We start from the raw sequence: 56,353 nt of genomic DNA on the forward strand, positions 1-56,353 counted from the left end.
AGCCCCGGTAGAAGAACCGGCGCTTGGAGACGGCATCGTCGCGCTCGAGTTCGGCCGCGTGGGCGAGGAGTTCCCGGTAGCCGTCGAGGAGGCGCGGATGGCTCCGGCACCGCTCGTCGACCAGCTCCCAGAGGGTCCCGTCCTGGATCGCCTGCCGGATGCGGGCGATCTCTGCAAGAGTGACGTGCAGGTTGTGGAGGGCGAGCAGCCGCTCCCGGTCTTTTGACTGCCGGAGCTCGTCGGCGGTCATCGAGCGGCAGACCCGGCAGGGGCAGGGAAGTTCCGCGAGTTCATCGATCTTGAGGCTCCCGTGCGGGGTGATATAACGCCCCTCCCGGGCGAAGAGGGCGTATGCGGCCGAGTCGAAGAGGTCGCAGCCCATCGCGACGGCGAGGGCGAACATCGACGGGTGGCCCGCGCCGAAGAGGTGGACGGCGGTCGCCGGGGAGAGGCCGCGTTTCGCCGCGAGGACGACCTGCACGAGCTCCCGGTAGCGGTAACTCTCCATCAGCGGCACCACGGCGCCGATGGGAGCGAAGGTGAAGTCGAGGTCCTGGACGGCCCGTCCGGCCTCTTCGCGGAGATCGGTGAAGATACCGCCCTGCACCGGCGCTGCCAGGTTCGCGTCGGGGAAGAGTTGCCGGGCCTCCCGGATCCGGTCCATGGTGACCGCGAGTTCCCGTGCCGCCCTCTCGGGCCCTGCGTCCGGCGGGGTTGGGAGGTCCAGGGGGACGACGATATCGCTCCCGATCGCCTGCTGGAACTCGAGCGTGTCCCGGTTGCTCACCTCGACCTCCCCGTAGACGGAGAGCTGAAACGATCCCGAGTCGGTCATGACGACGCCGTCGAAGTCGAGGACCTTATGAAGCCCCTCCGCAATCGCCCGGTCGCGATACTCCGTGCTCCGCCTGAAGATGTAGGCGTTCGTGATCAGGGCCTCGACGCCCATCTCCTGCATCTCGCGGGGGGTTACCAGGGGAAGGTGGGGGTTGACGACCGGAAGGAGCGCAGGTGTCCGGACCGTTTTGTCGTTCACCCTGAGCCTGCCGACCCTTCCTGCGATATCTTTGTGTATGACCTCAAAAGTAATTGCCATTCGGGTTAAACCGCCTTTTCTTCGAATATCTGCCCCTCGAAGGTCTGCACGGCGACATCGTCGCGCCTCCAGCACCCGGGCGAAAGCCCGGCCTTGACGCAGGTCTGGTCGAGGAACTCGCTGCTGGTCCAGCCGTACTCGGTCGGGACCTGCGGGAGGAGGAGGCCTCCGGTCCCGCGACCGGTGACGATCAGGCCGTGCTTCCCGACCTCGACGCAGCCGGGTCGCTCTGCCGGCGGGCACTCGAGCGGCCGGGGAAGCGTGAGCACCGTCACCTCGAGGTCGAGGTCGGCAAGTTCCGGCCGCGATACCGGCGGGAACCGGGGATCCTCGAGAGCCGCCGATACGGCCGCCTCGACGATTGCATCGCCGAGCGGTTTTATCGGGTACGGGAGGCCGATGCATCCGCGGAGACGCCCCTGTCGCTTGATCGTGACGAAGACGCCGCGCTTCTCCCCAAAAACAGGGGAGAGAGCGGGCAGCTCCATCCGTTCGCCGTCGACGGCTCTTTCGATGGCGCTCCGTGCCAGACGAACTGCCGTTCTGCCTTCTTCCGGGGTCAGCATTTCCATCAAAATGGGTCGTATGATATTGAATACTTTTAGTCTTTCTCAGGGGAAGAGGAAGCAAGAGCGTCGGCCGCAGGAACCCCGACCGGTCCGGTGATCGAGCAGGGTGCGTTGCCCTCGGGGCGCACCAGAACGGTCAGGTCCTCGCCCCGAGGGACGGGGCGGTCGAGGCGAAGCAGGATCATACACTCCTCCCCGGCCTCGAGGAGCATGCCGCCGTCACCGTCCCGGAGCGGTGCTGCCGACCACATCCCCGGTCCCGGATGGGGGTCTGCAGACAGCGTGAGAATCTCGAGGTAGGTACCTGCCATGACCGTCACGGTGGCCCGGGAGAGGTCGACTGGCCCGCCCTCTCCGGTATGGGCGACGCGGACGGCGAGGGTATCGATAGAGGTTTTGGAAAGTTCTCCGACCGGCGCAAGATGCGGTTCGCCTGCGGCCAGAACCGGGTATGCGCCCGGGCCGGGCAATTGCCCGGTGTCCATAGCGCTCGCCCCGAACGAGACGAGCGAGAAGAGTGTGGTGACGGCAACGAACGCCGCGAAGATCGCCGCAAGCTCCAGGTGTGTACAGGCCTCGCTCCCCCCCATGGTAACGCCAATGGTAAGACCCGGGAACAAGTATATAAGTTTATCTGCCAGGCAGTATGCGCGGTCGATTCGGAAGCCTTCGCGGAGGGTCTGCAGTCCGGCCGTCGAAGGCCGGCCCGGTCGGGGCATCCGCACGAGTATATATTCTCTGCGTGGAATATTATATGGGAGAGGGAGAGTGCGGCCGACGGTGGCACTTCCTGTGCTGCTGAGGAAAGTCCTCCCACCGGCCAGATACGCAGCCGCATGCAAGTGCGGGTGGCGAGAGTCACGGCAATGACACAGAAACGGCACGGCCCGCCGTCAGTGATGAAACGACCGAGCCCCCCGTTCAGGGGGGCGAGAGGCGCGGATTTCCGCGCAACTCGTTGAACGTAGCGGCGGGATACGATGAAACGGTGAATCCCTGCGGGTGCAAGCCAGAATAGGGCATATGGATCGTCTGGTATCCGCCCAGGTATGGCGCGTAGCTGAATGCCGCACAGAACAGAAGGAGGCTTACTCCTCCCACTCTTCACTATTGCGAACTCTTCTCGATGGAACGCGTGTTTTACAGGATCTCAGTCTCCCTTCGGTTTCAGTTCGATCTCCTCGAACGTCACGACGTGTGAGTCGAAGATCTCGCCCCGGCTGTTCACGGAGAGCTGGACGAAGATCTCGGCGGGCGCATTCTCCATGGATACGACGTCACCGTGCTCCGCCCTGACATCGAAGCCGAGGGACTCCAGTTCGCTCCGGACGGCATCCCGGGTGTGGTAGGTCGAGAGGATCTCCCTGACCTTTGCGAGGATGTTCTGCTGCTCCTCCTTGGCCATACCTCCTCATGCGCCCCGTGGTATATAACCCCTCCTTGAAGGTGCCCGGCGGGCCACAGTACCGCCATGGTCTTGCCGGTGCCCCGGCCCGGCATCGGTCCGGGAGCACCTTCGGGCAAATGTATAAGTGGAAAAATTACCTATAGTAATAATATGGAAATACCCACCCCGGCCGAGCTGCGGGAAAAAAGGCTCCGCATGGGCTTGAAGCAGGCGGATGTAGCCCGTATGGCCGGAATCAGCCAATCCATGGTCGCGCGGATCGAGGCCGGCAGCGTGGATCCGAGGGTGAGCACGCTTGCGAGGATCGTGGAAGTCCTGCGGGCAGCGGAGCACTCGGCAATCACGGCGGCCGACGTTATGAACGCACCCGTGCTCTCCGTTGCCCCGGACGACCCCGTCGGCCGGGCCGTCGAGATCATGGGCCACAACGGCATCTCCCAGCTGCCGGTGCTGGAGAACGGGGTGCCTGTCGGGTGCATATCCGAATCCGCCATCATGAACGCCATGGAAGAAGGGGGGCTCCACCAGACGCACCGGAAACTGGTGCAGGATTACATGGAACCCGGTTTCCCGACGGTTCCTCCGACGGCGCCCATCGATACGATCGTCCATCTCCTGCATCACAGCCACGCGATCATCGTGCTCGAGAAAGGAAAGGTGCAGGGTGTCATCACCAAGCACGACCTGATATCGCTGATCACGTAGATTCTTCTAGAGCAGCGAGACCAGGTCCCGGAGAACCGCTTCGGGATCGTCGGCCTTGACCACGCTCGATGCCAACAGGACGCCGCAGGTCCCGAGATCGACGGCGATCTTCACGCATTCGCCCGACTGGATGCCCGCCCCGGTCAGGACTTTCACATCCGGGTTCACCGCCCGAACAGCGTTGACGGACCGCTCGATGATCCCCGGGTCGGCCTTCGAGACCGAGACCCCGCTCCCGATCAGCTCCGGGGGCTCGATCGCCACGTAGTCGGGACGGAGCGCTGCTGCCGCGGCGCTCGTCGCGTCGTTGTTCGTGCAGACGACCGACTCGAGGTGGAGCCTCCGGGCGGCCTGAACGCAGGCGTCGATATCGGCCAGGGTGAGGCGGCGTTCGGAGTGGTTGATCAGGGTGCCGCGTGCGCCCGCCGACCTGACCGCTTCCGGGAGAATATGGCCTGTATGGGCGCCGGGAGCGATCGCATCGATATGCTGGGCGTAGACAGGGATCGCGTAGTGGTGGCTCATCGGGTGAATTTCGGTGAAGACCGGCGCGATGCCGATGACGGCGCCGGTCTCTCTCGCCACGGTCTCGGCCGCAGCGGCGATCCGGTGAGCGTTGCTGCCCATACCCTCCTGATAGGTCTTGAGATTGACCAGAATGAACGGGGAATCCATATCCATTACCTCATAACAAGTAGATACATACTATATTTCCTTTACAAGCATTCGCAAGACATTTGTGTAATTCATCATGGTGATGATAATACCTACGCACGATCTCGCTCACGGTGTTAAATCGTTAGATTAAACTCCCCATGCGATAAGCGTTTTTCATATGGGAAAAAAGCCTCATCATCATCACCACCATAGCAAAAAACGGAAACCGAGTCGCTCGACGCTCTCAAAAATTTACAGAAAGTTCGAACGGTTCTCAGCGCACCACCCCATTGCTTCAGTTGGTCTGTACCTCTTTGCCTCGCTTATTCTCTTTAGAATCGCGCTCTTCGATCCTTCCTTCCGTATGCATACCCATCTCGATGAGTTCCATTTCTGGATTGCTGTCATAGCAATGATCATGGTTTTCGTTGCGCTGTTATCGGTTCGCGCATGGTGGAAGCGGCAGGTACCGGATTTCCACATCAAAGGAACTGGCGATATGACGTGGAAGAACCGATAGATGTTGATGAGAATATTCCCAAACTTCCTCTTCTCAGTACAGGTAGTTCGCATGAAAATTGTGGTTAAATTGGAACTGTGAGATTGTGTTCACTGACCTCCCGAATACGGAGTTCCGTCGGCTATCGCCACGCACTGCCCCCGCCCCCCGGGGCGGGGGAGGAGGCCGGAGGCCGGGTGGAGTGGGGGTTACACGCCTCCTTATAGAATGGAGACAGGGGAGGGGGGCATGCCCCCTCCCCGTCAGCCCCTCCCCCGCGTGGCGATATCCCCACGATCCAGTGTACCGGGCAAGCCTGAGAAGAACCGCTCTGAAAGGAATGCACTACTTCTGCATCCGACGCCACGATTTCCATTGATCGAGCCTGTGGTCGACGCGACCTCGGAGGCAGTTTGGAACGCCTTCACTACTAGGTCTGGGGAACGACGTTCCGTCATCAAAAGTACGCTGGTATTCCTGAACCCTGCTCTGTCTCGTGATCGGCAGGATAAGAAAATTTAGGAGAAACCTGGCGGAGGATCACTCCTCAATCCCCCGGACGAAATGCCCGCCGGTGATGCCGCCGAGTGCCCGCCGTTTCACCTCGTCCTTGAGCGCCGAGAGAGTGCCGGGGTCCCGGTGACCCACGGCATCGATCCCCGCCCGGTAGAGGCGGGCCATATCCCCGGCGTAGCGCGGCCCCCGCCCCCGTGCGTCGATGGCGACGGCGTCGATGCCCATCCCGGCGATCCGGGGCAGGCGGTCGATCAGGCAGGTCTCGACGGCGTTTGCGATGTAGGTCCTCCCCTCGCCGTCGCGCCGGACCGGGAAGACGCGGTTGTGCCCGTCCTGGAGGCCCAGGAACTCTTCCCCGGAGACCGCCGCCGCCAGCCGGTCCTCGGTCACCATCGCCTCGATGTTGCCCTGCACGAGCACCTCGAGTTCGGGGGTCTCCCCGACCGACTCCACGAGCCGGGCCAGGTCGGCGCCCGGGAGTTCGGGGGATGCCGTGCACCGCAGGAAGAGCCCCGCCAGTTCCGCGACGGTGCGGTGGTTCCAGACGTTCAGCCCGGCGGCGCCATAAAGCCTCATGCGGGGTTCGGCCCGCCGCACCGCGTCCGCCGCGCCCATACCGCTCACCATCACCCCGCGGACGCCCGCCTCATAGAGCGACGGGAGGAGGGGAGTCGCAGCGTCGAGGAAGTTACGCCGGGTGATCGACGGCCATTTCCAGACAGGGTCCGCACCCCCCTCCCGGCAGACGGCGGCGGCCTCTTCCAGGATACCGGGGGTAGAAGACTCCAGGTAGACGGTCCGGGCCCCACCCCGGCCGGCGGCCTCCGCACCCTCGAGGGTATCGGTGTAGACCGAGACCGACGGGAGCCGGGGTTCCCGGTGAGAACCTGCCGGGCGCTCCATCCCGGCAATCGCCGCATCGACCCGTTCGCGGGCCGCACGCACCGCATCCAGCCCCGGACGCCGTGCGGCGAGCACGGCCTCCTCGACTTTCTCTAAGAATGCTCGCCGGACCCGGTTCAACTCCCCGAGCGGCGCAAAGAGCCCGCCCGGGTAGCGGAGGTCCATCTTCCGGACCGTAAACGGCGTTCCCCCGGTCTTTGCAAGCTGCTCAGCGATCTGGTCCCGGGCAAGCGGCCGGCTCCTTGCCGGCTCCATCCGGAGGTCCGGCCGGTAGCGCACCCGGAGCGGTTTCCCGCCGGGGACGGGAACCGTCGCCTCCAGGCAGGGCGTGCCGTCCTCCCAGGCGACCGTCACGTCGATGGGCAACTGAGGAAGGGGCTTTTCCATGACCCGCTTTGCTCGCTCCTCGAGGTCGGCGCTCTTCGTCAGGAAGACCCGGGCGCCCTCTCCCACGGGCGCGGGGACCGAAAGTCGCACCATACCGTTGCGGACGGCGGGGGTGCCGCGGACGACCGCTCCCACGCCCTCGTCGGGGTCCTGTGTGCAGAAAGCCAGCCCGTCGCCGGAGCGGGGCGCGACGTCGCCGACGAGGCGCACGGTCGCCTCCTGCCGCCGCGGGTCGTAGCCAATGGCCGTGCCGAGCAGGACGCCCCGGTTGCCGGGCCGGTCGCGGGCCATGATATCGGGAGCGCCGAGGAGGTAGCCCTCCGTGAACTCCCGGTTGAACGCGAGCGCAAGGTCCCGCATATCCTCCCGCGAGGGGGACCAGGCCTCCCCGGCGGCGATCGCGTCGAGGGCACGCCGGTAGATGCTCACCACGGTGGCGACGTACTCCGCCGAGCGCATCCTCCCCTCGATCTTGAGCGACGCCACCGGTGAACGCGCGAGGAGGTCGAGGCGTGGATATACACAGAGATCGCGTGTCGAAAGCAGGTAACGGTCCTCTCCGGGCACAACACGGAGGTCTTTTGGGCGCCCAAAATCGTCCTTCCCGGCGACCACGAGCAGGTAGGGTTTCCGGCACGGCTGGGCGCACATCCCGCGGTTCCCGCTCCGCCCCCCGATGACCGAGGAGAGGAGGCACTGGCCTGAGTAGCAATAGCAGAGCGCACCGTGGGCAAAAACCTCGATGCCGACTTGCCGTGCCTCCGCGTCCCCGGCGATCCCCTCGATCTCCGCGAGGGTGAGTTCCCGCGCCAGCACCACGCGGGAGAACCCCTCCCTTGCGGCCCGGGTCACACCTTCGCGGTTGTGAACCGTCATCTGGGTCGAGGCATGAAGGGGGAGGTCCGGGACCACCTCCCGGGCAAGCGACGCCACCCCGGCGTCCTGCACCAGGACGGCATCGACCCCGGTCTCGTAGAGCCGGAGGAGGTAACGCGCCGCGTCGGGGAGTTCGGTGTCCCGGACAAGGGTGTTGACGGTGACATAGACCCTGACTCCCCGGAGGTGTGCATAATCGACGGCGGAGCGGAGTTCCTCGTCGGAGAAGTTCGCCGCGTAATGCCGGGCCCCAAACCGTCTCCCGGCTAGGTAGACGGCGTCGGCGCCGGCGGCGACTGCTGCGGCCAGGGCCTCCGGCGACCCGGCCGGCGCAAGCAGTTCCGGCGACCCGGATCCCTGGTGGTGTTCGTGCGGCATCTGCTTCGTACCGTTCGTCCCGCCGGCCTATATACTCCACCCAGGTGAAAGCGGGTATCTTTTTGGGAGAGAGAGTGATGTGAAGAGGAGGCCTGGAGTATGGATTGTGTGGGGATTATCGGCTACGGACATATGGGCAGCATGCTGGTGAACGGGTTTCTCGCATCCGGTGCACTCCGCGTCGATGAGGTCGTGGTTGCTTCTCGCAGCCGGGAGAGCCGGGACGCATGCGCCGGAGCATGGCCGGGAATCGGCATCGCCGCAACGAACAGGGAACTCGCACGGCGGTGCCGCACGATCATCCTCGCCGTCAGGCCACGGGAGATACGCGGCGTCCTTAACGAAATAGTCTCCGTAATGGACGGCGACGAGCAGATCGTCTCGCTTGCCGCCGGCATCAGCCTCGATGACCTTGAAGGATTGTTCCCGGGATCGGTCACCAGGGTCGTGCCCACGGTCACCTCCGCGGTCGGGCAGGGGACGACGCTGATCTGCCACGGGCGGCAGGTGGGCATGCACGATACCCTCCGGGTTGAAGGACTCTTCTCGTCCATCGGAGACGTGGTGCTTGTCGGGGAGGACGACCTCCCGGCGGCCACGATTCTTTCGAGCTGCGGGCCGGGGTTGTTTGCCGCCATCATCGATGAACTGGCGGGTGCGACGGCCCGTGCGAGCGGACTCCCGCCGGACCGGGCGCTTATGCTCGCAACGGAGACGGTCGCGGCCACGGCCGCCTACCTCCGGGAGACCGGCGAGGCGCCGGGAGACCTGATCGAACGGGTTGCAACCGGCGGCGGCGTCACGGAGGCCGGGGTGCAGAGGCTCCGGGAACGGCTGCCTGGAGTCTTCGACGAGGCAGTCGCCGCCATGCTGCAGCGCTACGGTGCGGTGGGGAAGTGACGGCGGGCCGTGGCCGCTCCTGATCTCCGAAAGATTGCAGGCAGACCTTTAAGTGATAGGGCAGGTATACATCCGGTAAGTATGAAGATCGTCGTCTCGGTGGAGAGTGCCGGCGTTATCGGCGAGGTGGTGGAGTACAACCCGACATTCATCGAGGTCAGGCTCGACCGGATGGAGGGGGACCTGCTGGACCAGGTCCGTGCGATCCGGGAGAAGACCGTCATCCCCCTGATTGCCACGCTCAGGAGCAGAGAGGAGGGAGGCCGGTTTGTCGGCGACGCGGACCTCTGGGCCCGGATCGTCGGCCCGATAGCACGATACGTCGATATCGTGGACGTGGAGGCACGCTACCGCGACCACGCGCCGTTCATCAAGAGCCAGGGCGTCCAGATCCTCGCATCGCTGCACACGAACGAGATGCCCACCCCGCCGGAGCTCGGAAGGATCGAGGAGATGCTCAGGTCCTACGGCGATATCCCGAAGATCGTCGTGAAACCCCGGACCCGGGAAGACCTCTTCGAACTCATCCAGTTCACCCATCAGGCCCAGAAACCCATCTGCACGAGCATCATGGGCGCCGAGTTCCGCTACGCCCGTGCAATCCTGCCCCTCTTCGGGTCGGAGTTCACGTTCAGCCATGCCGGCACCCCGACGGCAGAAGGGCAGTACCATATACGGGAGATGCGGCAGATCTCGGATCTGTTGAAGTGAGGGGGGAGAAGGGGCGGCACGGCCTCTGTTAAGGCTTTGGAGGCCAGATGATTCTTAACGTCAGGATGTGCCGCGCTTCTACGCGTTGGGGTTCGGGCCGACTACGCACCTGTGGTGCGAGTGAGGAGGCCGGAGGCCGGGTGAGGTGGGGTCACAGGTAGAACCTTACGGGATAGAGACAGGGGAGGGGGGCATGCCCCCCTCCCCGTCAGCCCCTTCCCCATGGCGATACCCCCACGGCCCACTGCACCGAGCTTAACTCGATATCCGTCGGTTTTGCAATCCTGATCACTATAAATCAGCGACGTCTAGCAGGGAACGCAAACTCCGCCTCCCATCCCTATTTCTTCAGGAACCGGCCCCATCGGCACGTCGCGCCCACTTCCAATACTTCCCCTGCTCGAGCATCGCATCGAGAATAACCAGCGCGAGCATGCACTCCGCGACCGGTACAACCCGCGGTGCGATGCAGGGGTCGTGCCGTCCTTCGACCGATATCTCCCGCTCTTCCCCGGCGATATCGACGGTCTGCTGCACCCGGCGGATCGAGGGCGTCGGCTTGACGGCTATCCGGACGACGATCTCCTGCCCGGTGCTGATCCCGCCGAGGACGCCGCCCGCATGGTTGCTTGTAAACCCATCTGCCGTGATCGGGTCGTTCATCTCGCTTCCGAAGAGCCGGGCGGCGGCGAACCCCTCGCCAAGCTCGACGCCCTTCACCGCACCGATGCCCATCATCGCCCCGGCGATAGCCGCGTCGAGCTTCCCGAATACCGGGTCGCCGAGACCCGCCGGGCACCCGGCGGCCGTCACCTCGACGACCCCGCCCACGGAGTCGCCCGCGTTGCGAGCGGCGCAGATCTCCTCCTCCATCGCTCCCGGATCCGTCGCGGCGTGCACCTCGACGACCCTCCCGCGGATCGCGATGCCGCAGGGTGCAAGGCAGCGCACCGCCACCGCTCCGGCCGCGACCCGGGCAAGGGTCTCCCGGCCGGAACTCCTCCCGCCGCCGCGGTGATCGCGCAGGCCGTACTTCGCCTGCCAGGTGTAGTCCGCGTGCCCCGGCCGGAAGACGTCCCGGAGCGCGTCATAGTCCCCCGATTGGACGTCCCGGTTCCTGACGACGAGCGCGATCGGGGCGCCGGTCGTCCTGCCTTCAAACGTCCCCGAGAGGATCTCCACCCGGTCGGACTCCTGTCGTGCCGACTCAAGCGGGCTCTTCCCCGGCCGCCTCCTATCAAGGTAGGGCTGAATATCCGCCTCCGTGAGGGGGATATTGGGCGGGCAGCCGTCGACGACCACGCCCACCGCCTTCCCGTGACTCTCGCCGAACGTCGTGCACCTGAAGTTTCTCCCGAACGTATTCATGCCAGCATCTCCCGAACCAGCGCGGGCGGGACCGCTATCCCGGTTATCAGCCGGAACTGCTCCGCCGCCTGGTGGACGAACATCTCCGTGCCGGGTATCGTCTCGCACCCGGCCTCTCTCGCGGCCCTGATGAGGGGCGTCTCCGGCGGCGTGTAGACGAGGTCGAATACGGTCGTCTTCCGCTCGAGGTCGCATGGGGCGAGCAGGCTCCGGGTGTCGGGCTCCATCCCGACCGGGGTTGCGTGTACCACTACATCGGCGTCGGCCCCCTTGAACTCTTCCAGTCCTCCCCACCGGCATCCGAACCGCTCTGCAAGCCTCTGCGCCGCATCCGGCTTCCTGGAGAGCACCGTCACGTCCATATCGAGCGATACGAGGGCGTAGACCGCCGCAGCCGCCGCACCCCCGGCGCCGAGGACCACCGCCCGGGCGCCCTGCCGGTGGACGAGCGGGGCCCGGACCCCCAGCCAGTCGGTGTTATGGCCGTACATCCTTCCGCCGCACCGGACGACGGTGTTTGTCGCCCCGATCGCTGCAGCGTGGTCGTCCACTTCGTCGAGGTGGCGTATCACGTCGGCCTTGAACGGGATGGTGACCGAGAGCCCTTTTAAGGGGAGGAGGGTCGCGAGGCGGACGATCGTCTCCGCATCCGGCCACTCGAAGCGGGTGTAATGGTAGTGCAGCCCAAAGTGCGCAAACAGCCGGTTGTAGAGGAGCGGGCTCTTGCTATGGGCACACGGGTTGCCGGCGATGCCGCATACCAGAAGACCGGGATCGCGCTCGACCATCTCACGAACGGTCTCGAGCCCGAACTTCCCGAGGAGATCGTCGCGTTCGCGCCGGTCGCCGGGAGAGATACCCGTCTCTCCGTCGATCTGCCGGAGGATCGCGTCCGCAACCTCGCGGGGCGTGCGGGTGCCGGTATCGATGCAGGCATCGGCCGCGCCCAGGTAGGCCTCCTTCCTCCGGGCAAGGAGTGTGCGCACCTCCTCTGCGGGGGGCAGACCGGTCAGCCCAGGACGGTCGCTCCCGGAGATCCGCTCGTGGATGAGATCGGGCGCGGCCGAGAGGAGAAAGACCGTGCCGTGCCACCGGAGGTCCGCGACGTTTGCCGGGTCGCAAACGACCCCGCCGCCGGTACCGATCACGCCCTCAGCCGTCCGGAGCGACGCGACCGCCTCCCGTTCGAGGGCCCGGAAGTGCGCCTCCCCGTGCTGGCCGAAGATCTCCGGGATCGGCATCCCCGCCCGGCGTTCGACCAGCGCATCGGTATCATGAAACGGCACCTGCAGCCGTTTTGCGAGGATGCGCCCGACCGAGGTTTTCCCGGTCCCCCTAAAGCCGATAAGGACGACCTTCACAGCAGTCCCTCCCTGTAGAGCGCCTCCCAGAACCCGGGGAAAGACTTCTCCACACACCCGGGTTCAAGAATCGCCATGCCCCCGACCGCGAGCCCGAGGACGGCAAACGCCATCGCCGTCCGGTGGTCGTCGTGCGGGTCGACGGCAACGCCGTGGAGGGGAGCGGGCGCGATCGTGAGGGAATCGTCCCTGACCTCGACACCCGCACCCATCCTCCGGAGGGTCTCCGCCGTCACCCCGACGCGGTCGCTCTCCTTGTACTGCAGGTGCGCCGTGCCGGTGATCGTCGTCGGCGACCCTGCCGTCGCCGCCACCGCCGCGAGCGTCTGGACGGTATCGGGGGACGAGGACATATCGATCTCGATACCCCCGAGGTCGCCCGTCCGCTCCACCGTCACCGCATCTGCGCCAGGGGTCACCCGGCATCCCATCGCCTCGAGGGCTTCGAGGAACCGCCGGTCGCCCTGGACCGACGCCGGGTTCAAGCCGGTGACCGTGACCTTCCCGCCACAGACGGCCGCGACCGCGAAGAGGTATGACGCCGAGGAGTAATCGCCCTCGACCCGGTAGCCCCTCCCCCGGTAGGGTACGCCGCTCTTCACCCGGAACCAGTCGTAGCCGCGTCTCTCGACCCGGGCGCCGAACCCGAGCATCACGTCCGCGGTCACGTCGAGGTAGGACCGGGAGGCGGGGGTCGCCGGGAGCGCGAGTTCCACGTCCTCGTCCGCGTACGGCGCCGCCATCAGGATGGACGATATGAACTGGCTGCTGATGCTCCCGTCGATCTGCGTCCTCCCTCCCCGGAGCCTGCCGGAGACCCGGATGGGCGGGTAGCCGGGCCGGCCGGTGAACGCGACGTCGCCGCCGAGGGCCCGGAGGGCATCGGCAAGGGGGCCGACCGGCCGCTCGAGCATCCTCTGACTCCCCGTCAGCACCACCGGGTGCCGGGCGAGGAGCGCCGCCGAGGTGAGGAGCCGCAGCGTCGTCCCGGAGTTCCCGCAGTCGATGGCGACCTCTCCCGGTGTGGGGAAGGTGCCGCCGCACCCGGCGACGGCGATCTCCTCCGGCAGCCACTCAACCGGCACCCCGAGGCTCTCGAGCCCCCGGGCGGTCAGTTCCGTATCGGCCGCCCGGAGCGGCCCCGCGATGCGCGATCTTCCCGAGGCGAGCGCTCCTGCGATCAGCGCCCGGTGGGTGTAACTCTTGGAGGGCGGAGCCGGAAACGTCGCGTCGACCGGGCCGATCCGGGATACCCTGACGATCATATCCCCGGCACCTCCATGCGGGCGTAGCACCCGAGTTCCCTGACGGCGGTCATGGTTTTGAGTTCCTCCTTCGCTTCCCGCCACCCATCGGAGATCACCATGTCGATGAAGAACAGGTACTTCCCGATACCCCGGCGGGACGGCCGCGACTCGATCCGGGTCAGGTTGATCCCGCGCCGGGCGAAGACCGCGAGGATATCGGCAAGGAGCCCTATCCGGTCGATCTGAGGGTCCACGAGGAGGCTGCACTTCGTGCATCCTGCGATTCCGCGGGGGGCGGCGGATATCTCGACGAACCGGGTGGTGTTATCCCCGCTGTTCTGAACGTCCCGGACGGCAACCGGGAGACCATAGATCCGCGCCGCTGTCTCCGAGACGACTGCGCCGGCATGCTCGTCTCTCTGCATCGCCATCGCGCTCGCGGCGTTGCTGCTCGTGTGCACGACCTCCACCCCGAGGCTGTCGAGGAGGACGGAACACTGCTCGTGCGTCTGCGGGTGTGCGTAGATGACCGAGAGGCGTCCGGGCTCCCCCCGGGCCGCGAGGTGGTGCCGGATGGGCATGTAGGCCTCTCCGGTGATCGAGACGTCGAACTCCATGAGCCCCTGGAGCGTCTCCCCGACGCCGCCGGCCTCAGAGTTCTCGATCGGCACGAGCCCTTTCGCTGTGCCGGCTGCCACACGCTCGATGATGCTGCGGATGGTCGGCAGGAGCTCGATATCGGCTCCGTAGAGGTGAGCGGCGAGTTCGTGGCTGAACGTCCCGGCCGGCCCGAGTGTTGCGACGGTCATCGGTTCACCACGTGGTCGATGAGGTCGTCCGTCTCTTCAGTCGCGGCCGCGAGGTACGAGGCGTAGTGGCCGGCGTTCTCCGTAAAGAATGCCCGGAACCGCTCGTCGTCCCCGGACTCCACGATCTCCCGGAGCGTCCGGACCGCCTCCTCGAACGCCGCGAGCACCCCGGGGACCGCCGGGTTCATCTGCAGCATATCGCCGTAGAGCCCCGCGTCCTGGGCGAGGAGCCGTCCGACAAGTCCCATCTCGATACGGTAGACGGGGCTGGTGAAGAGAAGGGTCTCCGCGACGTCGGCACCGGTCCGGCGGATGGCCTCCGCTTTTGCAAGCGTCCCGAAGTGGGTGAGCCCCTGGATCACCGCCATCATCCGGTCGTGGTCCTCCGGTGTCGAGAGAGTGATCGCCGCCCCCTGGTCGCGGAAGACGGAGAGGAGACCATCGAGGGTCTCTTTGCCGCACCGGGCCGGGGTTGCGACGATTGTCTGGCCCCTGAGTGATGCGGCGCCCGGACCGAACATCGGGTGGAGCCCGATCACCTCCGCGCGAGAGGAGAGCATCGCCCGGACCGGTTCGACTTTGAGGGAGGTCAGGTCGCAGAAGACCTGCTCCTCCGCGAGCAGCGGGGCGACCTCCCGGATCACCCCGACGGTGGCGCGGATCGGCACCGAGACCATGACGAGGTCCGCCATCTCCGCGACGTCGGGGTTGGTGAGGGATGTCTTCGTCCCGGAGACGATCACCTCCCAGCCGGCTGTCTCGAAGACTCCGGCAAAGAACCGCCCCATCTGCCCCGTGCCGCCGATGATGCCTGCAAGCATTGCCGTCATTTCTCCAGGATCGTCTCTTTGACCGCGACGCCGAAGTGCCGCCCGCCCTCCTCAACGCTGCCGAGCACCTTATCGCCCACCGCGAGGACGGCGACCGATACGGGCGTGCCGTCCTCCCGGACGAGCCGGATCGTCTCGGCGTTCTGGAGGACCAGGCTCACCTTTGCGTCGCCGGCCTTTGCCTCGACGAGGAGGAGCGGGCGGCGCTCGATCTTCACCCTGCCGACGACCGCCTCGTGCGTCGGGCCCGTGTGCTCCGCGACGAGCACCTTATCGCCAACCGCAAGGTCGGAGAGGTATGCGGTCTTTCCGTCGGGGAGGAGGATGTAGGCGTGCACCGCCCCGGCGTTCACCCGGAACGGGCGCGGCGCCACGTAGGGGTTCTCCAGGGTCTCGGGGTGCACCAGCAGGAACGCCGAGGAGGTGTTGCCGACGAGCATCCCCTCCCCGTCGGCGAGGATGGAGCAGGTGTCCACGCAGACCCGGTCCCCCATGCCGACAGGGGCGATCCGGGTCACCTCGAACGGGACGAGGGGGACGGACGCGCCGGCGCCGGCGATTGCTTTCGCCACCCGCCGGATCTCTGCCGGGTCGTCGGTCGAAAGAAGGACGCCCGCCGCTCCGCGTTCGAGGACGGTCAGGGCGACCTTTGCCTCTTCGGCACTTCCGACCGCGGCGATGATCCGGTTCGACTGCGCGACGAGGTTCTCGAGCGGGATGACCGTCCAGTCCCGTGTCCGGACGATGACAGAGGCCGTGCGGGATAGCCGGAGCGCCTCCTCCTCGGTCGCTTTATCCGTAATCTCGATCTCGAAGACGTCCTTTCCCGGTATAAGGTCGCCGTTCTCCGCGACCGTCGTCACCCGCCCGAGTTCCCGTACGCGCTCCGCGTCGTCCGTCACCAGGGCGTCCGCACCGCTCTCGATCGCGGTTGTCGCGAGGTCTTTCCTCCACGGCCTGAGATCGACCCAGAACTGTTTCATCGCTCCTTCTCCAGTGCCTCGGCCGGGTCTGCTCCCTCGTGAACCACCCGGCAGATCGAACCTATGAACCGGGCGGGGTCATCGCGCTGGAAGGCGTTCCTGCCCATGCAGACGCCCGCCGCGCCCGCCCCGATGGCCTCCCGGATGGTCGCGAGCGTCTCGATGTCCCCTCCCTTCTCGCCGCCGGCGATCATCACCGGCACCGAGCAGGCAGCGGTGATCCGGGCAAACGTCTCCGGATCCCCGGTGTAGTTCGTCTTGATCAGGTCGGCCCCGAGTTCTTCGGCGACCCGGACGCAGTGCCCGATCGCCTGCGGCGAGGTGGGGTCGATCCCCTTGCCGCGGGGGTAGATCATGATCAGGAGCGGTATTCCCCAGCGGTTGCAGTCCCGTACCACCTCACCCGCCGACTCGATCATCCTCGATTCGTTGGGCGCGCCGAGGTTGATGTGGATCGAGACGGCATCGGCGCCGAGCGCGACCGCCTCCTCCACGGTGCAGACGAGCACCTTGTCGTTCGGGTCCGGGTTCAAGGAGGTGCTTGCGGAGAGGTGTACGATGAGGCCGATATCCCTTCCGCGCTTCCGGTGTCCTCCTTTCACCATGCCCTTGTGGAGCACGATGGCGTTCGCCCCGCCCTCGCTCACCGCGTTGACGGTCTCGGTCATGTTGCAGAGCCCCTCGATCTGGCCCATCGTAAACCCGTGATCCATGGGAATGATCACGGCGCGGCCGGTGTTCCGGTCCATTATCCGCTCCAGGCGGATCTCTTTTCCTATCATATTCATCACGTCCTCAAAATCTCCATCGCTTCCTCTGCAGACCGCCCTTCATGAATGATCAGCGCAGCGGCACGGATCAGGCGTTCGGGCGCCGAATGCTGGAAAGCGTTCCTCCCGATCGATATGCCGGCGGCACCCCCCTCCATCGAGCCCTCCACCAGGTCGAGGATCGCCCGGTCGTCGGTCTTCGAGCCTCCCGCGACCACGACCGGCACCGGGCAGCCCCCCGTCACCTCCCGAAACGAGTCCGCGTCCCCGGTGTAGACGGTCTTGACGATATCGGCGCCGAGCTCCGCCGCCACCCGTGCGGAGAGTTTGACGCTCTCGAGGTCGTGCTCGTCGCTGACCTTCCTGCCCCTCGGGTACATCATCGCGAGGAGCGGCATCCCCCAGTCCATGCACGCGACCGCGACCCTGCCCAGGTCCTCGAGCATCCTTGCCTCGGAGTCGGCCCCGACGTTGATGTGCACTGAGACGCCGTCGGCGCCCATCTTGAGGGCGTTCGTGACGGTGTTCACGAGCACCTTGTCGTTCGGATCCGGGCCGATGCTGGTGCTCGCTGAGAGATGCATGATCAGGCCGACATCCCGCCCGTGCCCCCTATGGCCGTGCAGCGCAAGCCCCACGTGGCCGATCACCGCGTTCGCTCCCCCCTCGGCGACGAGGTCGATGGTTCTACCCACGTCGACCAGCCCCGGGATGGGGCCGAGCGTCACCCCGTGGTCGAGCGGCACGATGATGGTCTTGCCGGTGTTCCGATCCATGATACGTTCCAGACGAATCTCTTTTCCTCTCATAACCATAGTCCTCCCGGATTTTGATGATACAGTCTTCCGGGAACGATTAAAACTGGATAAACCAGATAAAATAGCGATAGAACGCTGCCGCTCCGAAATTACGGATATCGGCGGTCAAAAACTGGCTATTCGCTCCTGCGCAAGTGGTGGTTACTCCGTTAACCGAGGTAAAAGCGGTCACCGGCGAAAAAACATTCACCACGCATTGGGTATACCGTTAAGCGTTCTTGTATAAAAATATGCCGGGTTTTCGCGCGAGAAATGAATCCGGGTCAGGGCCGGGCCCCGTGAAAAAAAGTATGGCGATTGCCTTATTTCCGGGCCTTCTTGAACGATATGACGTCGCCGACGGTCATGGTCACCCGTCCCGGCCCGCCTGCGGAGGTGCTGTCTTCGGCCGAGTCGATCAGCCTGATATTGAGTGCTTTCTCAAGTTTTCGCCGGACGTCGTCTTCGGGAATGAGGTCTCCCTTCTCGATCTTCTTGACCAGGATCTCACGTTCCTTGATCGCCTGTGCGAGGTTGAGCGTAGACCACTCCTTCTCTTCGCGGGCGGCCCGGATCCGGTCGGCATAATCGTCGACGATCTCCCCTTCCATCAGGTCAAAAACGTCCCGTGGCCTCCTGCGGGTCTGTGGGGCGGCAACTCCCGGTTTCTGCTGCGGGGCACCTCTTCTTCGCGGTTGCTGGACTTCTGTACCGTGTTTTGCGCATCGAACGCAGACGCAGAGTTCTGCGCCCTCGATCTGGATGGTTTTCGACGGTCCCACTATGGGAGCGCCGCATAGTTCGCACTGCATAAGTCTCGCAAACAATTTTATATTCATTTTAACCTATATAATTAATCGAGGAGACCCATGGGAGATATCGCTCGGCAGGCACCAGAGAAGGATACCGGTGAAGACATCTACCAGTATCTCCTGGAACGGATTACGAACCTCGAAAACCGAAACCTGGAGCTACGCGAACAATTTCGCCAGATGGAGTCCGAGAAACGATACGTTGAAACCCAGAAGATCCGCTACGAGCGCGAACTGCGAAAACTGAAGAGCGAGATCGAACAACTCCGAAGCCCTCCTCTCGTGATCGGGACAGTTACCGACGTTATCGATAACAGCCGGGTGATTGTGCGAAGCAGTGCAGGACCGCGATTTCTGGTCCGTACGTCCCAGTTAATCGACCCCGATCTCCTCAAGCCGGGGGTACGGTGTACGCTCAACCAGCAGTCTCTCGCGATCGTGGATGTGCTCCCCACAAGCTACGACGCGCAGATCTACGGCATGGAACTGGTCGAGTCACCGGACGAGACCTACGAGAGGATCGGCGGCCTTGAACCCCAGATCGAGGAGGTCCGGGAAGCAGTCGAGCTTCCCCTGACGAAACCGCAACTCTTCGAGAAGGTCGGCATCTCCCCCCCGAAGGGCGTGCTGCTCCACGGGCCGCCCGGCACGGGGAAGACGCTTCTCGCACGCGCGGTAGCCCACCAGACGAACGCGCACTTCCTCCGCGTGGTCGGCTCGGAGCTGGTGCAGAAGTACATCGGTGAGGGGGCCCGCCTGGTCCGGGAACTCTTCGACCTCGCGAAACAGAAGTCGCCGTCGATCATCTTCATTGACGAGATCGATGCGATCGGCGCGCACCGGAACGACTCGACGACGTCCGGGGACCGTGAAGTCCAGCGGACGCTGATGCAGCTCCTGGCGGAGATGGACGGCTTTGACAACCGCGGGGACGTCAAGATCATCGCGGCGACGAACCGGATCGATATCCTCGACCGTGCCCTCCTCCGTCCGGGCCGGTTCGACCGGATGATCGAGATCCCGCTCCCCGACCACCAGGGGAGGCTTGCCATCTTGAAGATCCACACCCTGCACATGAACCTCGGCGAGGACGTCAACCTCTCGGAGGTCTCCCGGCTCACCGAGGGGAAGAACGGCGCCGACCTCCGGGCGATATGCATGGAAGCAGGCATGTTCGCCATCAGGATGGAGCGCGATATGATCAACAGCGACGATTTCATGAAGGCGATCGACAAACTCTCGGTGGACTTCGACCGCCACCACTTCCACACCACCTTCGGCGAGATGTTCGCCTGAAGGGTGCTTTCTTTTTTGAATATCGATTTGTTGAACCGTATACAGAGCATCAACCCGTAGCCGGACGCTACTCCGTGAACGCCTCCCCCAGTGCCGAAAGACGCTCCGGGGTTAGATCGCTCGCGAGGAGGCCGAAGATCAGGCGATCGTAATATCCGCCCCTGGCATGCCAGTACTGCCTCTGGATACCCTCGAGGACAAAGCCGCATCTCTCCATCACCCGCCGCGATGCCGTATTGCCGGCGACGGTATCGCCGTTCAGCCGGTAACCGTCGAGCACGGTGAACGCGAAGTAGACCAGAAAGGTGCAGGCCAGGGTGCCGTAGCCTCTTTTCCAGTAGATATCGTCGAGCTGGTAGCCGATCAGAAACGATCCGGGGCTGAAATCGACCGGAAACAGTGCGCACTGCCCGACGAAGTCCTTGGTATCCTCCAGTCTTACCGTGAACACATGATGATCCGGCGTTCTCCCTTCCCAGAGCGCGGCCTGCACCTCCTCGATCAGGGGAAGAAAGTAGGATCGCGTGGCCTCATTCGTGTTCGGTCCGAAAAACAGCCACCTGCAGACCGACTCCTTCGAGAGCATCCGGGATATATCCGGAAGGTCGTGCTCGGTGCAGTAGGAGAACCTCAGACCGCCGCCGATCCAGCTCTGTTGCATGTAGCAATCTTCGATCTCCCTCTATAATAGTGGGAGGGCTTTCTGAAATGAGGAGGGGCCCCTACCCGGCCGGATACTCCTCCCTGGTGCACCAGACCTCGAGCATCGTATCGCCGGGTTCGATCCGGTCGGCATATGCCTCCGGCGTCGTACCTTCATCCATCCAGATGGTATCGACCATGTGGTCCCCCGAGATCCGGTAAAGGCAGCGGTATCTCCACGGGGACGCGGGCATCACGTCTCGCTCGTAGATCTGCCGGGCAAGGCCGGAAGAGCAGAAGATGCCCTCCCCGGGCTCGAAGAGGACCTCCTCGACATATCGCTGGATATACCACCGGAGTTCGGAAGCGAGTGCAAGCGCACTCCCGAGCGACGCCGTCCGGATGCGTATACCGTACTCCAGCCGATCCGGCTGGTAAAAACGAAGGGCTCCCCTGCTGGTATCGGATTTGAGCAGGGTGGCATAAAGGTCAACCCCCTCCGGCTGAATGAGGAGGACGTTCATCGCATATCTGGTGGGCCGGAGAGATCGATAAGGTTTCCTCTAAAATCCGGGGATGGAGGAATCCCCATCAGGTATACATGCGGCTGTCGGGCGCCGCCACCTCGCGCTTCACCTTTCGGATCGCCGCGAGGAAGTCTTCCCGGTCGACGGCATCTGCGTCCCGCCGGATCGCCATCATGCCGGCCTCGCGGCAGATCGCCTGCAGCTCCGCACCGGTGGTGTCTCCGGCGAGCTCCGCAAGCGAGGCAAGGTCCACGTTCCCGGAAACATTCATCTTCGCGGTGTGGATCTTTAAGATCTCGAGGCGCGCTCCGGCGTCGGGCAGCGGAACCTGGATGATCCGGTCGAACCGGCCGGGGCGCAGAAGGGCCGGATCCAGCATGTCGATCCGGTTCGTCGCCGCCATGATCCGGACGTTGCCGCGGTTCCCGAAACCATCCATCTCGGCGAGAAGCTGCATCAGCGTCCGCTGGACCTCGGCGCTGCCGGAGGTCCCGTCGTTGGTGCGCATACTCCCGATCGCGTCGATCTCGTCGATGAAGACGATCGCCGGAGCGCGTTCCCGGGCGAGGATGAAGAGTTCACGCACGAGCTGCGCGCCTTCCCCGATGTATTTGTGGACGAGTTCGCTCCCGGACATCCTGATGAACCGGGCCTGGGACTGGCGGGCAACCGCCTTTGCGATCAGGGTCTTTCCCGTGCCGGGCGGGCCGTAGAGGAGGATGCCTTTCGGGGGTTCCACGCCCACGCGCTCGTAGATCTCGGGTTTCGTGAGCGGGTACTCGACGGCTTCCCGGACCTCTTCGATCTCTTCCTTCAGACCGCCGACCTGCTCGAACGTCACGTTCGGCTGTTCGTCGAGCTCCATGATCCTGACCCTCGCGTCGAAGATGTTGCCGATCGTCTTGACGATGGAGAGCGTATTGTTCACCGCCACCTTCATCCCGGGCTTGAGGGTGCGGTGGAGCTTCTCGTTGACTGCGGTGACGTATTCCTGGTTGTTGCCCTGCTGCCGGAGATATACTTCGCCGTTCTCAAGCACATCGACCACAGCGGCAACAAACAGCGGCACCCTTTTTAGCTGACCGTTCTCCTTTCTGAGTTGCAGGAGCTCCTTTTCCAGCAACTCGTTCTTGAGTTTGTAATCCAGGATCTGCGCCTTCAGGTCCTGAATCTGGAGGGTGAGCATGTCGTGCTCGCTGCCAGGAGTGCTGCCAATGGTTTCGTCCATGTCACTCATATAGTTGGATCTCCAACCACATTATAATGTGGTGGCAGTGATCATGCAAGGCAGAAGTATATCCCGGGGTATTGCAGACGGGGAACTCCTCGTTTCGTCCGAACCCATATCGTTCCTCTCTGGCGTCGACCCGGAGACCGGCACCGTCGTCGAGCGCGGGCATCCGCTCGAGGGGCAATCCATCGCCGGACGCGTCCTCGCCTTTCCGTACGGGAAAGGGTCGACGGTCGGGTCATACGTGATCTACGCGCTGAAGCAGAACGACCTTGCCCCCGCGGCGATCATCAATACGGAGGCCGAACCGATCATCGCGGTTGGGGCGATCATCGCGGGGATTCCCATGGTCGACCGCCTCCCGCCGGAGTTCTCCGATCTCCCCCCCGGCACCCGGGTGACGGTGAACGGGGATACGGGCGAGGTATCATATAACGAGACCGCGTGATAGGGTGAGACCGCGGGGTGCCCCTGTGCAGACCTACTACGATATCCTGGGCGTCGCCCCCGACGCCACCCCTGAAGAGATCCGGACGGCTTACCGGACGCTTGCTAAACAGTGCCACCCGGATATCAACCCGGACCCGGACGCGAGCGAGCGGTTCATCGCCATCCAGCAGGCATACGAGACGCTGATCGACCCCGACAGGTGGGCGCGCTACGACCTCGCCCTCAGGACCGGTGCCGGTTCTGCGCCGCACGATCCGTTCCAGCGGTACAGTCCCGGCGGGCAGACGGCGTGGACGCCGGGATTCTCGTGGCAGGGACAGGTGCCCACGTCAGGAATCGGCAGGATCGGTGTTATACTCCTCCTGTTATTCGGAGGCATCCTGATCGTCCTCATGCTCGTGCTGTCGCTCCTCATCCGTGCTGTTACGGGCGGCAGGCGGCAGGACTCCTAGAACCCTTTTAGCGGAGGGGACACCTTCCGCCGACAACCTGCCCCGTGATCCGGAGAACAGGGAGGACCTGTGCCTGCGGCGGACAGGAGAAGCGAAACCTTATCAGGTGAAACCGCCTTCGTGCCGGATGATTCTCGTGAGGTGAACGTGATGCCTATGGAGAAAGTGAAACGATACCGGTGCAAATACTGCAATTACGTCTACTCCCCGATGCGGGGAGAGCCTCATCGCGGCGTTCCGGCGGGTACTGCGTTTGAAGACCTGCCCGAGGACTATGTGTGTCCTGTCTGCGGTGCGACCGGAAAAGGACAGATCGGGAAATGGGGATTCGAGCTCTGGGAACCGACCAAGTACGTCTGCAAGATCTGCGGCTACGTCTACGACAAAAACCGGGGCGAGCCGCTCCGCGGCTACCCGAAGGGGACCGCATTCGAAGACCTGCCGGAGGACTACGTATGCCCGGTCTGCGGGATGGACCCGCAGATTTCAAGTTTCCACGGCCCGGTCGGCAAGTCGCAGTTCGAACCCATCCTGGATATCTGACCGGAGAGCGGTGGTTCGACCCACCTCTCTTCCGGGATCATGCCCCGCAGCCTGCAGGGGGATCCGGGACTCCGGCACAATGCATGGTTTTTACGGCGGCACTCTTTTATGAATCCATAACACCCATTATAGTCTATACCCGCCTGTCTACACAAACCGGTCCTTTCAAATAGTGGCCGGCGCATCAATCGTAGAAAAACAGCGGTTGCCTCCTCCACGGGTAACCGTTTAGAGGGAGTGCAGCGTTGAAGAATCGTGGAGTAAACGAGCAGCGGCAGATGGTGTCGGATGGATTTCTTCGGTAATATTCTGGGTCAGGGGAAGAATGCAAACCCCTCGATAAAACAGGGGATGTCTCAGTTTGAGGCCGGGAACTACAGTGAAGCGGTGAAGAGTTTCGAGAAGGCGCTCAAGGTCGATCCTGAGAACGGCCCGGTCAGGCTACTTATGGGCCAGGCGCTCGCCTGTCTCGGCAAGGACGGCGAAGCCGCTGAGTGGCTGAGAAAGGCTCTCGAGTCGTCTCCCGGCGACGCCGAAACACTGCGGGCGCTGGGACACGTCCTCGCCCGGGCCGGCGTCTACGAAGAGGCGGCCGGATGTTTCGCGAGGGTCGTCGAAGGGAAACCCGCAGACACGAACGCCTCGTACTGGCAGGGAGAGATGCTCGAGAAGCTCGGCCGGTACGCCGACGCTGCGGCAGCCTACGCTCGAGCGCTGGCCGGAAATCCGGAGGACGTTGTCCTGCGGGAGAAGCACGGGAGGATGCTCGAGCGGACCGGCGACTACCGGGAAGCAGCGGCCTCTTTTGAGAAGATCCTCAGGGTGAACCCCGGCAGCACCGATGCTCTCGCACGCATCGGGACCGCTCTTTTGTACCGCGGGGATTACCCCGGGGCCGTCGAGACGTTCGCCCGGCTGCTTGAGTCGGAACCCCTCAACCTCGACGCGCTCTACGGCAAAGCCCGGGCGCTCGAGTACCTCGGCCGGTTCCAGGACGCTGCCGTCTGCTACCGGGATATCGCCGCCGTCGAGCCCAACATCCCCGCCTGGTATCACCGCGGTTCGCTGCTCCTCCGGGCAGGAAAGTATGCAGAGGCGATGGACTGCTTCGATAAGGTCGCTCTCGCCGACCCGGACCACATCCCGGTGCGCTACTCCATGGGGATGGTCTACGATACGCTCGGCCGCTACGACCGGGCGGTCAAGAGTTTCGACCAGATCCTGAAGCACGATCAGGGTCAGGTCCAGGTCTGGTACGCCCGCGGCATGGCGCTCTTCCGTCTCGGCCAGTACGCCGAGGCAGTCAGGTCGTTCGACCGCGTGCTCGAGAACCGGGCGATGACCGGGATGAAGTGGATCGGGAGCAGCACCGACCTTGCGCTCTTCGAGAGGGACGAGCAGGGCACTCCCCGGAAGCAGAAGCCGTTGAAGTTCGACGCGTTGAACGAGATCGTCTACAACTGCCGGGGGATTGCGCTGCTCCACCTCGGGCGGTATGCAGAGGCGCAGAAAGACTTCGAGAACGTTCTCGAGGTCGACCCCGGGAACGTCTCCATTCTGCAGCGGAGCTGTACCGCACTCCTCCACCTCGGCAGGTACGACGAGGCTAACCTCTGTCTGGATGCGATCCTCGAGAAAGAACCGCATAACACCGTCGCCCGCTCGATGAAAGCGGATCTCCTCATGAACCTCGGCAGGTACGGCGATGCGCTGGCGTCTTTCGACCGGATGCAGGACGCCGGCGGAGACGACCTCCATCTCCTGCACAGGAAGGGAACTGCCCTGCTCCACCTCTCGCGGTACGCGGAGGCGGCGGAGACGTTCGATGCCGTCCTCAAGATCAATCCCGGGGATACGGCGGCGGAGAAGAGCAGGGGAGACGCGCTCCTGCACCTCGGGCGGTATGAGGAGGCGCTCGCATGCTTCGACCGGGTACTCCCGGGAGACTCCGCCGACCGGGTCGCCCTGCTCGGCAGGAGCATGGCGCTTGAGCGCCTCGGGCGATACGAAGAGGCGCTCGAAGCCGTCGACCGGGTGACACGGGCAATTCCCGGGGACATCGGGACGCTTGCCCGGAAGGCCCGGATCCTCGAGGGGCTCGGGCGCTATGCTGCGGCGGCCGGGTGCTACGAAGCGCTCCTTGCAGCCGATCCGGATGCCGGCGGTTACCTGGTGAACCTCGGGTTCGTTCTTGCCACGCTCGGCCGGTATGAGGAGGCCGCCGGGCGCTTTAAGCAGGCCGTCGAGACCGATCCGGGCGACCTCGTTGCGTGGTTCAACCGGGGCCGGGCCCTGGAGAGGATGGGGCAGTACGCGGATGCAGCGGAGTGTTATGCGAAAGTGACCGAAGGGCGGCCGGGAGATACCGGCGCCTGCTTTGCACTCGCCGTTACGCTCGCACGGCTCGGCAGACACCAGAAAGCGATCGAGTGCTGCGACCGGGTGCTCGCCGCCGACGCCTCGAATGCCGCGGTTGCAAAGATCCGGGCGGATATGCTGGAAGCCATCGGCAGGCACGAAGAGGCGGGAGCAGCATACGAGCACTACCTGGGGATCTCCCCCGACGACCGTGATGCGAGAATGGCGTTCGGCATGGCACTCGAGAGGGACGGGAGGTTCGGCGACGCGATCAGGCAGTACGCGCTGGTGCTCGAAGGCGACGAGCGTGACGCCGAAGCATGGTACACCCTCGAGAGTGCCCTCGTTCACATGGGGCGGTATGAAGAGGCGCTCGAGTGTTCCGACAGTATCGTCAGGGCCGGCCCGGAGAACTGGGCTGCCTGGCAGCGGCGCGGGGAGATCTTCATGTGGCTCGGGCGCTATGCCGATGCGGTGGAATGCTTCGAGAAGGCGCTCAAGGCCGATCCAGCGGATGCCCTCACCCTGCGAAGACTCGGGGAGGCCCACGAGAAGGCCGGCAGGTACGAGGATGCCCTCGCCGCCTACACGCAGGTGCTGGACCGGGAACCGGCCAGCATCGAGACCCTCCATGCCCGCTCATCGGCCCTTATCCACCTCGGACGTTACGGGGAGGCGGTCAAGTCGATCGACAAGATCATCGTCCTCCAGGACGAGAACCCCGCCGCCCTCTTTATGCGGGGGACGGTGCTCGAGAAGGCGGGCAGGTACGACGACGCCCTGATGAGTTACGAAAAGGCGCTCTCGGTCGACCCGAAGAACGCGGCCGTCTGGAACGCTACCGGGGTGCTCACGGATGCACTGGGACGGCATGCCGACGCCGTCAGGGCGTTTGACAGGGCAATCGAACTGGGTGACGGGGACGTCCATGCCTGGCTTGCGAAGGGGCTCGCCCTCGATCACCTGGGCAAATCCGATCAGGCGACCGCCTGCTTCGATAAAGTCCTCTCGGCCGATCCCCACCATGCACGTGCATGGTACCTGAAAGGGAAAGCACTCGACCGGCAGGGCAGGTTTGCAGAAGCGGCGGAGTGTTTCAGGAAGGCGCTCGAGGGCGAGGGAGAACTATGAGGCAGGGGTACGTGCATGGCATCCTGCTGCTGATCGCGTGCGTCCTCGTCTTCTGTTCGGGCTGTACCGGGAACGTCGGCGAACAGGCGCGGGTGAAGCCCGGAGATAGGGTGTTGGTCCACTATACCGGCACCTTAGAGAACGGAACGGTCTTTGACAGTTCCCTCGGCGGCGAGCCGCTCGGGTTCACCGTCGGCAGCGGTGCAGTGGTCCCGGGGTTCGACGCTGGCGTCGTCGGGATGCAGGTGGGAGAGGAAAAGACACTCCATATTCCGGCCGACCAGGCCTACGGGCCGTATCGGGAGGATCTCGTCTTTGCCGTCGACCCGGCCGGCATCTTCGGCGCCGAGAACCTGACCGTCGGAGAACCGGTCGGGATAACCCTGCAAAACGGGCAGGTGCTGCCCGGGACGATCACCGGCATCTCGCCCGATGCTGTCACCATCGATGCGAACCATCGCCTCGCGGGCGAAGACCTCACGTTCACCGTCAGCCTCGTTGAGATCGTATAGGGATTACTCTTTTTTCTCCTCTCCGGCAGCCACCGGAGCGACCAGCACCTTGTCGACCCTGTGGCCGTCCATATCGAGAACCTCAAACCGGAGATCGTTCCAGACGAACCGGTCTCCGGTATTCGGCGCCCGCTCGAGATACATCATCACGAACCCGCCGAGCGTCTGGTAATACCCGCGACCCTCCCCGGGCAGGGTGCCCACGTCGAGGAGATCATGGAACTCGTCGACCGGGAGCATCCCGTCGAGGAGCCACGACCCGTCCGGACGACGGACCGCCGGACCCTCGGGCGGGTGCTCGGCCGACGGGATGCCGCCGACGATCGACTCCATGATGTCGTGGATGGTAACCAGACCCTGGATACTCCCGTACTCGTCGGTGACGAGGGCGATCCGCGCCCCGGAGGTTTTGAACTCGTCGAGAACCGAGAGTGCCGGGACGCTCTCGGGCACGAAGAAGGCGGGTTCGATTGCTTTCGACAGGTCGGGAGACTCGCCCGCGATCATCCGCGCCCAGAGGCTGCGGACCGAGACGACGCCGAGCAGGTTGTCCAGGCGGTCGCGGTAGACCGGAAAATAAACATGCCCGGAATCCACCATCTTTTGCCAGTTCTCTTCGGCGGGGTCCTCGACGTCCACGGCCACGATGTCGGGCCGCGGGGTCATCAGCACGCTGACCCGCCGGTCGGCGAGGCGGAAGACGCTCTCCACCATATCCTGTTCCGCCTCCTCAAAGACACCCGCCCGGGTGGCCTGCCCGATCAGGACCCTGACGTCCTCCTCCGTAACCTCGGGTTCTGACGGCTGCCGCACCCGAAGTACCGCGAGGACCCCCTCGGTCGAGGCACTCAGCAGCCGGACGAGCGGTGCGGCGACCAGCGAGAGGAGCCGTATCGGGCGCGAGACCAACGATGCAATCCGGTCGGCGTGAGTCATAGCCACCCGCTTCGGCACCAGCTCCCCGACGACGAGCGTTAAGTAGGTGATGGCGGCGACGACGGTTACGACCGCGAGCGGGCCGCTGTAAGGCGCGATCAAGGGAAATCCGGCGAATCCTTCTGCAAGAGGCCCCGCGAGCGTCGCCCCACCGAAAGCTCCTGCCAGGATCCCGACGAGGGTTATACCAATCTGGATGGTGGAGAGGAACTGCGTCGGGTCCGCGGCAAGTTCGAGGGCGGTCGCCGCCCCGGCGTCGCCTTCCGCTGCTCTCTTCTGCAGGCGTGTCATCCTTGCAGAGACGAGCGCGAACTCCGCCATCGAAAAGAAGCCGTTTACGAGTATCAGGAGGACGATGATCGCAATATCGGTGGCAGGCGGCATTGTAATGTTCTTGCCAGCAGGAGCCTTAAACCTGCGGGACACACCCGGCAGCCCTTCGGGCAACGGGCGAGCAGCGGCCGGGTGCAGGAGTCGCCGTCGGTCCGGTACACGGCGAATAGCCGGGAGGGGGCGGGCAGGATTGGTCGTGAGAAAATTTTATCAGTGTCGGGACCGGAGTCTCACCCGGTGACGTACGATGGTCGAGGTCGGCGAACAGGCTCAGGATTTCTTGATACCGGACCAGAACGGGAATGAAATCCGGTTATCGGACTTCCCGGGGAAGCGGGTAATCCTCTCGTTTCACCCGCTGGCCTGGACCAGCATCTGTGCCAGGCAGATGGAGGCGCTCGAGGCGAACCGGGAGGCATTCGACGCCCTTGGTGCCGTCGCCCTCGGGATCAGCGTGGACTCCGTCCCCTGCAAGCGGGCGTGGGCGGTGAGACTCGGTATTAACAGGACCCGGCTTCTTGCGGACTTCTGGCCGCACGGCGAAGTAGCGCAGATGTACGATGTCTTCGATAGCCAAAAGGGCTACTCCCGGCGGGCAAACATCGTCGTAGACGAGTTCCGGCACATCATATTCGTCGGTGAATACCCGGCGACCACGGTTCCCGATATGCAGGATGTTCTTGACGTCCTCCAGGCACAGGAGAAGAGCAGGCGGGCAGAGGAGCAGGTGCCGGAGATCTGAATCAGGTCGGGCCTTACCTCATCCCGTGACCCGGAGGAAACTGCCGATGAGCGTGATCAGCAGGATTGCCGGAACGCAGTAGCGGATGAGCGCCATATAGACCCTCTGCTGCCACCTGCACCCGCCGATCTCCGCGCAGATCCGGGTGCGGCCCATAAACCATCCGCCGACGAGGCTCACGATCAGCGCTGCGACGATGAGGCCGATCGTCCCGAACACGTAATCGGCGAGGTCGAGGAACGGAGTCCCGAAGACCGCGAGTTTCAGGGAGGTGTAACTCAGGGCGGACGGGAGCCCGAGGAGTATGACTGCGGCGAAGACGAGGAGCGTGGCACGCTTCCGGGGATAGCCGTACGAGTCCATCAGCGCCGCCACCGGGACCTCGAGCATGGAGACCGCCGAGGTGAGCGCTGCGGTAAAGAGCATCAGGAAGAAGAGCGCTCCGAGCAGCATGCCGTACCGGATCTCCATAAAGGCGGAGGGCAGGGTGATGAATGCAAGGTTCACCCCGGCTGCGGGGTCGAGACCCGCGGTGAAGACCAGCGGGAAGATTACGAGCCCTGCAAGGATTGCAATCACCATATCGGCGACGGCGATGATCGATGCATCCCGGAAGAGGTTTCCACTCTTGAGGTAACTCCCGAAGGTGAGCAGAATTCCCATGCCCACGGAGAGCGAGAAGAAAGCCTGCCCGAACGCCGCGATCCAGACGGCCGGGTCGGTCAGCCTCGAGTAATCCGGGGAGAGGTAGAACCCGACTCCCTCGAGCGCCCCGGGCTCTGTGAGCGAGAAGATTACGAGGAAGAGGAGGATCACGACGAGGACCGGGACGAGGTACCGGGAGACCTTCTCGATCCCCTCCCTGACGCCGGATCGCACCGTCATGAAGACGGTGATCCCCGAGAGGAGGAAGAAGACGAGCGGGAGGTAGGAGCCGGTGAACGCTCCGAAGTCCATGGGCCGGTTGAAGGCAAAGAAGACTGCATACGCGAGCACCCAGCTCGTGATCACGAGGTAGTAGCCGAGGATCAGGCTGACGATGGCGACGATGACGAGGCCTCCCGCGGCGAACCGTTGCCGTATGGACCGGAAGGCGGAGACGACCGACGTCCCCATGGAGCGTCCGATGGCGAGTTCCAGCACCATCAGGGGGAGGGCGAAGAGGAGGACGGAGATCAGGTACGGGACCAGGAACGCGCCGCCCCCGTTGGCGCCCACGACGTAGGGGAACCGCCATATGTTCCCGATCCCTATAGCCGAGCCGATGCTTGCAAGAATGAAGCCCAGCGTCGACGACCACTCTTCTCTTCCCATACCACTCACCCTGCGGGGCCTGTCTCCTCAGGGTAGGGAGGCGCTCTTTCTTTATATGTGTACCCGGCTAGATCGTCGAGCGGCCCCGGAGTCCGGCGACGGGTTTTGCCGTATCCGCCGACCAGTGCACTTTTGTACCGGGTGTCTCCATACGACTGCGATTGGAAGCGGCATGAGCATCACGTTCCGGATCTGCTCCTGCAGGGGGACGGGGGGTTGAACGGCCGATACCCGTTCCTCGTCTCGATCCCCCATGGCGGCACCTCCGTTCCGCCCGAGGTCCGCGGTCTCGTCAACCTCACGCACAAGGAGATCGTCTTCAACAGCGATCCCCATACCCGCCTCCTCTACGGGTTCGACGACGCGGTGGAAGCGCTGGTCGATTTCGACGTCTCAAGGGTCTTCGTCGACACCAACCGGGCACCCTATGATTACCCGCCACGATCCCAGGACGGAGTGGTCAAGGTCATCACGCAGGACGGGACGCCGGTGTTCCGGAAGGGCCGGACGCCCGGCAGGGAACTGATAGGGGCCCTTCTGCAGAACTATTACCACCCGTTCCACGGGCGGCTGACCGGAGCCCTCGACACCCTCCCTATCGAGATCGCCTTCGACTGCCACAGCATGCTGCCCAGGTCCCCGCCGGTCAGGATGGACGCCGGACGGCCTCGCCCGCTCTTCTGCCTGAGCAACCGGGGAGACCGGAACGGGAAGCCCAAAACGGCAGGCGGTCTCGTGACCTGTCCCCCGGAGTGGCTCCGGGCGCTCGCCCGGTCGTTCCAGGCGGAGTTCGAGGGTGAGGGGCGGGTTGCGATGAACGATCCCTTCCGGGGCGGGTTCATCTCGGTGGCGCACTACCGGCGTAGAAGGATCCCCTGGGTCCAGGTCGAGATCAACCGCGGCTTCTACGAGACCCCGGATCGCGAGGTCGACGAAGCACGGCTCGCCGGACTCCGGGGGAGGATCTTCTCCGCCGTCGCCGGGTTCTGGGACGAGGTCTCGGGCTGAGGACTCTGCTCAATCGGACCGCATTCCGCCGGATTTTCGGAGCCGAAGAGACTATGCCGACTGAGCGCCCACTTATATAGTGATGGATCGCCTGAACCTGATCCTGCAGCGTTACTTCGGACATTCGGCGTTTAACCCCTACCAGCGGGAGATCATCGAGGACCTCCTTGCCGGGCGCGACGTCCTCGCGGTGCTTGCGACCGGAGGCGGCAAGTCGCTCTGCTACCAGGTCCCCGGGCTCATGGGCGACGGCGTCACGCTGGTAATATCGCCCCTCATCGCCCTGATGAAGGATCAGGTCGACGACCTGCAGGCCCGGGGGATCGGGGCGGAAGCGCTGAACTCCTCGGGCTCCTACGCAACGACACGCCGGATCCTCTCGGAACTCGAAGAGGGGCTGGTCCAGATCCTCTACGTCTCGCCGGAGAAGGCGGTCGACGACGACTTCCTCGACCTTATGGCGTCCCTTCCGGTCACGCTGATCGCGGTCGACGAGGCGCACTGCATATCTATGTGGGGACACCAGTTCCGCCCGGAGTACCGGTCGCTGCGGCTTCTCAAGGAGCGGTTTCCCGGGGTGCCGATGGTTGCCCTGACGGCGACCGCGACGCCGGATGTCCGCGATGACATAGCACGGCAGCTCGATCTCGCGGACCCGTCGGTCTACGTCGGGAGTTTCAACCGGGATAACCTCCGCTACACCGTCGTCCCGAAGGAAGAGGGCGCATACGAACGACTCCGTGCCTACCTGCGGGGCCACAGGAAGGATTCCGGGATCGTCTATGTGGGAACGAGAGAGGGGGCCGAGACGCTTGCGGCACGGCTGCGGGCCGGCGGAGTTTCGGCGCTCCCCTATCATGCCGGGATGACGGCGGCCGCCCGGGCAGAGACACAGGACCGGTTCATAAGCGGGAAGGTTCCGGTCGTCTGTGCGACGAGCGCGTTCGGCATGGGGATCGATAAGCCGGATGTGCGGTTCGTCGTCCACTACGATATGCCAAAGACCCTCGAGGCCTACTACCAGGAGAGCGGCCGGGCGGGGAGGGACGGCGGCGAGAGCGACTGCATCCTCTTCTATAACGACGACACTGCAAGACGCCTCCGGTCCTTCATCGACCGCGACCTCCCGTCCGAGTTCCAGCGCGAAGTCGCACGCTCGAAACTGCAGAGCATGGCGGACTACTGCACCACGACGGAGTGCCGGAGGGAGCGGCTCCTCGAGTACTTCGGGGAGTGTTTCAAGGCTCCCTGCGGCGGATGCGATGCCTGCGCCCCGTCCGGCATCCCGGCCGCCGGCCGGGAGGAGAGCCGGACCGGGACGGCCCGTCCCCGGTCCGGGCGCCGGAAGCGCGGCGCCGCACGCTCAGCATCCGGCTGAGCGGGTGGGTACCGGTGTCCCCCTTCCCGGGGAAACACCTATTACGGAGACGGGAAAAGACTTGCCCGGGAGTTGTCATGGCAAAGAAATTAACCCGTTCGACGTCCGACCGGTGGGTTGCCGGGATATGCGGCGGCATCGGAGAGTACCTCGAGATCGACCCGAACGTCATCCGGGCCATCTGGGTCATCGTTACCGTGCTCACGGGGTTCCTGCCCGGGATCATCATCTATATCCTGCTCTGGCTCATCCTGCCGGAGCAGGGGCAGGCGCGCCCGGTTGGAACGTTTGGCGAAGCGTAATGGAGGTTGGGGTGCGGTCGGGAGACTGCATCCGGTTCTTTTCGCGGATGGTGACCGGCTGTGCGGGCTCCTCTTGCGCAGGATTACTTAGTTCTCCATTGATTGCTCGCCCGTACGCGGCTTTCCATTGGACATCGCCACGCACTGCCCCCGCCCCTCTGGGGCGGGGAACGACTGCCGGGAGCGTAGCGGACGGCGGGAATTTGAGCACCGTCAGGTGCGGAGGAGGAGGCCGGAGGCCGGGCGAGGTGGGGCTTGACGAAAAGTGCAGCTCTTTGCGAACCAGAGACAGGAGAGGGGGGCATGCCCCCCTCCCCGTCAGCCCCTCCCCCAATGGCGATACTCCCACGGTCCACTGTACCGAGCTTTTTCATCGTTTTGACCGTTCAATCTGCCAGAGGAAATTGCGGAGGGCGTCACTTACCTCGTCGCAGCCCCTCCGGGGCCCATACTACTGCAACCTGGATCGCCGGATCTCTCACCGCCGGCCCCCGACCGTCCCCCCTTCCTGCAGCTTCTTTATCATATCCCTGAGCGCAATCGCCCGCTCGAACTCCAGGCGTTCCGCCGCCTCCCGCATATCGGCCTCGAGCTCGATGATCAGGTTCGGGACTTCGGACTTCGGGACGTGTTTGATATCAGTGATATCGACCTCTCTCTCCCGGATCGGCTTTTTGATCGTCTGCGGCGTGATGCCGTGCCGGGCGTTGTAGTCGAGCTGCATCGTGCGCCGCCGCCCGGTCTCGGCCATCGCCTTCTTGATCGAGTCGGTCATGGTGTCCGCGTAGAGCACCACCTTCGCGTTCACGTTCCGGGCGGCCCGCCCGATGGTCTGGACCAGGCTTCTCGCGTCGCGGAGGAACCCCTCCTTGTCGGCATCCAGGATCCCGACGAACCCGACCTCCGGGATGTCGAGCCCCTCCCGCAGGAGGTTGATCCCCACGAGCACGTCGTACTTCCCGAGACGGAGCTGCCGGATGATCTCGGTCCGCTCGATGGTATTGATCTCGGAGTGGAGGTAACAGGTCTTGATCCCCTGGTCGGCCAGGTACTCCGAGAGTTCCTCGGCGAGCCGTTTTGTAAGGGTCGTCAGCAGTATGCGGTCGCCGCGGTCGATGGTGGCGCGGATCTCGGCGATCACATCCGGGATCTGCCCCTCGATCGGCCGGACCTCGACCGCCGGGTCCACGAGCCCCGTCGGCCGGATGATCTGCTCCGCGACGCTCGAGCGCTTCAGTTCGTAGTCACCCGGGGTCGCCGAGACGAAGATGACGTTTCGCATGTAGCCCGAGAACTCGTCGAACTTCAGCGGCCGGTTGTCGAACGCCGACGGGAGCCGGAACCCATAGTCCACGAGGGACTTCTTCCGCGAGTAGTCGCCGTTGTACATGCCGCGGACCTGGGGAAGGGTCTGGTGGCTCTCGTCGATCACCATCAGGAAATCCTCCGGGAAGTAGTCCAGCAGGCAGTAGGGCTGCTCCCCGGGTTTCCGCCCGTCGAAGTGGCGGGAGTAGTTCTCGATCCCCTTGCAGGTCCCGGTTTCGCGGATCATATCGAGGTCGTAGAGCGTCCTCTGGCGCAGGCGGTGCGCTTCGAGCATACCGAGGTTCGGGAGCCACTCCTCGAGTTCCTGCTCGATGGAGACGATCGCCCGCTCCTTCTCCTCCTCCGGGGCGACGAAGTGCCGGGCCGGGTAGACGAAGAAGTAGTCCATCGCTTCAAGCCGCTCCCCCGAGGTCTTGTCGATCTCGCTGATCCGGTCTACCTCGTCCCCGAAGAGTTCGATACGGATGATGTTGTTGAAGTAGCCGGGGACGAGGTCGATGGTGTCGCCCTTCACCCGGAACCGGCCGGGTGCGAGTTCCATATCGTTTCGCTCGAACTGGATATCGACGAGTCTCCGAATAATATCGTCCCGTCGCATCCGGTCCCGGACCTTCACCTCGAACCCCATCCCCCGGAAATTCGCGGGGTTCCCGAGGCCGTAGATGCAGGAGACCGAGGCGACGACGACGGTGTCGGGGCGCGAAAGGATCGATGCGGTGGCCGCAAGCCGCATCTGCTCGATCTTGGGATTGATCTGGGCGTCCTTCTCGATGTAGAGGTCGCGTTTCGGGATGTAGGACTCGGGCTGGTAGTAGTCGTAGTAGGAGACGAAGTACTCCACCCGGTTCTCGGGGAAGAACGATTTGAACTCGTTGTAGAGCTGGGCGGCAAGCGTCTTGTTGTGGGCGATGACGAGGGTGGGCTTCCGGACCTCCTCGACGACGTTTGCTATCGTGAACGTCTTGCCCGAGCCCGTGACCCCGAGGAGGGTCTGGAAACGCTCGCCGCGGCTGAGTCCGCCGGTGAGTTTTCGGATGGCGTCGGGCTGCGAGCCCGTAGGCACAAAATCCGCCTTAAGTTGGAACTCCGTCATGGTGTCACCGTCTTCTTCCTGAGCGTTCTGTGATACGTGATCGCGAACCGGTGCGCTTCGTCGCGGATCTCCTGGAGGAAGAGCGACGCCTTCTCGTGCCTCTCAAGCGGCAGGGGGTGGGAGAAGCCCGGCACGAAGACCTCCTCCTCGCGCTTGGCGATGGATGCGATCGGGACCGTGATCCCGAGTTCTCTGAGCACCGCCACGGCCGCGGCGAGCTGCCCTTTCCCGCCGTCGATGAGGATCAGGTCGGGGAGTTCGCCGCCCTCCTTTTTCAGCCGCGAGTAGCGGCGCCTGACCACCTCGGCGATGGCCGCGAAGTCGTCGACGCCCTCGACCGTCCGTATCCGGAACCGGCGGTAGTTCCGCCTGTCGGGTTTTCCCCAGAGGAACCGGACCATCGATCCCACCATCGCCGTCCCGGAGAGGTGGGAGATATCGAAGCACTCGATCGTGACCGGGAGGTCCGGGAGGTGCAGGCGGCGTTTCAGCTCGTCGAGCTTGATCCGGTCGCCGAAGAACGCGATCTCCACGTTCTTCCTGACAAGGTCGAGCAGGTTCTTCTTCTCCCCCCGCTGCGGCACGACCGTACGGACCCTGCCGCCCCGGAGATGGGAGAGGTAGCCGGGAAGCGCGTCGTCCACGGGTGCGGGCAGGATCACCTCTTCCGGGGGTTCGTTCTCTGCATAGTAGCGGGCGAGGAACTCCTCGAGGAACCCCTCCGTCTCGTCGAATGTGTACTCGCGCTTCCCGGCAAGCGTTCCCCGGTCGACGTTGAAGAGCATCAGAAAGACGGTTCCCTCGCTCACGATATAGTTGACGATATCCTCGTTGTAGGTCTTCTGCCGGTCCACGTGCTGGCGCTCGCGCAGCCCCTCGAGGGCCGCGACCTGGTCGCGGAGTTCCATCGCTCTCTCGTACTCCTGCCGCTCTGCAGAGGCCGCCATCTCCTCACGGAGCGTCCGGATGAGACCGGCGATATCCCCTTTCAGGACCGCCTCGGCCCTCCTGACCCGTTCCCGGTATTCGTCCTCGATTATCCTCCCGGTGCAGGGGGCGCTGCACGAGCCGATGTGCGCACGGAGGCACGGACGCCGGGGGAGGCGCCTGCAGGACCGGAGGCCGAAGAGGGATTTTAAAAGACGGAGGAGGTCTTCGCGCTCCCGGCCGGAGACGAACGGCCCGTAATACCGGCCGTTCCCGTCGGGTTGGCGGGCAGTGTGGATCCGGGGGTAGGGCTCGTCGGTGACGTGGATGTAGGCGTACCTCTTCGAGTCCTTTAAGTCGATGTTGTACTTCGGCTGGTGCTTCTTGATCAGGGTGTTCTCGAGGATGAACGCCTCGACCTCGGTGTCGGTGACGATGAAGTCGAGCCCGGCGATCGCGGCGACGAGGTTTTCGGTCTTCCGGTCGAGGTCGTGCCGGGAGAAGTAACTCGATACGCGTCGTTTGAGGTTCTTTGCCTTTCCTACGTAGATGATGGTGCCCGTATCATCGGAGAAGAGGTAGCACCCGGGTTCGGTCGGCAGGTTGGCGGGGTCGATCATGGCTTGTTAAGGATCTCCTTCAAGAACGCTCCGGTATAACTCTCCTTCACCGCCGCCACCTCTTCGGGGGTTCCCGCCGCGATGATCTCACCGCCGGCGTCCCCACCTTCGGGGCCGAGGTCGATGACGTAGTCGGCCGACTTGATCACGTCCAGGTTATGTTCGATCACCGCCATCGTGTTCCCCCGGGCCACCAGGTCGTCGAGGACCGCGATCAGGTTCTTCACGTCGTGGAAGTGGAGCCCGGTCGTCGGTTCGTCGAGGAGGTAAATCGTCTTTCCCGTTGCCCGCTTCGAGAGTTCGCGGGTCAGTTTTATCCGCTGTGCCTCGCCGCCCGAGAGGGTGGTGGAGCTCTGCCCGAGCTTGATGTAACCGAGGCCCACGCGGCAGAGGGTGTCGAGCCTGCTCCTGATCGAGGGGACGTTCTCGAAGAGGCCCATCGCCTCCTCGACGCTCATGTCGAGGACGTCGGCGATGGATTTGCCCCGGTACTTCACCTCGAGGGTCTCGCGGTTGTAGCGTGCCCCCTTGCACTCCTCGCACTCGACGTAGACATCGGGGAGGAAGTTCATCTCGATCTTGATGAGCCCTTCGCCCTGGCAGGCCTCGCACCGACCGCCTTTGACGTTGAACGAGAACCGGCCGGGCTTGTAGCCCCGGACCTTCGCCTCCTTCGTTTCGGCAAAGACCTTCCGGATCTCGTCGAATACCTTGGTGTAGGTCGCCGGGTTCGAGCGCGGCGTCCGCCCGATGGGGCTCTGGTCGATGACGATCACCTTGTCAAGCTCGTCGTCGAAGACGAGGCTGTCGTATTTCCCCGGGCACTCCCGTGAGTCGTGGAGTTTCTGCATCAGCGCCCGGTAGAGCGTCTCGTAGATGAGCGTTGACTTCCCCGACCCCGAGACCCCGGTGACGACCGTCAGGACGCCGAGGGGGATATTCACGTCGATGCCCTTGAGGTTGTTCTCCCGGCAACCGGAGAGCCGGATGAACCGGTCGCTCATCCGACGGGATGCAGGCACGTCGATCCTGAGGTCGCCCGAGAGGTAACGGCCCGTGAGCGAGGCAGGGGTCGCCGCGATGACGTCGGGCGGCCCTTCCGCGACGATCTCGCCGCCGTGGAGCCCCGCCCCCGGTCCCATGTCAACGACCCAGTCGGCGCTCCGGATGGTCTCTTCGTCGTGCTCCACCACGACGAGGGTGTTCCCGAGGTCGCGGAGGTGCTGCAGGGTCTCGAGGAGTTTTCTGTTGTCCCGCTGGTGCAGCCCGATGGAGGGCTCGTCGAGCACGTAGAGCACCCCGGTGAGGTTCGATCCGATCTGCGTCGCGAGGCGTATCCGCTGGGCTTCCCCGCCCGAGAGGCTCCCGGCGCTCCGCGAGAGGGTCAGGTAGCCGACCCCGACCTGCTCTAAGAACGCGAGCCGGGCGACGATCTCCTTTAAGACCTGCTTTGCGATCTCGAGTTCTGTCTCGGTGAGTTCCAGCGTCCGGAAGAAGGCGAGCGCCCCGGTGACCGAGAGGTCGGTGACCTCGACGATGGACTTTTTGGCCACCTTCACGGCGAGCACCTTCTCTTTGAGCCGCTTGCCCCCGCACTTCGGGCAGGGCAGGATCCGCATGAACCGCTCGAGGTCGCGGCGGCGGTACTCCGACTGGGTCTGGTGGTAGAGCCGCTCGGCCTGCGGGGCGAGCCCCTCCCACTGTCCGGAGTGCGACCAGGAGGCGTCGCCGTTCTTTGCGTTCATGGAGAACCGGAGCCGGTCGGTCGAGCCATACATGAGGGCCTTATACTGCCGCTCGGTGAGGTCCTTGATCGGTGTCAGGACTGAGAACCCGAAGTGTTCGGCGACCCCCGCCAGGTAGTGCGCCCGGTAGCCGTCGAGGTAGGTCCGGTAGAGCATGACGGCGCCGTCGGCGATGCACTTCTCTTTGTCCGGGACGATCAGGTCGGGGTCGAACTCCATCCTGATCCCGAGGCCGTTGCACTCCTCGCAGGCGCCGAATGGACTGTTGAAGGAGAACATCCGGGGCTGGAGCTCCTCGAACGCAATCCCGCAGACCGGGCAGGCCATGAGCGCCGAGCAGGTCTCCTCGCGGCCGGACTCATCGACAGCGATGACAAGCCCTTCGGACTTTGCAAGGGCGTTCTCGACCGCCTCGACGAGCCTTGAGCGCTCGTCGACGGAGAGCCGGTCGACGACCACGTCGATGTCGTGCTTATGGTAGCGTTCGAGGACGATCTCCTCGTCCGTCCGGCGGATCTCGCCGTTGACCCGGACCCGGGCGTAGCCTTCCCTGTCGAGATCCTTGAAGACCTGCTGGTAGGTTCCCTTCTTCTGCCGCACGACCGGAGCGAGGATGGTGACCGTCCCGGCCATCGTGAAGGCGATGTGGTCGGCGATCTTCTCCGGCGACTGTGCCTCGATGGGGATATGGTGTTCCGGGCAGAACGGCGTCCCCACCCGGGCGAAGAGGAGCCGCAGGTAGTCGTAGATCTCGGTGACCGTGCCGACGGTGCTCCGGGGGTTCTTGGACGTTGTCTTCTGCTCGATGGAGATGGCGGGCGAGAGCCCGTCGATGCTGTCGACGTCCGGCTTCTTCATCAGCCCGAGGAACTGCCGCGCGTAGGCGGAGAGCGACTCCACATAGCGCCGCTGCCCTTCGGCGTAGATGGTGTCGAAGGCAAGCGTGGATTTGCCCGACCCGGATACGCCGGTGAGGACGATGAACCGATCCCGCGGGAGTTCGACGGTGATGTCGTTGAGGTTGTGCTCCCGCGCCCCCTTGATGACGATCTTCTTCATTGGTGCGTGCAGATATGTTTGTCTTCCTACCTCATAGCCGTTTGCCGATATCAAAATTTAAATAGAATGGGTGAACGGAGCCCGGAACGCAGGCGGTTCGGAGGGGGCCGGGGGGATGCATCACCAGGAGAGAGGGTGCGCCTCTCCCGGCAAACCCCCTGCAGGGGCACTCTTTTTGTTTTTCCCGGTCCAATCGATATACACCAATAACGGAACACTTTTTCATGCAGAAGGATCGGATAGTGCAGGGTGCGGGCGCCCCCCGGCGGGTCGTCGAGGTCGTGCAGGACAGGCACGGGAACCGGATCGAGATATTCGACCCCCCGTTCTACCGCAAAGAGTTCGAGGACGCCTACCGGTTCATCATCGACGAATATCGGGTGGCGCAAAAGGAGATCGGCCTCTTCCTCCCCTGCGCTGTGCGGAAACCCTACAGTCAGAGCCCGAGCCACCAGCTCTTCAGGCGGATCATCGACGGCGTCCTTGACCCGGCGGACTACCATATCGTCGTGTTCGGCACCTGCGGGACCGTGCCTGCGGAGCTCGAGTGCATGTACCCTTACCAGAACTACCACTACATGCTCGGCAAGACCACGGACGAACGGGTCCGGCGGGACTTCCACCGGATCGAGGTCTACCGGCTGAAGGGCTACCTCGAGAAGACCCGCGACACCTACCGGCACCGGCTCGCCTACTGCATCGGGCCGTTTAGGAAGGCGATGGTGGAGGCGTCGGAGGAGACGGGGATCGCCGTCGACCTCCTCCCCTCCGACCCGATGATCGAGCGGCTCTACGACATCGACTGCCCGTTCCCGGAGGGCAGCCTCTCGATGCAGGGCTACATCGACGAGTTCCGGGAGGGGCTCGTGAGGCTGGCGGGGATGGTCCATGGGAGCGGAGCGGCGGCCGTGGACAGGGATTCGGTGCGGCGGGGGCCGGTGAGGGCGTGAGGGGGTGCGTGAAAACTTCGAGTTGTACGCGATCAGCCCCCACCCCACCCGGCCTCCGGCCTCCTCCCCCGCCCCCTGGGGCGGGGGCAGTGCGTGGCGATATCCCCCCGTAAGCCGAGCACAGGATCTCGACTGGTGGAGGGTGCAAGTTACAACCTGAACTTCAGAGCAACGAACCTCAATACAGTACTGCTCCAGGTTACACAGGCAAAAACAGTGGCTGGAATGGGTTGCAGGATAACCGAATCCGGTTCTTCTCCCGAGTTGTCCCCGGGCAGTGGACCGTGGTGGATATCGCCACGGGGGGAGGGGTCGGGGAGGGGGAGACCCCCTCCCCGTCTGATAAGGCACGGGATGGGTCCCATGGAAATAGCGGGGACTTCTTGTCAAAACCCCTCACTTCGGCTTATAATGTCCCCACTTCTCGAGCGCTCCCTTCAGTTCAGGGGCCTTCTTCGCCTTCTCCTCAAGGGTTTCGCCCTCCTTCCAGGCCTCGATCGCCTGCATGGTGGCCTCCGCGCCCGCTCGCGTGCCCTTCGGGTGGCCGTGGATGCCGCCGCTCACGAGGAGGACGAGTTCGGTGCCGTAGATATCGAGCACGTCCGGGACGAGCCCGGGGTGGAGCCCGCCCGACGAGACGGGGAAGGCGCTCCTGATATTGCCCCAGTCCTGGTCGAGGGCCATGTGGTCGACGGCGTTCGTATGCTTCTCCCGGAGCATGTCCGCAAGCAGCATGGCCTCCGCCCGGGTGCCGACCAGTTTGCCCACGGCGGTCCCGGTGTGGATCTGCGCAACACCGATGAGCCGCATCATCTTTGCCAGGAACTGCATCGTGATCCCGTGCCTCTCGTCCCGGTCGAAGGCCGCGTGCATCGCCCGGTGGGCGTGGATCGCGAGCCCGAGGTCGGAGCAGTAGTCCCGGAGGGTCGCGACGGCGGCCGTCCCGGCCACCACGACGTCGATCATGGCGTAGTTCCAGCCGTAGTCCGCGAGCATCTTCGCCCGCTTCTCCATCGTCTCCGTATCGGCCGTGATATTGATGAACGCAGACTTCACGTCGCCGGTCTCCTGCTCGGCCTTATCGCGCATCTTCGTCATCGCCCGGACGCGGTCGTCGAACCGGTTGAACGACTGGGACGTCAGGTTCTCGTCGTCTTTGACGAAGTCGAACCCGCCCATCCAGGTCTCGTAGCCGGCCTCGGCGTGTTCCTGTGCGGTGAACCCCACCTTCGGCTTCGGGACCGCGCCCGTAAGCGGCCGCCCCCGGATCTTCATCATATCCCGGATCCCTTCCATGCCGAAGTGCGGCCCCTTGAAGTGGCGGAGATACTCCGCCGGGAGCGAAGCGTCGATCAGCCGGAGGCGGTCGAGCGCCTTCATCCCGAAGACGTTCCCGGCGATCCCGCTCAGGAGCTGGGCCGCGTTCCCCTCCTCCCAGAGGGCGAGCGGGTATGCGATCTTTACGTAGTTCCCCTCGATCTCGAACGCCTTCGCCTGGAGGTCGCGCATCCGGGGCGGCAGGGTAAAGAGTGTCGTCCAGGTTCCGGTCGAACTCTCGGACGCGACTCTCCCGACAGCCTCCTCCCTGCTGATCCCCTCCGCAGGCTCGAAGTAGTAGAGGGCTACGAGTTCGTCCGGGCCGGGAGTATGGTTTAAATCAACAAACTCTTCGTACCAGTCAATCGCCATAGAATCACCTCTTGAAGGAAGGGGTGCCCCGGTAGAAAAACCTTCCATTCGGAGCAGGGTAAAGAATGCCGGAATCACTTTCTCCCCGCAGGCGCCGGGTTTATCTGCCGGCAGGTCGAGAGGAAAGCAGAAGGAGTCTTATGGAACGAACCGCCGATAATTTGCGCCCGCTCTTTGATTACGATGCAGAGAGACCGCCCGCGATCGAGATTGCCGGCACCGACGTCTCGGTCACCGACCTGACCTACCAGACTGCCCCGGATCGGGGGGTTCGGGCCTACCTGGTGGCCCCGGCAGAAGTTGACCGGTCGAAACGCTCCGCTGCCATTCTCTTCCTCCACCCGGGACTGGGTTCCCGCGCCACGTTCCTCGCCGAGGCCGTGGCCCTTGCCGGGATGGGTGCGGCCTCCCTGCTCGTCGACGCTCCCTGGGCCGCCGATACGGCAGCAGCCTGGGGCCAGGCAGTCACGGATCCCGGGGAGGCCGTGCGGGAGCATAACCGGACGGTGATCGACCTTCGCCGCGGGATAGATCTCCTCGTAGCGCAGCCGGGCGTCGAACCGGACCGGATCGGGTTCGTGGGCCACAGTGTCGGGGCGCTTTTCGGGGCGGTGCTCGCCGGCGTCGATCGGCGCCTTGCGGCCGCCGTCCTGATGACGGGCACCGGAAGGTTCGTCGACGTCGCCGCCGTGAACCTGCCCGACCTGCAGGGCGAGAAATTCGAGCATTACCGCCGGACGCTCGCGGAACTCGACCCTGCCGTCTGGGTCGGCCGTGCCGCACCCACCCCGCTCTTCTTCCAGGCCGCTCTTCGCGACGAGTTCTTCACGGAGGAGCAGGCCCGGGAGTTCTTCGAGCGGGCGAATGATCCTAAGTCAATGAAGTGGTACGACGCGGGCCATTACCTCGACGAAGCGGCCCGCCGCGACCGTGTCGCGTGGCTTGCCGGGATGCTCTCGCTGGAGCGTTCCCGGTAGCGGGAAAGAAGGGGCAATTGCTACGAATGCAATTTTTTGTTATAAAGGATAAACATTATTATGCGGTGAGTTCTTACCAATACGTGGCCAGGCGACGATGGAACCTGCCTGCGCCTCGTCCATCCACCCTGCAGCGCGCTACTGCATGTCCTTCATACACCCGATCACTTTTTAGCGTCACTCGGAGATCCCGTCGAGAACCTTCTCGATCCTGTCCACCTTCGCCTCGATCCGCTCCATCGACTGCCGCAGCATCTGGAGTTCCCCGCCGGCCGCACCGCTCTTCTGTCCCGCCGCACTCGCGATCTGGTCTTCGATCCACTCCTTGAGCCTTAAGACGATGATGAAGAGCAGCGTCAGAACACCAAGATTAATGATAACAATGAAGGACCCGGCGAGCACGGCATTCAAGGAGTTCGAACCGCCGAGCAAGCCGGCGATGAGGCTGCTGATCACGAGCAATGCAATAACGGCGCCCCAGAGCACCTTCAGGTAGAGCTTCCACCTATCCTGTTTCATCCTTTGACCTCTGTAGCGATGTAATGACATCCAGATTCAGCACCACCTCAAACGGCACCGCCCGGTAGCACCTCCGGAGGTACGGCGGCTCGTCCGACGCCCGGCTGTTCCCCTCCGCGAGACCGAGTTTCTCCAGCTGCCGGAGATAAATGGCAGCCAGCGGCCGCGATATCCCGAGCTCTTCGGCAATCTCGCGGGCATACTTCTCTTCGGCCGCGATCGCCCCGAGTACAGCAAGCCGCTGCTCGTTCCCGAGCAGGGAGAGCAGCCGCGCCAGTTCGGGAAGGGTGCTGAAAGATAACGTCAACATGTGTTTAATGTTTTTTACACATATGAGTGTTGCGGTACGACGTCTCATACGCTGCCCGTGTGCTGCCTCGCCCGGGGCAACAGCCAACCTGCGGCACCGCCACCTAAAACCGAACTTCGATAGCACCTTGCGCCCCTGCTGCACGACAGTCACGAACAGAAGAGATCGAAGACCTATACGTAGGATTCGCCACGAACAAACGAAGGAAGAAGGTTTGGTTCAACGGACTTCGGGGAGGACTCCCCGGGGATGTGCCGGCCCGGGGTTGGTCTGGCGGATCAGGATAAGGTGGGTTGTAGGAGAACCGCTCAAACGTTGGGAGGGCGCCGGCCTTCCCCGCGTTACGCTCTTCTCCCCGCCGGCATCGCCGGGCCGGGCAGGTTTTGCAGGATCCGTCCGGGAGTGCATCCGGTCACGGGTCAGGCCTTTCGCGACGATACCCCTGCGTGGGCACCGCCGTTCGGGTGCTGCCCAAACCCGGAGTGTTCGGGGCAATCGCCTGAGTACATGCCTGTGTGGTCCGGCCGAAGCGCCCTCCCGGGGTCCGCCGCAGATGCCGGAGGTGCGACGGCCATGAGAGGGAGAGACGTTCCGGGCAGGATTGTCGTGTAGCCCCCTGCGGTGGGAATGATTCCGCACCGGCATACATGACTCGGCCCGGCCTGTGATATATTGCTACGGCGGCCGCGGTGAAAGCATTGAACCGCCCGGTTCAACCCTCACGGCAGGCCCCGGGCCAGGTCCCTGATGCGTTCGAGCGCGAGCAGTGCGTCGCCGCGTTTCCGGTCGACGGCATGCTCCCCGGCAAACGCCAGGAAGCGGGCAAGGTCTTCCGGTTCCGCCTTCCCTTCCGCCGCCTCGACGACCGCATCGTAGGTCCGTTCGGGAAAATAGAGCGCCCGGGCGGCGTCGAGAAGTGCCCGGGCGGCGTCGGCGCCGATCACGTTGCACTCAAGTGCCCGCTGAATGGTCGCCCGGATGTTCACGAGCGGTTCCGAGAGCGGGATGAACGTCTCGGGGTCGAAGAGGAGCGCCACCTCGTCGTCGGCGACGAGCCTTCCCTCCCGGTAGGCCCGGTAGATCTCCCCGACGCCCTCCATCCCGAGGCTGTCGAGCTCCGCGGCACGGAGCGCTCCCATGCTGGAGGCGCCGACAACCCGCACCCCGGCCCGGAGCGCGGCGAGGATCTCCCGGTGGGCGACGGCGCAGTCCTGGAAGAAGACGCCGTCGATCAGCCCGATGATCCGGGCCCCGGCGTCTGCTGCCCGGGTTATGTCGCCCCGTTTTGCCGGAGGACGGTAATCGGCGTCGAGGATCTTCCGGGCGGTCGCGTGGTCACAGCTGGGACCGAGGAAGACGACGACTTCGTGCGTCACGGCACCTCCTCCCCATCCGGTCCTGGTCCATCGCGTACATCTCCAGCCCCGGCACGATCACCCGGACGACCGGGATGCCGATCTCCGGCCGGGTGAGGTCGACCACGATGGCCCGGGAGAGCCCGGCTGTGTTGAGGCGGTCGGTGACGTGGTTGATGTCGGTGAGGAAGTCGTCGCTGTCAAACGACGGCATGGCCGCGAACTCGACCGTTTCGGAATCAGCGAACCAGTGCCTGTTCAGCCGTTTCGTCCGGTCGTAACCGATCTTCTTCCTGACGTCCGCCGTATCGGTATCCTCCCGGGCGCCGTGGATCTGGGTCAGTCTGCTCTGCGCGACCTCCGTGAGCGCCCGGAGGACCGCGATCCCGGCACTCGTGTGCGACCCCATCCCGATCGTGAGGAGCGCGGGGTCCCTGAGCACCACGTCGTCGGCCACCGCGGCCACCGTGGGTATCCCGATATCGCTCGTGATATCCTTGAGGGTGACCTCAACGCCGGCGGCCGCGAACTTCGCGAGCAGATCGGCCGCAAGCCCGTCGGCGACCCCCTCGATCCGGGGGCCGGTGTTCCGGGTCACCTCCACGAGCGACCAGGCATCGCGCTCGACCACCTCCATCAGGGCATGGAAGGTCGCCTCCTCGATGGTGTTCCCTGAAGCAAGCCCGTTGGTGTTGGTCCTGAAAAGGCGGCCGCAGGTCAGGGGGAGGGGGTGGAAGACCGCGTGGACCGGGACGAGCACCTCCTCCTCCTGCACGATGTCGTATCCCCCGACCCAGGGGACCGCTATATCGGCCGGGACCATGGTCGGGAGGATCAGGTCCGCCGGGTCGAGCGCGGCCTTCTCGGCCGAGACCTCGCTGTACCTCCCGATCACGGTCTCCCTGCCGTCCATCTCTCCCGAGTAGCGCTCGATCCCCTCCATCATCGCCGAGACCTCCGCCTCGACGGGGGTGGCGCCTTTCCCGTTGTAGACCGATATCGCTCCCGCTTCAGCGGTCGGCCGGATACTCGAGAAGACCGGGATCCCGATCCGGTCGAGGTTCGTGATATCGGCGACCCGGGTGATCCCTGCCGCCGGAAGCCTCGCCCGGGCCAGAAGAAGCGTCTCTTCGGGCGGGACCGTACGCTGGGTCTCCTTCGAGTAAGCCTTCCGGCACGACCGCAGCCGGATCATGCGTCGCCCCCGTGGGACTCGCCCGGAACCCAGCGCTCGCCGTCCTCCCCGATCTCCTTCTTCCAGATCGGGACGCTCTCCTTGATCCGCTCGAGAATGAACTCGCAGGCGTCGAAAGCCTCTTTCCGGTGGCTGGCGCCGACGACGATGAGGAGGATGTTCTCCCCGACCCGGAGCCGTCCGATCCGGTGGATGATCTCGACCGCCCCGATCGGGAACTCTGCAAACGCCTCATCCCGTATCGACGCGAGCTCCTTCTTCGCGACCTCCTCGTAGGCTTCAAGTTCCATAACCTCGATCCTGTCGTCCCTGACGACGCCGAGGAAGGTGACCAGGGCGCCCATATCGGCCCTCCTCACCCGATCGATCACGGCATTCACGTCAAAATCGTCTCTTGTTACGCTGATCATCCTGACCTCCTCCGTCACCCGCCCGCCACCGGCGGGAAGAGTGCGACCTCGTCCCCGTCGGCGAGGGTGAGCGTCCCGGCCTCCGCTCGCCGCACGCGCCTGCCGTTGTGCATCAGTATTACGTACCCCCGGAGTTCTCCGCTCTCCTCAAAGAGCGCCTCCCCCGCCTGCTCCGAGGTCCCCCCGACCGCCACAAGCAGCCGGCTCATCGTCGCTCCCTCGGGGACCTCCAGCGTGAGGTCACCCCCGATGGCCTCCCGCAACCGGGCAAATGCCCTGACCCGAACCTGCATCTCTCTTCTCATCTCCTCGAGCACCGATCGATCCCGCACGCGCTGCAGTCTTCCTGCCGGTCGACCGGCAGAGTCGCCATCGTGGCGGCCCATCCGTCCCAGACGAGGAGCCGGTTCGTCAGAAGGTCGCCGGTGCCGGTGATGTACTTGATCGTCTCGTTCGCCTGGACAAGCCCGATGATCCCGGGCGTGGTGCCGACCACAGGAATGACGTCCTCCCGGGGAGGGGCTACCGGAAATATGCATTCCAGGCAGGCCGTCTTCCCGGGGATGATCGTCGTCGCCTGCCCGTCGAATCCCCTGACCGCCCCGTGGACGAGCGGCACGCGGGCGCCGAGCGCTACCCGGTTGAGGATGTAGCGTACGGGGAAATTATCGGTTGCGTCGACGATGAGGTCGGCCCCGGCCGCGAGTGCGGCGGCGTTCGCTTCGTCGAGGGTTGCACGGGTCGCGACGACCGTGATATCCGGGTTCTGCGCCCGGAGTTTCCCGGCCGCCGACTCGACCTTTGCCCGCCCGACGTCATCGTCTCCATGGAGCACCTGCCGGTTCAGGTTGGTCCGGTCCACGACGTCGCCGTCGACCAGCCGGACCTCACCGATACCGGCAGCGGCAAGGTAGAGAGCGACCGGGCACCCGAGCCCGCCGGCCCCGACGATGACGACCCGGGCGCTCGCGAGCCGTTCCTGCGCCTCCTCTCCAAAGAGTGCGACCTGCCGCCGATAGCGTTCCAGTTCCCGATCCGTGAGCATTCTCCGTCAGTCCTCCTCTCCGGTGCAGAGGCAGCTTTCGTGTCCGCAGATGAATACGCAGTTTATGTGGTGTCCCGGGCGATTTTAACATTGTGATTCCATGGAGTTGCCGCTGTCGGCAGCCGGGTCGGGGAGCCGGTGACCGGCTCAATTCAGCGGAATGTATATATTTCAGACCATGGATACTCCGCCGGGACCGGCACCGGTGCCTGAACAGGGAGTGAGAGCATACCAACAGGACTTATCGACGATAAAGAGAGATGGGATACGTTCGTGGACGAGAGCGCCTCCGGCCGCCTTTTCCATAAATGGGACTTCATGAAGATTACAGAGAAGCATACCGGCTTTCGGTTCCTCCCTTACGGGATCTTCAAGGGCAACGAGTTGATCTGCATCTTCCCACTCTTCCAGAAGCAGATGCACGGTGTCAACGTCCTCCTCTCCCCGCCTCCCCTCCAGTCGGTGATACCGTATCTCGGGTTCGTCATGGGCCGTCGCTACGATACCGCCAAACAGAACAGGAAGGAGTCGATGCTCAAGGTCGTCGGGGAACACCTCGAGGATGAACTCGCGGCCCTGGCCCCGAACTACCTCGCCATAACCCAGGTCCCGGGGTTTATCGATGTCCGGCAGTTCCTCCGGGAGGGCTACGATGCCCGGATCCACTTCTCGTACGTCATCGATCTCGAGCCGCCGCTCCCGGAGATCTGGAACGGCTTCTCATCCAGCCTCCGCACCAAACTGCGAAAGGTCGAGAAGAACGGCTACCGCTTCGAGAAGAGCAACGATCTATCGGTCTTCTACTCCACGGTCGCGGAGCGGTTCAGCGACCCGGAGATGAACATACCGATGATCAGTCGGGCCTATTTCGAGGACCTCTTTCGTGCGTATCCCGACGAACTCGGGCTTTACTACCTCTACGACGCTCTCGGCACCGTTACGGGCGTGCAGGCCACTCAGGAGTACAAGACCTTCACCCTGTGGATGGGGGCGCCGAAGATGACTGCAATGCCCGGCAATGAGTTCCTGCAGTGGCTCCTCCTCCGGCGGGCGAAGGAGGAGGGGTACCGGAAGATGGAGAATGTCGGGGCGAACAACGAGAACTTAAACCTCTTCAAGTCCAAGTTCAACCCCTCACTCACCCTGTTTCTGGAACTGAGCCGGCAGGATCTCTTCGGCAGGGTTGCACGGTGGGCCTACAGTACCATCGCGAGCAAGGGTCCGGTGAAGCGCAAGGTCCTCTCATACATCGAGTGACGGCCCGGCGTGACTACTCCCTGCCTTCGAACCGGGCCAGCGCCTGCGAGGACGGTCTTCCGACGACTGCCAGGGCATCGGATATGCGGTCGGTGATCGCGAGAGTGCCGCCGGTCCTCTCCCGGTACTCCCGGGCGAGATAGGCGATGTGGTAGCGGTACGTCCGGTCCCGGGTGACAAAGATCAGGTCCTCCTCAAGGTTCGAAAGCAGCGTCTCCCAGATGAGCTCGTCGCCGATGGTATCCGTGCCCGTGCTCTTCGGGGGATTGCCGAGAAGTTTTCGGCGATGAGCCCGCGTGACGAGTTCGTCGGTCCGGTACAGGACCCGCACGGCGGAGTTGCCGGACAGATCGGCGAAGGCCCGGGCGACCGGGTCGGCGGCGGGCTCTGCGATCATGCTCTCGATATCGTCGTAGAGTGCACCGACCGCCCGGTTGTACTCCTCCCCGGCGCGCTGAAGCGCGGCAACGTTCGGGTTCTCCCGGATGATGGACGGCAGGCGGACCTCGTCGGTCTCCCGCCTCCGCACCTCGTCGGCAATCCGGTCGAGGATCCGGGACCGGTTGCGGAGGAACTCATCGAGGATGATATCGGGGAAGACGAGATGCTCCCGGAGCGCCCCGATATCTGCAAAGATCTCTCCCGGATCTTCGTAAGACTCGTAGAGTTCGAGAAAGAGGTTCGTATCAACACATACAGCTGTCATCCTACCGGCGGATGATAGCACCGGGCGTGATAATGGTTTCTCAGATCGGTGCCGGCGGAGAATACGGCGACCTCCATGGTAAGCTTTATCTGCCGAAATATAGAAAAATTTCACTTATTTTTAAGGAACAAGGATACCAATGACGAATCGCAAATACTTAAGGTTTATATCGCCTATCTTTGTATAACAGGTTGGGCGCATGTTCCGTATTCTCGTAGTCGACGACGAGCCGACCCTTCTCGAACTGAGCCGGATCTACCTGGAGCAATCCGGAGATCTTCAGGTCGAGACGACGTCATCGCCGTTGCAGGGGCTCGATATGCTTTCGAGAGCCTCGTACGACGCCATCGTTGCCGACTACGAGATGCCGGAGATGGATGGTATCGCGTTCTTAAAAGAGGTCCGGCGAAGGGGCATGGGGACGCCGGTCATCATCTTTTCCGGGCGCGGCCGCGAAGAGATCGTCATCCAGGCGATCAACAGCGGAGCGGACTTCTACCTCCAGAAAGGCGGCAACCCTTCCGCGCAGTTTGCCGAGCTCCGGAACACGATCCTCCAGGCGGCCAGGCGGAGGCAGGCCGAGGTGGAGGGGCAGCGGACCGGAGATCTGTACCGGAGTATCTTCGAACACACCGGCTCTGCCACCATCATCATCGAGGGCGATATGACGATTGCCCTCGCAAACAGCGAGTTCGAACACCTTACCGGCTACTCCCGGGAGGAGGTTGAGGGGAAGATGCCCTGGACGGTATTCGTCGCCGCAGGGGACGTTGAGCGTCTCAAGGACTATCACCGGCAACGGCGGATAGACCCCGGCTCGGCACCGAGGAACTACGAGTTCCGGCTGGTCGACCGGCACGGCAGGCAAAAAGACCTGCACATGACGATCGGGACCATCCCGGATACGGATCGCTCCGTTGCGTCGATGATCGATGTATCCGACCGGAAACTGTTCGAGGAGGAGCTGAGCGCGGCGCACGAGCAGATAACCGCGGCGTTCGAGGAGGCGAAGGCGAGCCAGGAGTCGCTCGCGGCGCAGTGCCGCGAGATGGAGGATTACCAGGCAAACCTCCAGGGCATCATCGATTTTCTTCCCGATCCGACGTTTGTGCTCGACCGTTCCGGAAGAGTGGCCATCTGGAACCGGGCAATCGAGCAGGTGACCGGGATCCCGAAAGACCGGATCGTCGGGTCGAGGCCGGGAGCCATCCGCGAGGTGCTACCCGGGTTATGCACCCCGCTGCTCGCGGAGACCGTCCTCTCCCGGGGGGATGCCGGGAACATCGCCCGGGAGGTCTGTATCACTTCGCCCCACACCGGAGAGGAGATCTGCCTCTGGGGGAAGGCATCGCCGCTCTACGATGCGCAGGGAAGGCTCTCCGGCTCGATCGAGTCGCTCCGGGACATCACCGAATCGAAACGGATGGAAGCGCAGATCCGGCACCGGGTCGACCTCGAGCAGGTGGTGAGTTCGATCTCCGCGCGGTTCATCGCCCTGGACCCTGCCGACCTCGAGGAAGCCCTGGAGGGGACGCTCCGGGTGCTCGGTTCGTTCCTGAATATCGACCGGAGTTACATCTACCGCCTCTCCGCCGACCTCACCCGTGTGCAGGACACCCACGAGTGGTGTGCTGAGGGGATCGAGCCACAGATTGATGTACTGCAGGCTCTGCCGACCAACGTGGTTGCCTGGGGGATGGCGGAGATCGAGGCCCGGAAGACGATCTGTATCCCCGATGTGGACGAACTCCCGGAAGAGGCAGCGGCGGAGCGCGAGTTCCTCCAGGAGTACGGGGTCCGGTCACTGATCCTGGTCCCGATCACGACCGCCGACGAGGTCCTCGGGGCTCTCGGGTTTGAGACCGCACGGCAGACGCGGACCTGGTCGGACGAGGACATCACGCTGCTCGAGGTCGTCGGCAACCTCTTCGCCGACCTCTTCTCCCGGATTCGCGCGCATGAACGGCTCGGGGAGAGCGAAGAGCGGTTCAGAACCCTCGTGGAACAGTCGCACGACTGCTACATTCGTGCGACTACGGCCCCGCCGGCGATCAAGTACATCAGCCCTTCACTGGAGACTCTGACCGGGTACTCCCGGGAAGAGGTTCTGAGCGACCCGCAGATCATCAGGCGGTCGATTCACCCTGAAGACCGGAAGACGTTCCTTGCCCTGATGCAGGAGCGGGATGCGTGTGCCGGCCGGCTATACATCTTCCGGGTGCGCCGGAAAGACGGGCGCTACATCTGGGTTGAGGTCTGCACTATCCCCGTTTACGGGGATGACGGGCGCCCGGTCGCGATCGATTACGCGGTCCACGACATCGACGCCTGGAAACAGACCGAGGCGGCACTCATCCAGGCAAACAAGAACCTCACCCTGATGAACAGCATCGTGCGGCACGACATCTTAAACCAGGTCACGGTGGTGCTCGGGCATATCGCCCTTCTCCGGGACCGGCCGCTCGACCCGACCGTCGCCGCCGCCCTCGATAAGCAGCAGGCCGCCGTCGAGATAATACAGTCGCAGATCGAGTTCACGCGGGATTACCAGGACCTCGGCATCCGGGCCCCCGGGTGGTTCCCCGTCGGGCCACTGGTCACGGGGGCGGCAAGAGCGCTCCGGCCGGCCGGGATCAAGTTTGCTGCCGATCTCGACGGACTTTCTGTCTACGCCGATCCGCTCCTCTCTTCGGTCTTCTATAACCTCCTGGAGAACGCCATACGGCACGGCAGGACCGTGACCGAGATCCGGGTCACGGCCGTTCCGGACGGCGGTGTCCGGATCGTCTGGGAGGACAACGGCGTCGGTGTCCCCGCCGAGAATAAGGAGCGGATATTCGAGCGGGGTTTCGGGAGCCACACGGGGCTCGGACTCTTCCTGGTAAAAGAGATCCTCTCGATCACCGGGATCGCCATCCGGGAGACCGGCGAGCCCGGGAAGGGGGCGCGGTTCGAGATTGCGGTGCCGGAGCGGTACGCCCGGTACGGATGAAGGGAACTGCATTCCTGGAACTTTACCAGCCGCCGGGGCTCGCCGGCGTGTTCCTGATCGACCTCTAAAAAGAGTGACGGGGTTCGGTCTTACCGTCGCCCGTACTTCCTGAACATATACCAGAGCCCTGCGGCGACCCCGGCCATCACCAGGAGACCGAGCACCGCGACGTAGGACTGCTCCTTCACCACGATCCGGTACTCGTCCTCCTCTTCATCCTGGTCGCTCTTCACCAGGGCGACGACCTTGTATTCGCCGGCCACGATATCGGCCGGCGGGACCACCGTCACCTGCACCGTTGCCCGTTCACCGGCTTCAAGGCTCGCGACCGATGCCGGATCGACGGTCACCCGCCACCCTTGCGGCGCGCTCATGTTGATCCCGATGTTCGTCAGCGCTCCCCCGGTGCCGGCGTTCGTAACCGTTACATCGAACGTGAGGGTGTCCCCGCGGTTGATATCATGGCGGTAACTCTTCGCGTAGGTCCGCATGTCGTAGGACCCCCGGAGCCGGAGCGTCAGGTTCTCCTCGTACTCCCGGGCAGCCGATCCGATCACCGCCGTGAAGTTGTACTCGCCGACGTCCACCGAGTAGGGCGGAATGAGATCGAGGTACAGGGTCTTCTCCTCACCGGATGGGACGTAGATCTCCGAGACCTCCTCGGCGGCATCCCGGCTCTCCTTGAACCGGGCGTACCACTGCTCGGGAAGGCCCTGGACGGAGAGGGTGTACGTGTCGTCGTTTCTGCCGGCGTTCTTCAGGGTCATCTCGTACTGCGGGTTCGAGCCGATCGCCGCCATCCGGGACGGGGACTTCACCCGGACCTCGGCAAAGAAGTTCTCTTTCTCGAGCGGCACGATGCCGAGATCGGTCGTCTTACCGATCCTGACCTCGACGTTCTCCTTCTCCCACGGCCGGTAGCCGGGCCGGGTGACCCTGACGGTGTAGGTACCCATCGGAGCGCCGATGCTCACCTTGCCCTCGGCGGTCGCGAGCATCCCCTCGACCCGGGTATCGCGGTTGTAGACGCCGACATCGGCGCCCTTCACCACGTTTCCTTCCTTATCGACCACGGTGGCCTCGAGGGTTCCTGTCTCGCCGCTGTGGGTCTTCGTGACCCTGACATAGAGCCAGATCGTGCCCTCGCCGATGCCCACCCGGATGGGGTATTCCCCTACCGCGGCATGGCCGGAGGTCTCGGCAACCAGGCGGACGGTCTTTGTCTCGCCGGCCGGGATCAGCATCCTGTAGACTTCGCGGTCTTCAGCCTCGAACCGGATCTTCCACCCGTCGGTGCCGCGGAACGTCCAGTAGTTGAGGAGGCACGTCCCGGTCTCTCCCCGGTTCGTGACCGCGAGGTCGAATACGGCGGTGTCGCCGGCTTCAATCATCTCACCAGGGAAGCCGCACCGGATCTCCGTCTGTATCGTCCCGCCCTGTGCGGCCGCTGCTCCCGGGACGGCCGACGCCGCGAGGAGGAGAACGAGGAGGACAAGGGAGATTCTTCTGTCGATCATCTTCTCACCTGATATCCATCCGCATGAACTTCACGTAGGTCGCTGCGAAGAAGGCCGACGGGAAGACGATGAGCGCGGCGATGTTCATCCAGACCCGGCCGAGAGCTTCGGCAAGGCCGGGCTTCTCCTCCGGCGCCATACCGCCGTAGGGTGCGGGTGCGTCCATCATCGCCATGACCTGCGGTTGCGTCACCGCTATCGCGACGGTGTAGTAGTTCATCTGCGGCGAGAGGAGGTTCGAGATATCGCTGATGAGCCTCCGTTTCTCGATGTAGGTCTTCATATCCTCTTCGTATGCCTTCCACTCCGGGTCTTCGGTCCCGCCGTACACCACGGTCTGCGCAACGGAGGTGGTAGAATACCCGCCGCTGCTCGCGGTGCGCACGATCTCTTTCATGGGGCCCATTTCGGGCGGCTCGGGGGGATCGCCCGCGAAAGCGTCTGCGGCCATCATTCCGAACATCGGGAGGAGCGAGGAGACGGCAAAGAAGATCACCAGGGTGTAGATCAACGCGTTCCCGCTCTCTTTTGAGACCGTCGACATCGTGAGCGCAACGGCGAAGTAAGCGAGCAGGAACCCGAGCGAGACCGCCCCGAAGATCAGGATGGCGGCGAACTCGTCTGCCGTCGGGACGACCGAGAAGAGGAGAAGCATGGCGACGGCGATGGCGAGCGCGAGCGCCATGGCGAACCCGAGCGCGCCGACACCCCCGAGCGCCTTGCCGTTGATGATCTCGTCGCGGTAGAGCGGGTGCGAGAGGAGCGTCTTTAACGAGCGGGTCTCTTTCTCCTTTGAGACCAGGTCGAACCCGATAGCGATGGCAAGGATGCCGCCGAGCATCGTCATGTAACTCATCATGGTTATGAAGACGTACATGATCGAGGGTTTCGAGGGCATCCAGCTTGAATAGGGGTCTTGAAACT

51 protein-coding genes, 1 other RNA gene and 1 pseudogene (2 of these 53 only partly in view) are annotated in these 56,353 nt (G+C 64.0%); 19 read left to right on the forward strand and 34 right to left on the reverse strand.

What is annotated here, in order from left to right; translation table 11 throughout:
- The 3 genes in view from tgtA to DIC75_RS05450 are tightly spaced (at most 29 nt apart) and all read right to left on the reverse strand, a layout consistent with a single transcriptional unit that may run on beyond the window.
- Positions 1-1,096, reverse strand: partial view of a tRNA guanosine(15) transglycosylase TgtA gene (tgtA, locus tag DIC75_RS05440; RefSeq protein WP_250987021.1) — the 5' portion only. 356 nt of this gene lie to the left of the window's left edge; 1,096 of the gene's 1,452 nt are visible here — the first part of the coding sequence; its start codon is at positions 1,094-1,096; the stop codon falls past the left edge of the window.
- Between the two features lie 5 nt (positions 1,097-1,101).
- A complete protein-coding gene (locus tag DIC75_RS05445; protein ID WP_250987022.1) occupies positions 1,102-1,668 on the reverse strand; it encodes a TIGR00296 family protein in 567 nt (188 codons plus the stop codon).
- 29 nt (positions 1,669-1,697) lie between these two features.
- Positions 1,698-2,255, reverse strand: a complete 558-nt coding sequence (locus tag DIC75_RS05450) for a hypothetical protein (RefSeq protein ID WP_250987023.1) — start codon at positions 2,253-2,255, stop codon at positions 1,698-1,700.
- Between the two features lie 168 nt (positions 2,256-2,423).
- Here DIC75_RS05450 and rnpB point away from each other — a divergent pair.
- An RNA gene (rnpB, locus tag DIC75_RS05455) (RNase P RNA component) lies at positions 2,424-2,768 on the forward strand.
- Positions 2,769-2,815: 47 nt separating this feature from the next.
- Here the strand turns inward: rnpB and DIC75_RS05460 are convergent.
- Positions 2,816-3,070: a hypothetical protein gene (locus tag DIC75_RS05460; RefSeq protein ID WP_250987024.1), complete on the reverse strand. Its 255-nt coding sequence runs from the start codon at positions 3,068-3,070 to the stop codon at positions 2,816-2,818.
- A 153-nt stretch (positions 3,071-3,223) separates the two neighbouring features.
- On the opposite strand from DIC75_RS05460, the gene DIC75_RS05465 reads away from it, so the two are divergent.
- The gene (locus DIC75_RS05465; protein WP_250987025.1) at positions 3,224-3,778 is read left to right on the forward strand and encodes a CBS domain-containing protein; all 555 of its coding nucleotides are present in this window, start codon (positions 3,224-3,226) and stop codon (positions 3,776-3,778) included.
- Positions 3,779-3,784: 6 nt separating this feature from the next.
- Here DIC75_RS05465 and tpiA read toward each other — a convergent pair whose 3' ends face one another.
- Positions 3,785-4,453, reverse strand: a complete 669-nt coding sequence (tpiA, locus tag DIC75_RS05470; protein ID WP_250987807.1) for a triose-phosphate isomerase — start codon at positions 4,451-4,453, stop codon at positions 3,785-3,787.
- Between the two features lie 1,021 nt (positions 4,454-5,474).
- Positions 5,475-7,994 (reverse strand): U32 family peptidase, encoded by a 2,520-nt coding sequence (locus tag DIC75_RS05475; protein ID WP_250987026.1) that lies wholly within the window; start codon positions 7,992-7,994, stop codon positions 5,475-5,477.
- Positions 7,995-8,093: 99 nt separating this feature from the next.
- Between DIC75_RS05475 and DIC75_RS05480 the strand changes: the two genes are divergently transcribed.
- Positions 8,094-8,894: a pyrroline-5-carboxylate reductase family protein gene (locus DIC75_RS05480; RefSeq protein ID WP_250987027.1), complete on the forward strand. Its 801-nt coding sequence runs from the start codon at positions 8,094-8,096 to the stop codon at positions 8,892-8,894.
- Positions 8,895-8,975: 81 nt separating this feature from the next.
- Positions 8,976-9,605, forward strand: a complete 630-nt coding sequence (locus DIC75_RS05485; RefSeq protein WP_250987028.1) for a type I 3-dehydroquinate dehydratase — start codon at positions 8,976-8,978, stop codon at positions 9,603-9,605.
- Positions 9,606-9,953: 348 nt separating this feature from the next.
- Here DIC75_RS05485 and DIC75_RS05490 read toward each other — a convergent pair whose 3' ends face one another.
- The 9 genes from DIC75_RS05490 to DIC75_RS05530 form a co-directional block, all read right to left on the reverse strand.
- Positions 9,954-10,973 (reverse strand): chorismate synthase, encoded by a 1,020-nt coding sequence (locus tag DIC75_RS05490; protein ID WP_250987029.1) that lies wholly within the window; start codon positions 10,971-10,973, stop codon positions 9,954-9,956.
- A complete protein-coding gene (gene aroE / locus DIC75_RS05495; protein ID WP_250987030.1) occupies positions 10,970-12,334 on the reverse strand; it encodes a shikimate dehydrogenase in 1,365 nt (454 codons plus the stop codon). Before aroE ends, DIC75_RS05490 begins: the two co-directional genes overlap by 4 nt.
- Positions 12,331-13,599: a 3-phosphoshikimate 1-carboxyvinyltransferase gene (gene aroA, locus DIC75_RS05500; RefSeq protein ID WP_250987031.1), complete on the reverse strand. Its 1,269-nt coding sequence runs from the start codon at positions 13,597-13,599 to the stop codon at positions 12,331-12,333. Before aroA ends, aroE begins: the two co-directional genes overlap by 4 nt.
- Positions 13,596-14,390, reverse strand: a complete 795-nt coding sequence (locus tag DIC75_RS05505; protein WP_250987032.1) for a prephenate dehydratase — start codon at positions 14,388-14,390, stop codon at positions 13,596-13,598. The genes aroA and DIC75_RS05505 overlap by 4 nt, the downstream gene beginning before the upstream one ends.
- Entirely contained in the window at positions 14,387-15,211 is an 825-nt protein-coding gene (locus DIC75_RS05510) for a prephenate dehydrogenase/arogenate dehydrogenase family protein (protein WP_250987808.1), read from the reverse strand. The genes DIC75_RS05505 and DIC75_RS05510 overlap by 4 nt, the downstream gene beginning before the upstream one ends.
- Before the next feature lie 5 nt (positions 15,212-15,216).
- Positions 15,217-16,203, reverse strand: a complete 987-nt coding sequence (locus tag DIC75_RS05515) for a 3-dehydroquinate synthase II (RefSeq protein WP_250987033.1) — start codon at positions 16,201-16,203, stop codon at positions 15,217-15,219.
- Positions 16,200-16,985, reverse strand: coding sequence for a 2-amino-3,7-dideoxy-D-threo-hept-6-ulosonate synthase (locus DIC75_RS05520; RefSeq protein WP_250987034.1), 786 nt, complete (start codon positions 16,983-16,985; stop codon positions 16,200-16,202). The genes DIC75_RS05515 and DIC75_RS05520 overlap by 4 nt, the downstream gene beginning before the upstream one ends.
- A 5-nt stretch (positions 16,986-16,990) precedes the next feature.
- Entirely contained in the window at positions 16,991-17,782 is a 792-nt protein-coding gene (locus DIC75_RS05525) for a 2-amino-3,7-dideoxy-D-threo-hept-6-ulosonate synthase (RefSeq protein ID WP_250987035.1), read from the reverse strand.
- A gap of 311 nt (positions 17,783-18,093) precedes the next feature.
- Positions 18,094-18,582, reverse strand: coding sequence for a multiprotein bridging factor aMBF1 (locus DIC75_RS05530; RefSeq protein WP_250987036.1), 489 nt, complete (start codon positions 18,580-18,582; stop codon positions 18,094-18,096).
- Between DIC75_RS05530 and DIC75_RS12375 the strand changes: the two are divergent.
- Both DIC75_RS12375 and DIC75_RS05535 read left to right on the forward strand, forming a co-directional pair.
- Positions 18,512-18,829 (forward strand): annotated as a pseudogene (locus DIC75_RS12375) (hypothetical protein); the annotation flags it as partial. The gene DIC75_RS05530 and the pseudogene DIC75_RS12375 overlap by 71 nt on opposite strands.
- Positions 18,763-19,878 carry a proteasome-activating nucleotidase gene (locus DIC75_RS05535; protein ID WP_491630623.1) on the forward strand — a complete coding sequence of 372 codons (1,116 nt, stop codon included), beginning with the start codon at positions 18,763-18,765 and terminating at the stop codon, positions 19,876-19,878. The pseudogene DIC75_RS12375 and the gene DIC75_RS05535, both read left to right, overlap by 67 nt.
- Positions 19,879-19,945: 67 nt before the next feature.
- Here the strand turns inward: DIC75_RS05535 and DIC75_RS05540 are convergent, their stop codons facing one another.
- The 3 genes from DIC75_RS05540 to DIC75_RS05550 all read right to left on the reverse strand — a co-directional run bounded on the left by DIC75_RS05540 (position 19,946) and on the right by DIC75_RS05550 (position 22,284).
- Entirely contained in the window at positions 19,946-20,539 is a 594-nt protein-coding gene (locus DIC75_RS05540; RefSeq protein WP_250987038.1) for a GNAT family N-acetyltransferase, read from the reverse strand.
- A 61-nt stretch (positions 20,540-20,600) separates the two neighbouring features.
- Positions 20,601-21,044 (reverse strand): DUF5804 family protein, encoded by a 444-nt coding sequence (locus DIC75_RS05545; protein WP_250987039.1) that lies wholly within the window; start codon positions 21,042-21,044, stop codon positions 20,601-20,603.
- Between the two features lie 67 nt (positions 21,045-21,111).
- A complete protein-coding gene (locus DIC75_RS05550) occupies positions 21,112-22,284 on the reverse strand; it encodes a proteasome-activating nucleotidase (RefSeq protein ID WP_250987040.1) in 1,173 nt (390 codons plus the stop codon).
- 43 nt (positions 22,285-22,327) lie between these two features.
- Here DIC75_RS05550 and DIC75_RS05555 point away from each other — a divergent pair, with 43 nt between their 5' ends.
- From DIC75_RS05555 to DIC75_RS05575, 5 genes are all read left to right on the forward strand, one after another.
- Entirely contained in the window at positions 22,328-22,726 is a 399-nt protein-coding gene (locus tag DIC75_RS05555; protein ID WP_250987041.1) for a DUF126 domain-containing protein, read from the forward strand.
- Positions 22,727-22,751: 25 nt separating this feature from the next.
- On the forward strand, positions 22,752-23,180 hold the full coding sequence (locus DIC75_RS05560; RefSeq protein ID WP_250987042.1) for a J domain-containing protein: 429 nt from the start codon (positions 22,752-22,754) through the stop codon (positions 23,178-23,180).
- A gap of 156 nt (positions 23,181-23,336) precedes the next feature.
- Positions 23,337-23,723 carry a rubredoxin gene (locus DIC75_RS05565; RefSeq protein ID WP_250987043.1) on the forward strand — a complete coding sequence of 129 codons (387 nt, stop codon included), beginning with the start codon at positions 23,337-23,339 and terminating at the stop codon, positions 23,721-23,723.
- Positions 23,724-24,074: 351 nt separating this feature from the next.
- Entirely contained in the window at positions 24,075-27,212 is a 3,138-nt protein-coding gene (locus DIC75_RS05570) for a tetratricopeptide repeat protein (protein ID WP_250987044.1), read from the forward strand.
- A complete protein-coding gene (locus DIC75_RS05575) occupies positions 27,209-27,724 on the forward strand; it encodes an FKBP-type peptidyl-prolyl cis-trans isomerase (RefSeq protein WP_250987045.1) in 516 nt (171 codons plus the stop codon). The genes DIC75_RS05570 and DIC75_RS05575 overlap by 4 nt, the downstream gene beginning before the upstream one ends.
- Positions 27,725-27,727: 3 nt before the next feature.
- Here the strand turns inward: DIC75_RS05575 and DIC75_RS05580 are convergent, their stop codons facing one another.
- Positions 27,728-29,044 (reverse strand): hemolysin family protein, encoded by a 1,317-nt coding sequence (locus tag DIC75_RS05580; RefSeq protein ID WP_250987046.1) that lies wholly within the window; start codon positions 29,042-29,044, stop codon positions 27,728-27,730.
- Between the two features lie 196 nt (positions 29,045-29,240).
- Between DIC75_RS05580 and DIC75_RS05585 the strand changes: the two genes are divergently transcribed.
- Positions 29,241-29,735 (forward strand): redoxin domain-containing protein, encoded by a 495-nt coding sequence (locus DIC75_RS05585; RefSeq protein WP_250987047.1) that lies wholly within the window; start codon positions 29,241-29,243, stop codon positions 29,733-29,735.
- A gap of 18 nt (positions 29,736-29,753) precedes the next feature.
- Here DIC75_RS05585 and DIC75_RS05590 read toward each other — a convergent pair whose 3' ends face one another.
- On the reverse strand, positions 29,754-31,049 hold the full coding sequence (locus tag DIC75_RS05590) for a sodium-dependent transporter (protein WP_250987048.1): 1,296 nt from the start codon (positions 31,047-31,049) through the stop codon (positions 29,754-29,756).
- Between the two features lie 216 nt (positions 31,050-31,265).
- Here DIC75_RS05590 and DIC75_RS05595 point away from each other — a divergent pair, with 216 nt between their 5' ends.
- The 3 genes from DIC75_RS05595 (at position 31,266) to DIC75_RS05605 (ending at position 33,737) form a co-directional block, all read left to right on the forward strand.
- Positions 31,266-32,057, forward strand: a complete 792-nt coding sequence (locus tag DIC75_RS05595; RefSeq protein ID WP_250987049.1) for an N-formylglutamate amidohydrolase — start codon at positions 31,266-31,268, stop codon at positions 32,055-32,057.
- 82 nt (positions 32,058-32,139) lie between these two features.
- The gene (locus DIC75_RS05600) at positions 32,140-33,435 is read left to right on the forward strand and encodes a RecQ family ATP-dependent DNA helicase (RefSeq protein WP_250987050.1); all 1,296 of its coding nucleotides are present in this window, start codon (positions 32,140-32,142) and stop codon (positions 33,433-33,435) included.
- 77 nt (positions 33,436-33,512) lie between these two features.
- The gene (locus DIC75_RS05605; RefSeq protein ID WP_250987051.1) at positions 33,513-33,737 is read left to right on the forward strand and encodes a PspC domain-containing protein; all 225 of its coding nucleotides are present in this window, start codon (positions 33,513-33,515) and stop codon (positions 33,735-33,737) included.
- Positions 33,738-34,215: 478 nt separating this feature from the next.
- Here the strand turns inward: DIC75_RS05605 and uvrB are convergent, their stop codons facing one another.
- Genes uvrB through uvrA form a run of 3 tightly spaced genes read right to left on the reverse strand, consistent with a single transcriptional unit; the run spans position 34,216 to position 40,507 of the window.
- Positions 34,216-36,156: an excinuclease ABC subunit UvrB gene (gene uvrB / locus DIC75_RS05610; protein WP_250987052.1), complete on the reverse strand. Its 1,941-nt coding sequence runs from the start codon at positions 36,154-36,156 to the stop codon at positions 34,216-34,218.
- The gene (uvrC, locus tag DIC75_RS05615; RefSeq protein WP_250987053.1) at positions 36,153-37,703 is read right to left on the reverse strand and encodes an excinuclease ABC subunit UvrC; all 1,551 of its coding nucleotides are present in this window, start codon (positions 37,701-37,703) and stop codon (positions 36,153-36,155) included. The genes uvrB and uvrC overlap by 4 nt, the downstream gene beginning before the upstream one ends.
- The gene (uvrA, locus tag DIC75_RS05620; RefSeq protein WP_250987054.1) at positions 37,700-40,507 is read right to left on the reverse strand and encodes an excinuclease ABC subunit UvrA; all 2,808 of its coding nucleotides are present in this window, start codon (positions 40,505-40,507) and stop codon (positions 37,700-37,702) included. The genes uvrC and uvrA overlap by 4 nt, the downstream gene beginning before the upstream one ends.
- Positions 40,508-40,731: 224 nt before the next feature.
- Between uvrA and DIC75_RS05625 the strand changes: the two genes are divergently transcribed.
- Entirely contained in the window at positions 40,732-41,457 is a 726-nt protein-coding gene (locus tag DIC75_RS05625) for a DUF5591 domain-containing protein (protein WP_250987055.1), read from the forward strand.
- Between the two features lie 396 nt (positions 41,458-41,853).
- On the opposite strand, the gene rbcL is transcribed toward DIC75_RS05625, so the two are convergent.
- Complete coding sequence (gene rbcL / locus DIC75_RS05630; protein ID WP_250987056.1) at positions 41,854-43,146, reverse strand: type III ribulose-bisphosphate carboxylase; 1,293 nt, start codon at positions 43,144-43,146, stop codon at positions 41,854-41,856.
- 140 nt (positions 43,147-43,286) lie between these two features.
- Here rbcL and DIC75_RS05635 point away from each other — a divergent pair, with 140 nt between their 5' ends.
- A complete protein-coding gene (locus DIC75_RS05635; protein ID WP_250987057.1) occupies positions 43,287-44,123 on the forward strand; it encodes an alpha/beta hydrolase in 837 nt (278 codons plus the stop codon).
- A gap of 177 nt (positions 44,124-44,300) precedes the next feature.
- Here DIC75_RS05635 and DIC75_RS05640 read toward each other — a convergent pair whose 3' ends face one another.
- From DIC75_RS05640 to DIC75_RS05670, 7 genes are all read right to left on the reverse strand, one after another.
- Positions 44,301-44,642: a hypothetical protein gene (locus DIC75_RS05640; RefSeq protein ID WP_250987058.1), complete on the reverse strand. Its 342-nt coding sequence runs from the start codon at positions 44,640-44,642 to the stop codon at positions 44,301-44,303.
- Positions 44,629-44,952: an ArsR/SmtB family transcription factor gene (locus DIC75_RS05645; RefSeq protein ID WP_250987059.1), complete on the reverse strand. Its 324-nt coding sequence runs from the start codon at positions 44,950-44,952 to the stop codon at positions 44,629-44,631. Before DIC75_RS05645 ends, DIC75_RS05640 begins: the two co-directional genes overlap by 14 nt.
- 719 nt (positions 44,953-45,671) lie before the next feature.
- Entirely contained in the window at positions 45,672-46,328 is a 657-nt protein-coding gene (locus tag DIC75_RS05650; protein WP_250987060.1) for a TfuA-related McrA-glycine thioamidation protein, read from the reverse strand.
- Entirely contained in the window at positions 46,288-47,502 is a 1,215-nt protein-coding gene (locus tag DIC75_RS05655) for a YcaO-related McrA-glycine thioamidation protein (RefSeq protein WP_250987061.1), read from the reverse strand. The genes DIC75_RS05650 and DIC75_RS05655 overlap by 41 nt, the downstream gene beginning before the upstream one ends.
- Positions 47,499-47,912, reverse strand: coding sequence for a molybdenum cofactor biosynthesis protein MoaE (locus tag DIC75_RS05660; protein ID WP_250987062.1), 414 nt, complete (start codon positions 47,910-47,912; stop codon positions 47,499-47,501). The genes DIC75_RS05655 and DIC75_RS05660 overlap by 4 nt, the downstream gene beginning before the upstream one ends.
- Before the next feature lie 14 nt (positions 47,913-47,926).
- A complete protein-coding gene (locus DIC75_RS05665; RefSeq protein WP_250987063.1) occupies positions 47,927-48,217 on the reverse strand; it encodes a ubiquitin-like small modifier protein 1 in 291 nt (96 codons plus the stop codon).
- A complete protein-coding gene (locus DIC75_RS05670) occupies positions 48,214-48,957 on the reverse strand; it encodes a HesA/MoeB/ThiF family protein (RefSeq protein ID WP_250987064.1) in 744 nt (247 codons plus the stop codon). The genes DIC75_RS05665 and DIC75_RS05670 overlap by 4 nt, the downstream gene beginning before the upstream one ends.
- Before the next feature lie 318 nt (positions 48,958-49,275).
- Here DIC75_RS05670 and DIC75_RS05675 point away from each other — a divergent pair, with 318 nt between their 5' ends.
- Positions 49,276-50,214 carry a GNAT family N-acetyltransferase gene (locus DIC75_RS05675; RefSeq protein WP_284738408.1) on the forward strand — a complete coding sequence of 313 codons (939 nt, stop codon included), beginning with the start codon at positions 49,276-49,278 and terminating at the stop codon, positions 50,212-50,214.
- A 13-nt stretch (positions 50,215-50,227) separates the two neighbouring features.
- Here DIC75_RS05675 and DIC75_RS05680 read toward each other — a convergent pair whose 3' ends face one another.
- Complete coding sequence (locus DIC75_RS05680; protein WP_250987065.1) at positions 50,228-50,920, reverse strand: PIN domain-containing protein; 693 nt, start codon at positions 50,918-50,920, stop codon at positions 50,228-50,230.
- Positions 50,921-51,119: 199 nt separating this feature from the next.
- Between DIC75_RS05680 and DIC75_RS05685 the strand changes: the two genes are divergently transcribed.
- A complete protein-coding gene (locus DIC75_RS05685; RefSeq protein WP_250987066.1) occupies positions 51,120-53,912 on the forward strand; it encodes a PAS domain S-box protein in 2,793 nt (930 codons plus the stop codon).
- 89 nt (positions 53,913-54,001) lie between these two features.
- On the opposite strand, the gene DIC75_RS05690 is transcribed toward DIC75_RS05685, so the two are convergent.
- Both DIC75_RS05690 and DIC75_RS05695 read right to left on the reverse strand, forming a co-directional pair.
- The gene (locus DIC75_RS05690) at positions 54,002-55,429 is read right to left on the reverse strand and encodes a COG1470 family protein (RefSeq protein ID WP_250987067.1); all 1,428 of its coding nucleotides are present in this window, start codon (positions 55,427-55,429) and stop codon (positions 54,002-54,004) included.
- 4 nt (positions 55,430-55,433) lie between these two features.
- Positions 55,434-56,353, reverse strand: the 3' portion of a protein-coding gene (locus DIC75_RS05695; protein ID WP_250987068.1) for an ABC transporter permease. 181 nt of this gene lie beyond the right edge of the window; only the last 920 of its 1,101 coding nucleotides appear in the window; its start codon lies off the right edge, out of view; the stop codon is at positions 55,434-55,436.

Source organism: Methanoculleus oceani (genome assembly GCF_023702065.1).
Classification (GTDB): Archaea; Halobacteriota; Methanomicrobia; order Methanomicrobiales; family Methanoculleaceae; genus Methanoculleus; species Methanoculleus oceani.

Excerpts from the sequence above, each read along its gene's own strand:
- DIC75_RS05490 (WP_250987029.1), bottom strand. The coding sequence starts at position 10,973 with ATGAATACGTTCGGGAGAAACTTCAGGTGCACGACGTTCGGCGAGAGT.
- DIC75_RS05520 (WP_250987034.1), bottom strand. The coding sequence starts at position 16,985 with ATGATAGGAAAAGAGATCCGCCTGGAGCGGATAATGGACCGGAACACC.
- DIC75_RS05510 (WP_250987808.1), bottom strand. The coding sequence starts at position 15,211 with ATGCTTGCAGGCATCATCGGCGGCACGGGGCAGATGGGGCGGTTCTTT.
- DIC75_RS05565 (WP_250987043.1), top strand. The coding sequence starts at position 23,337 with ATGGAGAAAGTGAAACGATACCGGTGCAAATACTGCAATTACGTCTAC.
- DIC75_RS05515 (WP_250987033.1), bottom strand. The coding sequence starts at position 16,203 with ATGAAACAGTTCTGGGTCGATCTCAGGCCGTGGAGGAAAGACCTCGCG.
- uvrA (WP_250987054.1), bottom strand. The coding sequence starts at position 40,507 with ATGAAGAAGATCGTCATCAAGGGGGCGCGGGAGCACAACCTCAACGAC.
- DIC75_RS05555 (WP_250987041.1), top strand. The coding sequence starts at position 22,328 with ATGCAAGGCAGAAGTATATCCCGGGGTATTGCAGACGGGGAACTCCTC.
- DIC75_RS05525 (WP_250987035.1), bottom strand. The coding sequence starts at position 17,782 with ATGAGAGGAAAAGAGATTCGTCTGGAACGTATCATGGATCGGAACACC.
- DIC75_RS05540 (WP_250987038.1), bottom strand. The coding sequence starts at position 20,539 with ATGCAACAGAGCTGGATCGGCGGCGGTCTGAGGTTCTCCTACTGCACC.
- DIC75_RS05645 (WP_250987059.1), bottom strand. The coding sequence starts at position 44,952 with ATGTTGACGTTATCTTTCAGCACCCTTCCCGAACTGGCGCGGCTGCTC.
- DIC75_RS05660 (WP_250987062.1), bottom strand. The coding sequence starts at position 47,912 with ATGATCAGCGTAACAAGAGACGATTTTGACGTGAATGCCGTGATCGAT.
- aroA (WP_250987031.1), bottom strand. The coding sequence starts at position 13,599 with ATGATCGTCAGGGTATCCCGGATCGGCCCGGTCGACGCGACGTTTCCG.
- uvrB (WP_250987052.1), bottom strand. The coding sequence starts at position 36,156 with ATGACGGAGTTCCAACTTAAGGCGGATTTTGTGCCTACGGGCTCGCAG.
- DIC75_RS05590 (WP_250987048.1), bottom strand. The coding sequence starts at position 31,049 with ATGGGAAGAGAAGAGTGGTCGTCGACGCTGGGCTTCATTCTTGCAAGC.
- DIC75_RS05635 (WP_250987057.1), top strand. The coding sequence starts at position 43,287 with ATGGAACGAACCGCCGATAATTTGCGCCCGCTCTTTGATTACGATGCA.
- DIC75_RS05505 (WP_250987032.1), bottom strand. The coding sequence starts at position 14,390 with ATGACCGTCGCAACACTCGGGCCGGCCGGGACGTTCAGCCACGAACTC.
- DIC75_RS05460 (WP_250987024.1), bottom strand. The coding sequence starts at position 3,070 with ATGGCCAAGGAGGAGCAGCAGAACATCCTCGCAAAGGTCAGGGAGATC.
- DIC75_RS05580 (WP_250987046.1), bottom strand. The coding sequence starts at position 29,044 with ATGCCGCCTGCCACCGATATTGCGATCATCGTCCTCCTGATACTCGTA.
- DIC75_RS05530 (WP_250987036.1), bottom strand. The coding sequence starts at position 18,582 with ATGCAGTGCGAACTATGCGGCGCTCCCATAGTGGGACCGTCGAAAACC.
- DIC75_RS05475 (WP_250987026.1), bottom strand. The coding sequence starts at position 7,994 with ATGCCGCACGAACACCACCAGGGATCCGGGTCGCCGGAACTGCTTGCG.
- DIC75_RS05465 (WP_250987025.1), top strand. The coding sequence starts at position 3,224 with ATGGAAATACCCACCCCGGCCGAGCTGCGGGAAAAAAGGCTCCGCATG.
- DIC75_RS05655 (WP_250987061.1), bottom strand. The coding sequence starts at position 47,502 with ATGATCCGGCTGCGGTCGTGCCGGAAGGCTTACTCGAAGGAGACCCAG.
- DIC75_RS05545 (WP_250987039.1), bottom strand. The coding sequence starts at position 21,044 with ATGAACGTCCTCCTCATTCAGCCGGAGGGGGTTGACCTTTATGCCACC.
- DIC75_RS05485 (WP_250987028.1), top strand. The coding sequence starts at position 8,976 with ATGAAGATCGTCGTCTCGGTGGAGAGTGCCGGCGTTATCGGCGAGGTG.
- rbcL (WP_250987056.1), bottom strand. The coding sequence starts at position 43,146 with ATGGCGATTGACTGGTACGAAGAGTTTGTTGATTTAAACCATACTCCC.
- DIC75_RS05585 (WP_250987047.1), top strand. The coding sequence starts at position 29,241 with ATGGTCGAGGTCGGCGAACAGGCTCAGGATTTCTTGATACCGGACCAG.
- DIC75_RS05665 (WP_250987063.1), bottom strand. The coding sequence starts at position 48,217 with ATGAGAAGAGAGATGCAGGTTCGGGTCAGGGCATTTGCCCGGTTGCGG.
- DIC75_RS05625 (WP_250987055.1), top strand. The coding sequence starts at position 40,732 with ATGCAGAAGGATCGGATAGTGCAGGGTGCGGGCGCCCCCCGGCGGGTC.
- DIC75_RS05685 (WP_250987066.1), top strand. The coding sequence starts at position 51,120 with ATGTTCCGTATTCTCGTAGTCGACGACGAGCCGACCCTTCTCGAACTG.
- DIC75_RS05670 (WP_250987064.1), bottom strand. The coding sequence starts at position 48,957 with ATGCTCACGGATCGGGAACTGGAACGCTATCGGCGGCAGGTCGCACTC.
- DIC75_RS05445 (WP_250987022.1), bottom strand. The coding sequence starts at position 1,668 with ATGGAAATGCTGACCCCGGAAGAAGGCAGAACGGCAGTTCGTCTGGCA.
- DIC75_RS05640 (WP_250987058.1), bottom strand. The coding sequence starts at position 44,642 with ATGAAACAGGATAGGTGGAAGCTCTACCTGAAGGTGCTCTGGGGCGCC.
- DIC75_RS05535 (WP_491630623.1), top strand. The coding sequence starts at position 18,763 with ATGGAGTCCGAGAAACGATACGTTGAAACCCAGAAGATCCGCTACGAG.
- DIC75_RS05450 (WP_250987023.1), bottom strand. The coding sequence starts at position 2,255 with ATGGGGGGGAGCGAGGCCTGTACACACCTGGAGCTTGCGGCGATCTTC.
- DIC75_RS05575 (WP_250987045.1), top strand. The coding sequence starts at position 27,209 with ATGAGGCAGGGGTACGTGCATGGCATCCTGCTGCTGATCGCGTGCGTC.
- DIC75_RS05570 (WP_250987044.1), top strand. The coding sequence starts at position 24,075 with ATGTCTCAGTTTGAGGCCGGGAACTACAGTGAAGCGGTGAAGAGTTTC.
- DIC75_RS05690 (WP_250987067.1), bottom strand. The coding sequence starts at position 55,429 with ATGATCGACAGAAGAATCTCCCTTGTCCTCCTCGTTCTCCTCCTCGCG.
- DIC75_RS05550 (WP_250987040.1), bottom strand. The coding sequence starts at position 22,284 with ATGAGTGACATGGACGAAACCATTGGCAGCACTCCTGGCAGCGAGCAC.
- DIC75_RS05680 (WP_250987065.1), bottom strand. The coding sequence starts at position 50,920 with ATGACAGCTGTATGTGTTGATACGAACCTCTTTCTCGAACTCTACGAG.
- DIC75_RS05605 (WP_250987051.1), top strand. The coding sequence starts at position 33,513 with ATGGCAAAGAAATTAACCCGTTCGACGTCCGACCGGTGGGTTGCCGGG.
- DIC75_RS05480 (WP_250987027.1), top strand. The coding sequence starts at position 8,094 with ATGGATTGTGTGGGGATTATCGGCTACGGACATATGGGCAGCATGCTG.
- tpiA (WP_250987807.1), bottom strand. The coding sequence starts at position 4,453 with ATGGATTCCCCGTTCATTCTGGTCAATCTCAAGACCTATCAGGAGGGT.
- DIC75_RS05600 (WP_250987050.1), top strand. The coding sequence starts at position 32,140 with ATGGATCGCCTGAACCTGATCCTGCAGCGTTACTTCGGACATTCGGCG.
- uvrC (WP_250987053.1), bottom strand. The coding sequence starts at position 37,703 with ATGATCGACCCCGCCAACCTGCCGACCGAACCCGGGTGCTACCTCTTC.
- DIC75_RS05675 (WP_284738408.1), top strand. The coding sequence starts at position 49,276 with ATGAAGATTACAGAGAAGCATACCGGCTTTCGGTTCCTCCCTTACGGG.